This window comes from Ruegeria sp. CK1 (assembly GCF_056536545.1).
Genome location: NZ_JBQFPX010000011.1, coordinates 1 through 57260, shown reverse-complemented (window position 1 = coordinate 57260; position 57260 = coordinate 1). Strand labels below are relative to the sequence as shown.

The 57260-nt window shown below is 55.9% G+C and carries 52 protein-coding genes and 1 tRNA gene (1 of these 53 running past the window's edge); 26 read left to right on the top strand and 27 right to left on the bottom strand.

The window, feature by feature from the left end; translation table 11 throughout:
- The 3 genes from ACR0L3_RS18925 to speB form a co-directional block, all read left to right on the top strand.
- On the top strand, positions 1-513 hold the final stretch of the coding sequence (locus tag ACR0L3_RS18925; RefSeq protein ID WP_480747335.1) for a saccharopine dehydrogenase family protein. Its footprint begins 711 nt before the window's first position; only the last 513 of its 1224 coding nucleotides appear in the window; its start codon lies beyond the left edge, outside the window; its stop codon occupies positions 511-513.
- Between the two features lie 104 nt (positions 514-617).
- Positions 618-1787, top strand: coding sequence for a carboxynorspermidine decarboxylase (gene nspC / locus ACR0L3_RS18920; RefSeq protein ID WP_480747334.1), 1170 nt, complete (start codon positions 618-620; stop codon positions 1785-1787).
- Positions 1784-2626: an agmatinase gene (gene speB, locus ACR0L3_RS18915; protein ID WP_480747333.1), complete on the top strand. Its 843-nt coding sequence runs from the start codon at positions 1784-1786 to the stop codon at positions 2624-2626. Before nspC ends, speB begins: the two co-directional genes overlap by 4 nt.
- On the opposite strand, the gene ACR0L3_RS18910 is transcribed toward speB, so the two are convergent.
- Positions 2623-3213: an HD domain-containing protein gene (locus ACR0L3_RS18910; RefSeq protein ID WP_480747332.1), complete on the bottom strand. Its 591-nt coding sequence runs from the start codon at positions 3211-3213 to the stop codon at positions 2623-2625. The two genes, speB and ACR0L3_RS18910, sit on opposite strands and share 4 nt — an antisense overlap.
- A gap of 101 nt (positions 3214-3314) precedes the next feature.
- On the opposite strand from ACR0L3_RS18910, the gene ACR0L3_RS18905 reads away from it, so the two are divergent.
- Complete coding sequence (locus ACR0L3_RS18905) at positions 3315-4142, top strand: LysR family transcriptional regulator (protein WP_480747330.1); 828 nt, start codon at positions 3315-3317, stop codon at positions 4140-4142.
- On the opposite strand, the gene lptF is transcribed toward ACR0L3_RS18905, so the two are convergent.
- Entirely contained in the window at positions 4139-5278 is a 1140-nt protein-coding gene (gene lptF / locus ACR0L3_RS18900) for an LPS export ABC transporter permease LptF (RefSeq protein WP_480747329.1), read from the bottom strand. The genes ACR0L3_RS18905 and lptF overlap by 4 nt on opposite strands.
- A gap of 194 nt (positions 5279-5472) precedes the next feature.
- On the opposite strand from lptF, the gene ACR0L3_RS18895 reads away from it, so the two are divergent.
- Positions 5473-5685 (top strand): hypothetical protein, encoded by a 213-nt coding sequence (locus tag ACR0L3_RS18895; RefSeq protein ID WP_480747328.1) that lies wholly within the window; start codon positions 5473-5475, stop codon positions 5683-5685.
- 82 nt (positions 5686-5767) lie between these two features.
- Here the strand turns inward: ACR0L3_RS18895 and ACR0L3_RS18890 are convergent, their stop codons facing one another.
- Together ACR0L3_RS18890 and ACR0L3_RS18885 are read right to left on the bottom strand one after the other, a co-directional pair.
- Positions 5768-6211, bottom strand: coding sequence for a hypothetical protein (locus ACR0L3_RS18890; RefSeq protein ID WP_480747327.1), 444 nt, complete (start codon positions 6209-6211; stop codon positions 5768-5770).
- A gap of 140 nt (positions 6212-6351) precedes the next feature.
- Positions 6352-6427, bottom strand: a tRNA-Trp gene (locus ACR0L3_RS18885).
- 142 nt (positions 6428-6569) lie between these two features.
- Between ACR0L3_RS18885 and ACR0L3_RS18880 the strand changes: the two genes are divergently transcribed.
- Entirely contained in the window at positions 6570-7277 is a 708-nt protein-coding gene (locus ACR0L3_RS18880; RefSeq protein WP_480747326.1) for a lysophospholipid acyltransferase family protein, read from the top strand.
- Here ACR0L3_RS18880 and ACR0L3_RS18875 read toward each other — a convergent pair.
- The 5 genes from ACR0L3_RS18875 to ACR0L3_RS18855 form a co-directional block, all read right to left on the bottom strand.
- Entirely contained in the window at positions 7274-7519 is a 246-nt protein-coding gene (locus tag ACR0L3_RS18875) for a MoaD/ThiS family protein (RefSeq protein WP_170491692.1), read from the bottom strand. The two genes, ACR0L3_RS18880 and ACR0L3_RS18875, sit on opposite strands and share 4 nt — an antisense overlap.
- Positions 7512-9767, bottom strand: coding sequence for a xanthine dehydrogenase family protein molybdopterin-binding subunit (locus tag ACR0L3_RS18870; RefSeq protein ID WP_480747324.1), 2256 nt, complete (start codon positions 9765-9767; stop codon positions 7512-7514). Before ACR0L3_RS18870 ends, ACR0L3_RS18875 begins: the two co-directional genes overlap by 8 nt.
- Positions 9767-10246: a (2Fe-2S)-binding protein gene (locus ACR0L3_RS18865; RefSeq protein ID WP_480747323.1), complete on the bottom strand. Its 480-nt coding sequence runs from the start codon at positions 10244-10246 to the stop codon at positions 9767-9769. Before ACR0L3_RS18865 ends, ACR0L3_RS18870 begins: the two co-directional genes overlap by 1 nt.
- A complete protein-coding gene (locus ACR0L3_RS18860; protein ID WP_480747322.1) occupies positions 10243-11109 on the bottom strand; it encodes an FAD binding domain-containing protein in 867 nt (288 codons plus the stop codon). Before ACR0L3_RS18860 ends, ACR0L3_RS18865 begins: the two co-directional genes overlap by 4 nt.
- A gap of 128 nt (positions 11110-11237) precedes the next feature.
- Complete coding sequence (locus ACR0L3_RS18855) at positions 11238-14450, bottom strand: reductive dehalogenase (RefSeq protein WP_480747321.1); 3213 nt, start codon at positions 14448-14450, stop codon at positions 11238-11240.
- A gap of 75 nt (positions 14451-14525) precedes the next feature.
- Between ACR0L3_RS18855 and ACR0L3_RS18850 the strand changes: the two genes are divergently transcribed.
- Positions 14526-15428, top strand: a complete 903-nt coding sequence (locus ACR0L3_RS18850; RefSeq protein ID WP_480747320.1) for a LysR family transcriptional regulator — start codon at positions 14526-14528, stop codon at positions 15426-15428.
- 12 nt (positions 15429-15440) lie between these two features.
- Here ACR0L3_RS18850 and ACR0L3_RS18845 read toward each other — a convergent pair whose 3' ends face one another.
- The 3 genes from ACR0L3_RS18845 to ACR0L3_RS18835 are packed head-to-tail and all read right to left on the bottom strand — an operon-like array spanning position 15441 to position 19975.
- Complete coding sequence (locus tag ACR0L3_RS18845) at positions 15441-16712, bottom strand: NAD(P)/FAD-dependent oxidoreductase (RefSeq protein ID WP_480747318.1); 1272 nt, start codon at positions 16710-16712, stop codon at positions 15441-15443.
- Positions 16713-16751: 39 nt separating this feature from the next.
- Entirely contained in the window at positions 16752-17786 is a 1035-nt protein-coding gene (locus ACR0L3_RS18840; RefSeq protein WP_480747317.1) for an ACP S-malonyltransferase, read from the bottom strand.
- Positions 17783-19975, bottom strand: coding sequence for a dehydrogenase E1 component subunit alpha/beta (locus ACR0L3_RS18835; RefSeq protein ID WP_480747315.1), 2193 nt, complete (start codon positions 19973-19975; stop codon positions 17783-17785). The genes ACR0L3_RS18840 and ACR0L3_RS18835 overlap by 4 nt, the downstream gene beginning before the upstream one ends.
- A gap of 188 nt (positions 19976-20163) precedes the next feature.
- On the opposite strand from ACR0L3_RS18835, the gene ACR0L3_RS18830 reads away from it, so the two are divergent.
- Positions 20164-21045, top strand: coding sequence for a LysR substrate-binding domain-containing protein (locus ACR0L3_RS18830; protein WP_480747314.1), 882 nt, complete (start codon positions 20164-20166; stop codon positions 21043-21045).
- Positions 21046-21144: 99 nt separating this feature from the next.
- On the opposite strand, the gene ACR0L3_RS18825 is transcribed toward ACR0L3_RS18830, so the two are convergent.
- Positions 21145-22302, bottom strand: coding sequence for an acyl-CoA dehydrogenase family protein (locus tag ACR0L3_RS18825; RefSeq protein WP_480747313.1), 1158 nt, complete (start codon positions 22300-22302; stop codon positions 21145-21147).
- A 106-nt stretch (positions 22303-22408) separates the two neighbouring features.
- Complete coding sequence (locus tag ACR0L3_RS18820; protein ID WP_480747312.1) at positions 22409-22972, bottom strand: TetR/AcrR family transcriptional regulator; 564 nt, start codon at positions 22970-22972, stop codon at positions 22409-22411.
- A 432-nt stretch (positions 22973-23404) separates the two neighbouring features.
- On the opposite strand from ACR0L3_RS18820, the gene ACR0L3_RS18815 reads away from it, so the two are divergent.
- The 4 genes from ACR0L3_RS18815 to ACR0L3_RS18800 all read left to right on the top strand — a co-directional run bounded on the left by ACR0L3_RS18815 (position 23405) and on the right by ACR0L3_RS18800 (position 30411).
- Positions 23405-25882, top strand: coding sequence for a heavy metal translocating P-type ATPase (locus ACR0L3_RS18815; RefSeq protein ID WP_480747311.1), 2478 nt, complete (start codon positions 23405-23407; stop codon positions 25880-25882).
- Positions 25879-26268, top strand: coding sequence for a Cu(I)-responsive transcriptional regulator (gene cueR, locus ACR0L3_RS18810; protein WP_480747309.1), 390 nt, complete (start codon positions 25879-25881; stop codon positions 26266-26268). The genes ACR0L3_RS18815 and cueR overlap by 4 nt, the downstream gene beginning before the upstream one ends.
- A gap of 98 nt (positions 26269-26366) precedes the next feature.
- Positions 26367-27239, top strand: a complete 873-nt coding sequence (locus ACR0L3_RS18805) for an NAD(P)-dependent oxidoreductase (protein ID WP_480747308.1) — start codon at positions 26367-26369, stop codon at positions 27237-27239.
- Between the two features lie 115 nt (positions 27240-27354).
- Positions 27355-30411 carry an aminotransferase class III-fold pyridoxal phosphate-dependent enzyme gene (locus tag ACR0L3_RS18800; RefSeq protein ID WP_480747353.1) on the top strand — a complete coding sequence of 1019 codons (3057 nt, stop codon included), beginning with the start codon at positions 27355-27357 and terminating at the stop codon, positions 30409-30411.
- A gap of 52 nt (positions 30412-30463) precedes the next feature.
- Here the strand turns inward: ACR0L3_RS18800 and ACR0L3_RS18795 are convergent, their stop codons facing one another.
- The gene (locus tag ACR0L3_RS18795) at positions 30464-30940 is read right to left on the bottom strand and encodes a hypothetical protein (protein ID WP_480747306.1); all 477 of its coding nucleotides are present in this window, start codon (positions 30938-30940) and stop codon (positions 30464-30466) included.
- The gene (gene hemP, locus ACR0L3_RS18790; RefSeq protein ID WP_170332270.1) at positions 30937-31104 is read right to left on the bottom strand and encodes a hemin uptake protein HemP; all 168 of its coding nucleotides are present in this window, start codon (positions 31102-31104) and stop codon (positions 30937-30939) included. Before hemP ends, ACR0L3_RS18795 begins: the two co-directional genes overlap by 4 nt.
- Positions 31105-31329: 225 nt before the next feature.
- On the opposite strand from hemP, the gene gph reads away from it, so the two are divergent.
- Complete coding sequence (gene gph / locus ACR0L3_RS18785; RefSeq protein WP_480747305.1) at positions 31330-32004, top strand: phosphoglycolate phosphatase; 675 nt, start codon at positions 31330-31332, stop codon at positions 32002-32004.
- Positions 32005-32373: 369 nt separating this feature from the next.
- On the opposite strand, the gene ACR0L3_RS18780 is transcribed toward gph, so the two are convergent.
- From ACR0L3_RS18780 to urtA, 10 genes are all read right to left on the bottom strand, one after another.
- On the bottom strand, positions 32374-33129 hold the full coding sequence (locus ACR0L3_RS18780; protein WP_480747304.1) for an ABC transporter ATP-binding protein: 756 nt from the start codon (positions 33127-33129) through the stop codon (positions 32374-32376).
- 9 nt (positions 33130-33138) lie between these two features.
- Positions 33139-33894 carry an ABC transporter ATP-binding protein gene (locus tag ACR0L3_RS18775; RefSeq protein WP_480747303.1) on the bottom strand — a complete coding sequence of 252 codons (756 nt, stop codon included), beginning with the start codon at positions 33892-33894 and terminating at the stop codon, positions 33139-33141.
- Between the two features lie 10 nt (positions 33895-33904).
- Positions 33905-35110 carry a branched-chain amino acid ABC transporter permease gene (locus tag ACR0L3_RS18770; RefSeq protein ID WP_480747302.1) on the bottom strand — a complete coding sequence of 402 codons (1206 nt, stop codon included), beginning with the start codon at positions 35108-35110 and terminating at the stop codon, positions 33905-33907.
- A gap of 3 nt (positions 35111-35113) precedes the next feature.
- Entirely contained in the window at positions 35114-36145 is a 1032-nt protein-coding gene (locus ACR0L3_RS18765) for a branched-chain amino acid ABC transporter permease (RefSeq protein ID WP_480747301.1), read from the bottom strand.
- A gap of 112 nt (positions 36146-36257) precedes the next feature.
- Positions 36258-37604, bottom strand: a complete 1347-nt coding sequence (locus tag ACR0L3_RS18760; RefSeq protein WP_480747300.1) for a substrate-binding protein — start codon at positions 37602-37604, stop codon at positions 36258-36260.
- A gap of 322 nt (positions 37605-37926) precedes the next feature.
- Positions 37927-38622 carry an urea ABC transporter ATP-binding subunit UrtE gene (gene urtE / locus ACR0L3_RS18755; protein ID WP_480747299.1) on the bottom strand — a complete coding sequence of 232 codons (696 nt, stop codon included), beginning with the start codon at positions 38620-38622 and terminating at the stop codon, positions 37927-37929.
- Between the two features lie 3 nt (positions 38623-38625).
- Positions 38626-39366, bottom strand: coding sequence for an urea ABC transporter ATP-binding protein UrtD (gene urtD / locus ACR0L3_RS18750; protein ID WP_480747298.1), 741 nt, complete (start codon positions 39364-39366; stop codon positions 38626-38628).
- On the bottom strand, positions 39363-40592 hold the full coding sequence (urtC, locus tag ACR0L3_RS18745; protein WP_480747297.1) for an urea ABC transporter permease subunit UrtC: 1230 nt from the start codon (positions 40590-40592) through the stop codon (positions 39363-39365). Before urtC ends, urtD begins: the two co-directional genes overlap by 4 nt.
- A gap of 3 nt (positions 40593-40595) precedes the next feature.
- Entirely contained in the window at positions 40596-42548 is a 1953-nt protein-coding gene (gene urtB, locus ACR0L3_RS18740; protein WP_480747296.1) for an urea ABC transporter permease subunit UrtB, read from the bottom strand.
- 59 nt (positions 42549-42607) lie between these two features.
- Positions 42608-43888, bottom strand: coding sequence for an urea ABC transporter substrate-binding protein (gene urtA, locus ACR0L3_RS18735; protein WP_480747295.1), 1281 nt, complete (start codon positions 43886-43888; stop codon positions 42608-42610).
- A gap of 462 nt (positions 43889-44350) precedes the next feature.
- Here urtA and ACR0L3_RS18730 point away from each other — a divergent pair, with 462 nt between their 5' ends.
- The 9 genes from ACR0L3_RS18730 (at position 44351) to ureG (ending at position 49751) form a co-directional block, all read left to right on the top strand.
- Positions 44351-45103, top strand: a complete 753-nt coding sequence (locus ACR0L3_RS18730; RefSeq protein ID WP_480747294.1) for an urease accessory protein UreD — start codon at positions 44351-44353, stop codon at positions 45101-45103.
- A gap of 1 nt (position 45104) precedes the next feature.
- Positions 45105-45407, top strand: coding sequence for an urease subunit gamma (locus tag ACR0L3_RS18725; RefSeq protein ID WP_480747293.1), 303 nt, complete (start codon positions 45105-45107; stop codon positions 45405-45407).
- A gap of 15 nt (positions 45408-45422) precedes the next feature.
- Complete coding sequence (locus ACR0L3_RS18720) at positions 45423-45584, top strand: hypothetical protein (RefSeq protein WP_480747292.1); 162 nt, start codon at positions 45423-45425, stop codon at positions 45582-45584.
- Positions 45581-45886, top strand: coding sequence for an urease subunit beta (locus tag ACR0L3_RS18715; RefSeq protein ID WP_480747291.1), 306 nt, complete (start codon positions 45581-45583; stop codon positions 45884-45886). Before ACR0L3_RS18720 ends, ACR0L3_RS18715 begins: the two co-directional genes overlap by 4 nt.
- The gene (gene ureC, locus ACR0L3_RS18710) at positions 45886-47646 is read left to right on the top strand and encodes an urease subunit alpha (RefSeq protein ID WP_480747290.1); all 1761 of its coding nucleotides are present in this window, start codon (positions 45886-45888) and stop codon (positions 47644-47646) included. Before ACR0L3_RS18715 ends, ureC begins: the two co-directional genes overlap by 1 nt.
- Positions 47647-47776: 130 nt before the next feature.
- Positions 47777-48001: a DUF1127 domain-containing protein gene (locus tag ACR0L3_RS18705; protein ID WP_480747289.1), complete on the top strand. Its 225-nt coding sequence runs from the start codon at positions 47777-47779 to the stop codon at positions 47999-48001.
- Between the two features lie 28 nt (positions 48002-48029).
- Positions 48030-48482 (top strand): urease accessory protein UreE, encoded by a 453-nt coding sequence (locus tag ACR0L3_RS18700; protein ID WP_480747288.1) that lies wholly within the window; start codon positions 48030-48032, stop codon positions 48480-48482.
- Positions 48466-49119: an urease accessory protein UreF gene (locus tag ACR0L3_RS18695; RefSeq protein WP_480747286.1), complete on the top strand. Its 654-nt coding sequence runs from the start codon at positions 48466-48468 to the stop codon at positions 49117-49119. The genes ACR0L3_RS18700 and ACR0L3_RS18695 overlap by 17 nt, the downstream gene beginning before the upstream one ends.
- The gene (ureG, locus tag ACR0L3_RS18690) at positions 49116-49751 is read left to right on the top strand and encodes an urease accessory protein UreG (protein ID WP_480747285.1); all 636 of its coding nucleotides are present in this window, start codon (positions 49116-49118) and stop codon (positions 49749-49751) included. The genes ACR0L3_RS18695 and ureG overlap by 4 nt, the downstream gene beginning before the upstream one ends.
- Before the next feature lie 348 nt (positions 49752-50099).
- On the opposite strand, the gene ACR0L3_RS18685 is transcribed toward ureG, so the two are convergent.
- Positions 50100-51452 carry a tetratricopeptide repeat protein gene (locus ACR0L3_RS18685; protein ID WP_480747284.1) on the bottom strand — a complete coding sequence of 451 codons (1353 nt, stop codon included), beginning with the start codon at positions 51450-51452 and terminating at the stop codon, positions 50100-50102.
- A gap of 165 nt (positions 51453-51617) precedes the next feature.
- On the opposite strand from ACR0L3_RS18685, the gene gntH reads away from it, so the two are divergent.
- The 4 genes from gntH (at position 51618) to ACR0L3_RS18665 (ending at position 56815) form a co-directional block, all read left to right on the top strand.
- Positions 51618-52949, top strand: a complete 1332-nt coding sequence (gntH, locus tag ACR0L3_RS18680) for a guanitoxin biosynthesis MBL fold metallo-hydrolase GntH (RefSeq protein WP_480747283.1) — start codon at positions 51618-51620, stop codon at positions 52947-52949.
- Positions 52950-53012: 63 nt separating this feature from the next.
- Positions 53013-53822 carry a hypothetical protein gene (locus tag ACR0L3_RS18675; protein ID WP_480747282.1) on the top strand — a complete coding sequence of 270 codons (810 nt, stop codon included), beginning with the start codon at positions 53013-53015 and terminating at the stop codon, positions 53820-53822.
- Positions 53773-55551, top strand: a complete 1779-nt coding sequence (locus ACR0L3_RS18670; protein ID WP_480747281.1) for a hypothetical protein — start codon at positions 53773-53775, stop codon at positions 55549-55551. The genes ACR0L3_RS18675 and ACR0L3_RS18670 overlap by 50 nt, the downstream gene beginning before the upstream one ends.
- A 4-nt stretch (positions 55552-55555) precedes the next feature.
- A complete protein-coding gene (locus tag ACR0L3_RS18665; protein WP_480747280.1) occupies positions 55556-56815 on the top strand; it encodes a HupE/UreJ family protein in 1260 nt (419 codons plus the stop codon).
- Positions 56816-57260: the final 445 nt, after the last annotated feature.

Below are 57260 nucleotides of genomic sequence, written 5' to 3'. Positions count from 1 at the left end.
CTGGAGTCGCTCTCGACCCACTTCCCCGAGATCGAGCGCGCCCGTTTCTGGATGACGTTCGGCGACGCCTATATCACCCACGCCAAAGTGCTGGAAAACGTGGGTATGACCCGCATCGATCCGGTGATGCATGACGGTAAGGAAATCATTCCGATCCAGTTCTTGAAAACCCTGCTGCCCGATCCCGGCGATCTGGGCGCGGAAACCAAAGGCAAGGCCTGTATCGGCGACATCGCCACAGGTCAGGCCAAGGATGGTTCGGGCGAGAAGACCTACTACATCTACAACATCTGCGACCACGAAGAATGCTACGCGGAGGTCGGATCACAAGCGGTCAGCTACACCACCGGCGTTCCAGCTATGATCGGTGCCGCGCAGGTTTTAAAAGGCAACTGGACCGAGCCGGGCGTTTGGAACATGGAACAGCTCGACCCGGATGACTTCATGGACATGCTGAATGAACACGGCCTGCCATGGCAGGTCCACGAACTCGACGGCCCGGTCGAATTCTGAGGCCTCGGGGCGGTCAGCGCGTCCGCCCTGCTTCATCTGGCTATAAATATCCCGGGGGTCCGGGGGCAGCGCCCCCGGCCTCTCCACAATCGGAGACGCTGGACATGTCCGACATGATGACCACACAGGCCGGAGACGCCGGAGCCTTCCGCAATTTCGATCTCAGCCGCGTTCCTACACCTTGCTTCGTGGTTGACGAAAAGGCGGTCGAACGCAATCTGAGCATCCTCGCGGATGTCGGAACCCGATCCGGCGCACATGTGCTGAGCGCGCTCAAAGCCTTCTCCATGTTCTCGCTGGCCCCGCTGGTACGCCAGCATCTCGGCGGCACCTGCGCTTCTGGAATTTATGAGGCTCGCTTGGGTCGCGAAGAATACGGCGGCGAAGTCGCCACCTTCTGCGCAGGCTACAAAGACACTGACATCGACGAAATCCTGTCGCTATCCGATCACATCATCTTTAACTCACCCGCCCAAAAGGACCGGTTCCTCGTCAAGGCTCAAACCGCAGGTGTTCAGGTTGGACTTCGCATCAACCCGGAACATTCTGAAGGTGAGGTCCCGAAATACGACCCGTGCGCGCCGTGTTCGCGCCTCGGGATGCCTGTCAGTCAACTAACCGAAGCCACCCTGACCGGCGTTGATGGCCTGCACATGCACACACTTTGCGAGCAGGGCTTTGAGCCGTTGCAGCGCACATGGGCGGCAGTGGAACCCAAGCTCAAACCCTTTCTCGGCCAACTCAAATGGCTGAATTTCGGCGGCGGTCATCACATTACCCGCGACGACTATGATCGCGACGGTCTAGTAAGCTTCATCAAGGATATTCGGGAAACCTATGGCACCGAGGTCTATCTCGAACCCGGTGAGGCCGTCGCGCTGGATGCGGGCATTCTGGTCGGAGAAATCCTCGACCTGCCCACCAACGGCATGAACCTTGCGATTACCGATATCTCGGCCACCTGCCACATGCCTGATGTGATCGAAGCCCCCTACCGCCCTGCCCTGATGGACGAGGCTGAGGCAGGACATACCTATCGACTTGGCGGCCCGTCATGCCTAGCGGGCGACGTGATCGGCGATTACACGTGGGACCAGCCGTTGGAGATCGGCCAACGCTTTGCCTTCCTCGATCAGGCACATTACTCGATGGTCAAGACCAACACGTTCAACGGCGTTCCGCTTCCAACAATCGCGCTGTGGAACAGTGAGACGGACGAGCTGAACATCATCAAACAGTTCGGCTATGACGACTTTAAGGACAGACTCTCATGAGCATTTTTCTCGACAGTGAACTGACCGCAGCCGAGCGCACCGAAGACGCCCGGTTTCGGGTAATCCCGGTACCATTAGAGCGCACTGTGTCTTATGGCTCGGGTACGGCGAACGGCCCTGCCGCAATCATCGAGGCCAGCAATGAGCTTGAACGCATCACCGGCCATGCTGAGCCTTGCGTCGAGGGTATCTTCACCGAAGAACCAGTAGAATGTGACGCCCCCCTGCCCGATATCATGGACCGCCTTGCCCAGCGCACCGAGGCCGCCGTCCGCGCAGGCAAGATACCTGTAACACTGGGTGGTGAACATTCGCTCAGCTACGGTGCCGTGATGGGTGTGGCGCGCGCGCTGAACCAACCCATCGGCATTGTCCAGATCGATGCCCATGCCGATTTGCGCAACGCCTATCAGGGTGAGAAACACTCCCACGCCTCGGTCATGCATCTGTTGGCCGAGGAAGGCATCCGGCTGGCCCAGTTCGGTGTCCGCGCCTTTTCCACCGAAGAGGCAAAGAGCCGTCTGAGAAACCACGTCTTCCACGTAGACGCCGAGGAACTAGTCACCGGCAACATCCACGCGGTCGACCTTCCCGAGGACTTCCCTGAACTGGCTTATGTCAGCTTTGATGTCGACGGACTCGACCCGTCGCTGATGCCAGCGACCGGCACACCCGTTCCCGGTGGTCTGGGATACTATCAGGCGCTGCGGCTGGTCGAGCACGCCCTTAAAGGGCGCAAATGCGTAGGTTTTGACGTGGTTGAGCTGGCCCCGGACGGCAATGCCGCCTGGGACTTTACCGCCGCTCAGATCGTCTATCGCCTGATGGCGGCCTGTTAACCGTCAGAGGTTTCGTTCAGTTCCATGTGCCCCTCGCCCTTGTTCAGGACACGGCGCAGCATGGGCTCGAAGAACTCCAGCTGTTTGGTCGGGTAATCCGGGTCAAAGGCCTTTTGATCGTACTCATGGCAGAAATACCGGCAGTCCTCCCAATAGGGGCTGTCGCGATACTTGTCCCGAGCGTGTCGATCACCGCCGAGGTGGTGGTTGTAGTAGTAGCCCTGAAAAACGCAGTGGTGCTTGAGAATCCAGTAGGTCTTTTCGCTGACATACGGTTTCATCATCGCCGCTGACAACTCACCATGGTTATAGGGCGACAGTATATCACCGGTGTCATGGATCAACGCAGCGACCACCAACTCTTCGTCCGCACCGTCTTCATAAGCGCGCGTCGCGGCTTGCAAGCTGTGCTGGTAGCGATTCACGGGATATGGTGTCCACTCCTCATCCAGCGAGCGGATCGCATCCAGAATCCGATCAGGCAGGGCAGCATTATACGCCTCTTCATACTCCATGACGGCATCCCAGTCGGCTTTGGTGGCCTCTTCAAAACTGGTCCAGGTCGGCTTGTGAGTTTTGTCCAGCATGGCGCGGTCCTTTAACTGATCAGCTCAGGTTAGATTAGCGCAACGTCATTGGTTAAAAAAATGAATTGATTTTATCGAACTGATGAAAAAATACTTTCAATATGCAAATCAAGGCAATTGAGACATTTCTCTGCGTAGCTGAGACCGGAGGCTTCCATGCCGCTGCGCGCCAACTGAACGTCACTCAGACGGCTGTCAGTGCGCGTATACGGCTGATCGAGGAGGAAACCGGCAGGCAACTGTTTACGCGTGGCGCAGGGGGCACCTGCCTCACCGAATTTGGTCGGCAATTTAGACCCTATGCAGAGCAGATGTTGTCACTTTGGTCCTTTGCCTCAATGGATCTTCCCGCGCAGACGCAGAACCGGGTTGCACTGCGTCTCGGCGCGCAGCTCAGCATCTGGGATCCCCTACTCGTCGATCTGGCCGTGCGCTTTGAACAGAAGCTCGGACAGCTTCTGCTGACACTGAACTTCGACCACGATCTACACATGGTAGACGCCGTTTCCACCCATGTTCTGGACGCGGCACTAACCCACGAACAACCTAGGGACCCGCGTGTACAATCACATGAACTGAACGCCGAACGACTGATCCTTGTCAAAACGCCGGCGTCAACAGATCCGGTCTTCGTCAATCTGGAACTTGGAGAGCTGTATCAGGACCACGTCCGCTCAACCGCGCGGCAAGCGGCTGGTCAAACTGTGTTTCTGGGCAATTGCCTTATGGCCTTACGCTATGTCTTAAGCCGCGGTGGGACCGGATATTTTCCGGAATACATCATTCGGGATCATATATCCTCTGGCGATCTGATCGCGGTGGACGGGGCGATCGACCTGCATCTACCACTGTATCTTATAACCCGTAAGGGTACGACGGCATCCAGTGACATTCTCACCTGTCTGACGGATCTGAGGCCCGCAATTTAGGATTGAGGCAACACGCGAGACGCGCCGCGGTTTCGCCTACCTATCAAGGGTCGTCCAGCAATCAGAAGGAACAACCCCGAGATCGCGATACCAATTATCGCTGGCAGATACAGCAGAATCCAAAGCTTAGGATCGGCGATCACAACAGGTGAGACAAACCCACGTACACCCTCGAGCAAGATCAAAATCGTAAAAGCGCCCAAGATTTGTGGCCACAAGCCGAAACGTGAAAAACTACCCAACATCAAGGTTGAGAACCCGGCCAACGCCACCGCCACGCAGATCGCAATCCAGGAAAACCGCTGATGCAATTCGTCGGTTAGTTCGCCCTTGGAAAAACCGTCAGCTGCACTGACAGCATCTTGGTCCCGCAACAATTCGATCGTGGGAATAGCTTCGAGACTACGTTTGGCCTTTGTACTCGTGTTGGTCAATTCGGAGATATCGTACGAGGCGTCTTCGAATAGGGTTGAAGATAGCGTTCTGCCTTGCTGATCCAAGCGCAACGCGACCCCATCCAACATCACAAGGTGAACGCCTGTCTCGTTACTGACCAGATAAGCCGTTACCGAAGAGTAACTGACCGGGTTTAACTTATCCCTGCGGTCTGAAACGAAAACTTCGGACAGCGTCCCATCCAGTTCAATCTCGCCGATGTATACTGTAACGCCGTCCGCCGGGTGCAGGAACTCTCCCTCGTTCAGCAACTGCGCGGTCACGTCTCCGGCCACTTCGGCCTGACGTTGCTCTAGCTGTTCGACAGAAGCAGGGCGCAAAAAAACACTAATAACCGCCATCATCAGACCAGCAACCAAACCGAACAGGAAGACTGCTCGCGATAATCGCCAGGGGCTGGAACCAGTGGCCAGCATGACAGTCATCTCGCTTTCTCGGCTTAGACGATTGGTCGCGTAAACTGCGGCGGCAAACACTGCCATTGGCATCACCGTTCGGATCAGGGTCGGCAGTGTCAGCGCGGTAAACTCTAGGAAAACCATCGCCGATTGCCCGCCGCTGATGACGCGGTCAAACAAGCTAACGGATCGGGTGATCCAGAACACGCCGACCAGAACCAGGGTGAAAAAGCCGAACAGAATCAGCAATTGCCGCAGGAAATACCCATCAAAACGCGACATGTGTCCTCTTATGCGTGTCCGTGTTGTGCGGACATTATGCCATTCTGTCGCCTTAGGAAACCGGACTTTGAACGTATTGGGCTGTCGTTGACCAAGGCCCGACATAAAGGAACATTAACTTTGTGCACAGGCAAAGTTCAGTGCCGCTGCCGATCTAACCCTCAGAACTGACCAATCATGCAAAGGAGGGTGCTATGATGGCCTATGCAGACTACATCACCGGAAAAGGTCTCTTTTCCAACATTTTTGCGTCCGCCGAAGACCGAAAGGCGAAGCGTGAAAAGAAAGCCCTGTACAAAAGGCAACAACGCGAAATCGAAATGATGTCCGAGCGAGAGCTTGAAGAGCTCGGCTATGGCCGTGGGGATTTGCAAGAGCTTGTCTACCGGCATCACTTTTGCGGTTAACCCAATAAGCGTTCAGAACGAACAGAATTGAATGAGGTCGTGATCGGGCGCATCATGCGTTCGATCACAAGTCGTCAGCCGCCTAATCCGGCAGAATGTAAATCGTCAGGTAGCACAGCAGCTGAAACCCGCCCTGTACCATGTGATTTTGTTCCAGATCGAAATTCATGACCACCTGATCAGCCAAGAAGAACGCAAGCCACAGCCCCAGAGACACGATGTAGGCGAGGTCCGTACGCTTCATCCACAGGTCTTTTTGCGCATAGGGCGTGAGCAATGCGGTCAAGAACAATCCAGCGGAAAGCAGCGCCCAAAGGATGATTCCAACAAAGAGCGCGATATCGACCGACGTGGTCGCGCCAAACGGTTCGAGTGTCTTTTCCAAAAACGGATAGTTGTGGCCGTCAAACCAGTTGGTCGAGGTTACACCAAGCAATTCCAGCCCGCCGATGAAATCGGTCAGAAAGGCAAAGGCCCACCACAGAAACCAAAAACCAACCAAACTCTGCTTAAAGAAAATTCGCATTGATCGCCCCGGGCAAATCTCAACTACTTTCCATTTTAGGGCTCAATGATACGCATGTTGTGGAAAAACTGAAATGCCGATCGAAAAATGCAGCATGCTGGCGACGCAGCGCACATGTTCCCAAACGACAATATGGAGAATGGCAGGGGCAGCAGGGTTCGAACCCGCGACCTACGGTTTTGGAGACCGTCGCTCTACCAACTGAGCTATACCCCTAAGGTGCGCCCCAGATATGCCAGCCGCGCGGCGGACTCAAGAGGCTTTTTCAGATTCCACACGAGTAATGCATGTGACATACAAGTTGCGCACTGTGCTGAGTTCTATAAGACACGGTTTGGTCAATACGAGGGGCCCATTCGTGAGTATCCGCAAAAAAATCGCCGACAGCGAAGCCGTTCTGAACTGGGCCGCGCGACGGATCGCAAGTTATATCCGGATGGTTAACAGAAATACCAAATGGCAGCGCATCGGATATGAAGAATTGGACGCTCTGGTCGAACAGGGTGAACCGGTCATCGTGGTGTTGTGGCACCAGCGGCTGGCACAGTCGCCGTACTTCTTTCCGCTGGATAAAGGTCCGATATGTTCTATTACATCCTCGGCCCGGGCTGGCAGCATGGTGGGGCGCGTGCAAAAGCTGTTCGGCATGGATACGATTGCCATGGCCAGCAAACACAAGAGCAACGTTGCCGTGTCGCGCGAAGTGTTGGGCAAGATGAAGAAAGGGATTGCCATAGGCATCGCCGCTGACGGTCCGCGCGGACCGGAACGAGTGCTGTCCACGGTGCCTCTGGTTTGGGCCCGCACTTCGGGCAAGCGGGTTTTCGGGATTACTTTTTCAACGCGCCATGGACGTGAAGCAGGTACATGGGATCGCCTACTGATGCCTCGCCCCTGGCGGAACGAAGGCGTTTTCCTGTGCCGGGAATGGAAGGAAACAGTGCCGCGCAAAGCCTCGGAAGATCAGATCGAAGAACTGCGCCTCAGCCTCGAGCAGCACATGAACGACATCACCGCCGAAGCCGACCGCATGGTTGGGCGTGAGCCGTGGGCTCCAGCGGCTTAACCACCCCTCAAACGTTGCATCAGATAGACTTCGCTGCCTTCCGGGATTGGTTCGGTCAATCCGCTTGCAATGACGCGCCCATCGATAGCTACCGAGACACCGGCATCAATTGGCCCCTGCAGCTGCGGATGAACCCGCACCAGTTCCCGCAACAACTCACCGGTGGTTTTGGCCTCAACCTCCACCACCTGCTGGCCCCCGGTCAGAGATCGGAGACCAGACCATAGATGGACCTCAACCATTGTCCTTGAGGGCCGCCAGAATGCGCGGCGGCGACATTGGCAATTGACGCATCCTTACCCCTGCCGCGTGCGAGACCGCATTGGCGATTGCAGCCAGTGGCGGCACGATCCCGGTTTCACCCACGCCCCGAACACCAAACGGGTGGCCGGGGTTGGGCACTTCGACAATCACCGTGTCGATCATTGGCAAGTCGCTGGCGACCGGGATGCGGTAGTCGAGGAAGATCGAGTTCTGCAGGCGGCCATCGTCGCCATAGATATACTCCTCGTTCAACGCCCAGCCGATGCCTTGCGCAGCACCGCCCTGATACTGACCTTCTACATAGGTCGGGTGAATCGCCTTACCGGCATCCTGGATGACCGTATATCGGGTGATCGAAGTTTTACCGGTTTCCGGATCAACCTCGGCATCGACGATATGGGTACCGAAGGATACACCTGCACCTTCCGGCGTTGCCTCAAAGTGGCCCGAGATCGGGCCGCCGGTGGCACCCATATGTGCAGTTATGTCAGCCAGAGGGCGCGGATCGAAATCGCCGGCGTTGGGGCCCGAGGGCACGGCACAACCGTTTTCCCATTTGACGGCTTCTTCCGGTATCCCCCAGCTGGCTGCCGCGCGGGCACAGAGCTGTTCAACCGCGTGGCGCGCTGCCTTGATGGTTGCCAGTCCCGACGCATATGTCACCCGCGAACCGTGGCTGACGTCGTTGTACCCCAACGTGGCAGTGTCGGCGATTGTTACACGGATATTCTCGTAAGGAATGCCCAGAACCTCAGCCGCCATCAGCGCCATTGACGCGCGCGAGCCACCGATGTCCGGTGTGCCCACCATCAGCTGCGCGGACCCGTCTTCGGACAGAGCCAGCGACACCGACGTTTCGCCTCCGTGGTTGAACCAGAATCCGCAAGAAATCCCGCGACCTTGTCCCGGTTTCAACGGCGCCGAATAGTGAGGATGCGCCTTGGCTGCTTCCAACGTTTCGACAAGACCGATGCGTTCATAGGTCGGACCATAGCTGGCCTTGGTGCCCTCATGCGCCGCGTTTTTAAGCCGCACATCAACCGGATCAAGGCCCAGTTTCTTGCACAGTTCGTCGATCACCGATTCAACTGCAAAAGCCCCCATCGGTGCGCCCGGCGCGCGGTAGGCAGCCTGTTTCGGGCGGTTCGCCATGACGTCGTAGCCAATCTGCTTAACATTGGTCAGGTTATACGGAGCAAAGGCGCACATGGCGGTCATATCGCCCGGCGCTCCGGGAAACGCCCCGCCCTGAAGGCGGAACACACCTTGAGCTGCCGAAATGGTACCGTCCTTCTTCATCCCGATCTTAACGTCCATGGACGCTGACGAGGTCGGGCCGGTCGCCCGGAACACCTCGGACCGGGACATTACAACTTTGACTGGGCGGTTGGCCTTGCGGCTAAGCGCCAGCGCGACAGGTTCGATGAAAACAGTCGTCTTGCCGCCGAAACCGCCGCCGATTTCCGATGCGGTCACGCGTAATTGCGAGGTTTCTATCCCCAACAGCGCCGCACAAGTTTTCTGCGCAATCCAGTGACCTTGTGTAGTACACCAAAGCTCACCTTTACCGTCATTGCCCAACATGCCCAGACAGGCGTGCGGTTCGATATACCCCTGATGGGTCGCCTCGGTCACAAAGCTGTCTTCGATAACCAAATCGGCCTCGGCGAAACCGGCCTCAACATCTCCGTGACCACTTTCGTGATACCGCACAACGTTCGGGTGCATCCCTTTGGGCACAGAGTAGTCCGCTGCGCCCTCGCGAATGACGGGCGCGTCAGAGGCCATCGCCTTGTCCACGTCGGTGACGTGCGGCAGCACCTCGTATTCGACTTCGATCAGTTTCAAAGCGTCACGCGCTGCGAGAGCGGATGTGGCAGCCACCGCCGCCACCGCGTGGCCATCATAAAGCGCCTTTTCACCCGCCATGACGTTTTCCAACACGTTCCAGAATTCGCCCTCTAGACCGGGGTGGAACGGCACGTCTGCGAAATCCGCGCGAGTGACGACTGCTTTGACGTCTTTGTGCGCCTCGGCCTTAGAGGTGTCGATCTTCAAAATCCGCGCATGCGCGTGCGGAGAGCGTAGGATGGCGCCGTGCAGCATCCCAGGCGCTGACATATCCGCCCCGAACTTTGCGCGGCCAGTCACCTTATCCAAACCGTCAGGACGATTCGGGCGGGTGCCTACAAAAGTGAATTCCGATTTGCGATCATCCAATGCCATTACGAAGCCTCCCGCAATTCTTCGGCCGTTTCCATCACGGCACGAATAATCTTGTCATAACCGGTACAGCGGCAAAGATTGCCTGCCAGCCAATACCGTGTCTCTTCTTCGGTTGGGTTAGGGTTTTTCTCTAGTAGCGACTTGGCAGCCACCAGAATCCCCGGCGTGCAGATTCCGCACTGTAGGGCGGCGTGTTCGATGAACTTTTTCTGCAACGGATGCAGAACGTCGCCCTCTGCGATGCCCTCGACGGTTTCGATATTCTTACCTTCAGCTTCGACGCCTAGCATCAGGCAGGAGCACACCAGACGACCATCAACAGTAACCGAACAGGCACCGCAATCGCCAGTGCCGCAGCCCTCTTTTGCGCCGGTCAGGTTCAGCTTGTCGCGCAGGCAGTCCAGCAAGGTTTCGCGTGGGTCACACAGATATTCGACAGTGTCGCCGTTCACAGTGGTTGATACGTGCAACTTGCTCATACGTCTTCTCCCTTAGCACGGGCATATGCGATTTTCGCGGCGCGTTTGGCCAGCACGCCAGCGACCTCGGTGCGGAACGCAATGGTGCCGCGCTTATCGTCAATCGGATTGCACGCAGCGGACGCTGCAGCCGCCAGCGCGTCAAGCGCGGCCTCGTCCAACGTGCTGCCTATGATCGCCTTGGCGCAATCCTCGACCAGCAGAACAGTCGGTGCGACAGCGCCCAATGACACGCGCGCCTCGGTGACTGTGTCACCGTCCAGACGCAAGCTGACGCCGACACCAACGACCGCGATGTCCATTTCGGTTCGCGGAATAAAGCGAAGATAAGCGTCTCCGCCATTCTCGCCGCGCGCTGGGATATGTACGGCCGAGATCAACTCTCCCTTGGCCAGAGACGTTTTGCCCGGGCCGGTCGGGATATCCTCGACGGCCACTTCGCGGTCGCCTTCCGGACCGGTCACCGTGACGGTCACACCTGCTGCGACCATCGCCGGAACCGAATCCGCAGCCGGAGAGCCGTTGCAGAGGTTGCCGGTCAGCGTTGCGCGCCCTTGCACCTGGGTTGATCCGATCAGGTCCATCGCCTCAACCACGCCCGGCCAATCGCGACCTAGGTCAGAGTGTTCGCTCATTTCGGCGCCGGTGGTGGCAACGCCCAGCGTCCAACTGCCATCAGCGTTTTGATTGATGTCGCTGACGCCAGCGATCTTTTTGATGTCGATGAGCGTGTCGGGCGTCACCAGCTCTGAACGCAGCTGCACAAGCACATCGGTGCCGCCTGCCAGAAACCGTGTGGTGCCCGTCGCATTGGAGGCCAGAGCCGAAGCCTCGGCAAAGCTGGCGGGGCTGTGATAATCCATGAAATACCTCGCACCTGTTGATCAGGATTCACTGGGGTTCGCTGGGGACGTTAGTGCAGCAACATAGCCGCGTCCATGGCAGTAACGACCAATTTTTGCATTATCTGATGTCGTTTCCAGACCCCATATCACAGGTCGATCTCGATTACTCCATCGCGCTGCGCTGCGCGGCTTTGGCAAAGGATCATTGCTCCGCTGCGTTGCTTGTTTGAGAGAACAAAATCGCGGTGCTCGACATCGCCGGAAATCACAACGCATTTACAGACCCCGCAGATGCCGTCGGAGCACTTTACGTCCACGTGAACGCCTGCCTCATTCAGCACCTGTGCCGCATCTTTGTCTTCGGGGACAATCAATTCCTGACCCGACTTTGCGAGTTTCAGGGCGAACGGATGGTTCTGATACTGGGGCTGTTCGGGAACCGAAAAATACTCCAGATGCCGCGCGTACTCATGGAAACCTTGCTGTTCGGCCGCCTGAGTGACCCCTACCATGTAGCGATCCGGCCCGCAGGTGTAGACGTGCCAACCGTCCTGATAGCCCGAAAGGATCGCCTCGAAATCAGCGCGCGTATCTTCGTCTGAGAAATGGTAATGTACGCAATCCGCCCAAGGCATGGCAGCCAGATCCCCCAGATACCCCGCATCAGAACGAGTACTGGCTGAATAATGCAACTCGAACGGCTTGCCTAAAGCGTACAATCGATGGGCAAACGCAATCATCGGAGTAATTCCGATACCACCGCCCATCAGGAAAGTCTTGGTCGCAGTCTCGTCCAGCTCAAAATGGTTAATAGGCTTCGAGATGAACACCTTGCGCCCTTCGTTGAAGATACGATGTAACAAAGCCGAACCGCCCCTGCCCTCATCTTCGCGCAGTACACCGATTTGATAGACCGACCGGTTCGATGGGTCACCGGACATAGAATACTGCCGCAGAAATTCCGGTGCGACCAACACATCAAGGTGCGCACCTGCAGTCCAGTCAGGCAGCGGTGCACCGTCCAGAGCGGAGAACTCGTACTTGGTGACGTCCGCAGTCATCTTATCGACTTTGGTAAGTTCAACCCGCATCACCGGCGCATTCCCGGCTATAGTGTAACGGTGGATCACCGACACATCCCCAACGGCCTTACGCGCCTTGTATTCTGCGGCGGTGACCATCGCCTGATAAGCCGCAATCCCGGCTTCGCGGTCCATGGCAAATGGGTAGGGCCACGGATGTGGCGCCAGATAGGCGGGATAAACGGCCAGTGTCTGATCCTCATATTTAAGGTCCAGATCGGTTTGCAGGCCTCGTCGATTCAAAGGGTGTTTCGTCGGGCGATAGGCCCCGTCGGACTGTAGTTCCAGGTCCCACCACCATTTCTTGGTCTCATTCAGCCCGCCATTCCCGACTGCATCGTCCAGCCGTGCCAAAGCAGGTGCAGCCTGCGGAATGTTCATCGCAGCCCAGCGGAAGGGGCGTTCCTTGAAGATACCCTCAAGATTCCACGGACAGGTTTTCATGCAGCGTCCGCACATTGCGCCACCCGGTGTAGTCACACGGTAGGTGGCGCATTTCTGGCTGTCGGATTTCCAGATTTCATATCCGTTGAACATCAATTTCGGCCCGGCAGTGATCGCCCCGGACGGGCATTCGCGCGCGCATTTGTTGCAGCTTTCGCAGAATGTTTGCAGACCGAAATCAATCGGCTTGTCGTGGAACATTGGCATGTCGGTCGTCACCGCACCCGATTTTAGGCGTGGACCAAGGTAAGGGTTCAGAATGACTTCTCCGATCCGGCTGACCTCACCCAATCCCGACAACAACAGCAGCGGGGGCTGCAACACCTCACCATCCATCACCGTATGCGCCCGCGCCTTGTAGCCGAGGTTGCGGATTTGCTGCGCGATTACCCCGCCCAGCAGCGAGAACCGCAGGTAGGCGCGCATCGATTGAGCGACGCTGATCCAGTCGTCGCCGCTGGCGCCCTCCATCGTTTCGTAACCTTGGTCGATGATCATGCTGATGGCCTGATCATGCGGTGGTGTGATTTCTTCCCCTGCCGCGTCATGAGAATACCACGCCCAGTCTGGACACCGGCTGAGGCCCACTGCATCAACGCCAAGAAAATAACTCGCTGCCTTGATATGCGCCGCGTTGCGCGCGGCATCGGTCGGGCCCACAACATCAGCGCTCTCGCCATCTTGCAACAGAACAAACGCACCCAGCGCCCGACGTTGAGCGCTACTGGGGGCCGCCTTTCTTACGTAATACCCGCCCTTGGCCGCGTCTTGCAGCGGTTTGCCCATGTCACCGAACTGGGCACGCGCAAACATGTCGGCGCGTTTGGGAACGCGCGCGACGTTTTCTTCGTCGATATAAGTGGTTGGCGTATCGACGCGTTTTAGTTTCTCAAACGGGTGCGCCCCGTCTACATAACGCCGCTTGGCATAAGGATCGCGGTTCAATGCATTCTTAGCGAACCCCGTTCCTAACCACCAAGCGGGTCCTTGGGTACGGAACCACGGCTGCTGCGACATCGGACGCAGGGACTGATCATGTTCGATCTCCATCTCAGTCGTCACTGCCGCCAGGCCAAATCGTTTGCCCAACCATGGGGCCACGATATCCCTGCCCTCGACCGAGGCCAGACCCGCTGCCACCGCCAGTTTGCCCAGATCAACCTCAGAGGACATCGCTGTATGGGCCCGTGCATCAAAGCCCAGCAAGCGGATATAGTTGGCGATCACCACCGCGTTCTCAGTTGCCAACAGACAAGCGCGATGATCTTGCGCGTCCATGATCCAATCCGAACCGGGTTCGTCAGGGTTTGGATCGCGGTTGTGTTCATAGAGAAAAACGATGGCGTGGCGATGCGTATCCATCGGCTTGGGCTCGGCTTCCATGCTTTCCTTCAGATCGGCCATGATCAGGTCGATCCCAGAGGCCAATGTCTTCGTCTGCCGTGTTTTCAGCGCGTGTGCCAGTCGGTCGATGTCGGGGTTACGGCGAGGTTTGTTGAGCAACGCATCAACGGGCAAGGGACCGCAGCCTATCATCGACGCATCGTTGAAATACCCAAACGCCTTGAGGTGATTTGCGCGTTCCATTCGATCTTCAGGAATTTCCGACATTACGGGATTAACGATCCCATCGCGTATCGTATCCATCATCGCCTGAAACTCACCCATGGCGTTGACGATACTCTCAGGCTGCTGCGGTCGGTTAAAACTCAATTCAGGCATCGGCGCGACCATTGAAAGGTCTGGCATCTGAGGCTGCCGTGCCAATCGTTCCAACGGGTAACGCCCCATATGGACAGGTCTGTTTTTGTCCGAGAAAAATCGGATTCCCATCGCGTGCCTCCTGTATCCAAGTGTCACCTAACGCACCGTGGACAGCAAACCCATTCATGAATAGTCATAGATGGTATGAGAAATATTGATTTCACTGACCTGGACGGCAAGGTTCTGCGTACATTCCTGACGATCCTAGAAGAAAGCTCGGTCTCAAAAGCCGCCGATAGGCTGGGCGTGACTCAATCGGCGATCAGCCACACGCTGGCTAAATTGCGGCAGGTACTGGGTGATCCTCTGTTCGTACGTTCGGGTCAGGGCCTGACACCAACCGAACGCGCCTTATCATTGAAGGAACCCGTGCAGCGTGTTCTGGACGGGATGCGGGCGTTGACCGATGATCGCCCATTCGACCCACAGGCCGAAGAGATCAGCATCCAGATCGCGACCAATGATATGCCACGCGAGCTAATCTTTCCCCCGCTGATGCGCACACTTCGATCCGAGGGCGTACGGTTGCGGCTTGGGTTTATCCCGTCCGGCGTTCCCGATCCTGACCTGTTGCGCAGCGATCGGTGCCAGCTGATGTTCACCCCGCTGCCGCCGGACGGGCCGGATATCTTTCAGAAACGCGTGCTGACCAGTCCGCTTATGATTTATTACGATTCAGACCAGCGCGACCCGCCGGATAGTTGGCAAAACTATTGCAAAACTGAACATGTAGAGGTGCGTTTCGCCGACGGGCGTAGCTCTCGCGTGGTGATACGCGGTGTGGACCAAAGCCAGATCAAGCCGCCCCTCGTAACCCTGCCCCATTTCAACGCGATCCCGTCATTTGTGAAGGGCAGCACCTTGATCTCGACCGACACCGCGCTGATGAAGAAGGGGCCACTGGCCACGCTGGATTACGCACCGCTTCCGTTCAAGTGTGAACCTGTTTCGATCTATATGGTTTGGCATCAACGAATGGCCAACGATCCAGCCCATCGCTGGCTGCGCGCCCGGATTGAGGCCGTCGCTGCTACTTTACAGGAATGACCGAGAAGGCCGTTAGAAACGCGCCGTTAGAAAGTGCGTCAGCGCCGCACCTGTTTCGAAATAAGTGCGCCGCAGTTTGGTCCAACTTTCACGATAATCAGTAACCGATGGAACAGGTAGCAGAGACGGATCATCGTTCAACAGGCTTTCGGCCATTAAACTACCGAAGACAGTACCAGGCCCAATGCCCCTACCAGAATAACCATGCACTGAAAGTGCGTTTTGACCGATCTGCGTAATCTTGGGGATGTGGTCTGCGGTCATGGCAATCCGCCCATGCCAACCCTCAACCAAAGGCTGGTCGGCAAGCTGCGGGAATAGTTCGGTCAGTTTGCGCTTGATCCAGGCCGTGTGGACCGCGCGGCCTGCACGCTCTAGATCGCCCATTGCACCGATGACAAGCCGCCCCTCGGCATCCATGCGGAACGAAGTCATGATGAGACCCGTATCCCAGCAGCCCTCTTTGCCCGGCAGAACGCTCGCCCGCAGGTTCTCGGACAACGGCGCAGTAGCGAACTGAAAGTAGTAGACGGGCACGTAGTCTGGGGCAAAGGTGGGAAGACTTTTATGATAGGCGTTTGTTGCCTGGAGCAACGATTTAGCGCGAACCGTACCGTTACGTGTTTTCGCAGTCCAAACACCGTCGCCGTGTTCAAGGGTTTCGACCGGACACTGGCAAACAACCCGCGCCCCAGCCTCGGACGCGGCGCGTGCCAAACCGGTCACATAGCCCAAAGGCTGAATTGTCCCTGCGCGCGGATCGAACAAAGCACCATGGAATGCCTCGCTTCCAGTACGTTGCGACGCCTGCGCTGCATCCAGCAATTCAACTGGGGCTCCGGTGGCGGTCTGTTGCGTGTGGCGAGATTGTAAATCGCGCAGTCCTGACGCAGAATGCGCGCAGTGCAATGTCCCGTTACGCACCGGTTCGCAATCAATATTGTACCGTTCGATCAGGGCGAAAACATCCGCAGGAGCCTGGGCCAAAAGTGAGACCAACCGATCCCCTACTGCCTCACCCAGATTGGCGCGGATTTCGTCAGGCGGTAACCAAAGCCCGGCATTTACCAGCCCAACATTGCGGCCAGAGCCCCCGAACCCGATTTCACGCGCCTCAAGCAAACACACTGACGCCCCTGCTTTCGCAGCTGCAAGAGCGGCTGAGCAGCCGGTGTAGCCACCGCCGATCACCGCCAGATCAACAGTAACATCGCCGGTTAATGGGCGGTTTCCTACATGCTCGCGGCAGGTTTTCAACCAAAGGGACTGATTGTAGTCGCTCACAGAAGGCTCCTTGAAACTACGCGGATCATCATCACCCGGTCATCCAGTTGCAAGCGACCTTTGATCGTCGCGACCCATCGCAATCAAGAAGGGCTTCTCCTCTTGCTGCGCCTGAAACTCTGCTTTGTCCGAAAGCCCCTTCCAATTGGCCAAAACCAGAGACTGCGCCACCGCTCCACCCAATGTCGCACCCGGACCGGTCACGATGAACAGATCCGGGGCAAATTCACGCGCGGCGGTTTGTATGGCTGTGGTAAAGTCGTAGGCCTCGGTCACCTGATGACCCAGCGTGTAGTCCCACAAAGCCCGTGTATCCGTTGCATCCGGCCACCAGATTTTGCCACGCCCATCTATCAAAGGACGCTCGGGCTGGCCAAACAAGTCTGGACTTAGCCTCGTCCGTCCTTCTGCAGCGACCGGAGCCTGTAAGGACGTGTGGAACGCGGCATGATTTGCCAATCGCATTGGAAACCGCTCTTGAACAACGGGCTGAGACGCTTCGAAAGCTTTCAAGCCCGCCTCGTTCCCGGCAAGAACCAGCATCCCGCCTAGATCAATGGAAAGCGCCAAAACACAACCGTCTGTCGCGTCGATCCGTTCTACATCTGCCAGCAGTTCTGCCTTTCGGGCGACATCATTCTCCCAGTTTTCGCCAACAAACGGGTAAACGAGCTGACCACCGATCAGCTGCTCTTGCATCAAAGTTCCCATAGTGTTCACCACGCGAAACCCGTTTTGGGGGGACAAAGCGCCACCAGCGCCCAGGGCGATGTACCAACCCATCGAGTTCCCCGTCACGGCAACCACTTCTATATCCCCCGCCAGAACCTGGCTATCTGCCAACGAAGCTGCGTAAATCAGCGGTGAGGCGACATCGCCACGCGAGTACTTGCTCATCGTGTAGCGCTGTGCGCTGTCCAATGCGGTCACGGGGTCCTGCCCCAATTCAGCTCGGATTGTGTCGAAGCTGCGGAATAGGTCTATCCGTTGGCCGTGATGGCGGTGGAGATACCCCAGTTCGGGCTTGTTATAAGTACCCCGGCCGGGGCAGATCAGAACGGCGGTTCGGGTCACGTATTGCCTCCGCTCAACTTATGCGCGGCCGCTACGATGCGGTCCTTGGAGGGCAGCGGAGCGGCGTAGGCAGGGCCGGTGGCGATAAAGCTATCCTCTGCCACAACACGCGCGATTGGGGTAGAAGGGCACTCTTCGGCAAAGAATGTCATCAGTGCCTCGGATTGGCTGCCTGTACGGCGGCATTCATCCACGATCAGAACATGTGCGCAGGACTTGGTCGCTTCGCGCAGCGCATCGACTGGCAAAGGCGCTAGCCAGCGCATGTCTATAACGCGCGTTTTCACCCCAGCTGCGACCAATTCAGGTAGCGCTTGTTGCGACAAAAAATGCCCGTTGCCATAGGTCACGATAGCCAGATCAGTGCCGTCTCCATGCACACCAACTTCGCCAAGCGCTATACGTTGATCCGGCGAGGGATAGGTGGTCATCCAGCCACCATCCTGCGCGTCATGCAGATCACGCATCGGATACAGCGCGATAGGTTCCAGAAACACAACCACCCGCTGTTCTTCGCGCGCCAGCCGCACACATTCGCGCAGCATCTGTGCCGCATCCGCGCCAAAAGACGGACAAGCTATGATAACGCCCGGGATGTCGCGCAGCACTGCCAAGGAATTGTCGTTGTGGAAATGACCACCGAACCCTTTCTGGTATCCTAGCCCCGCAATCCGCAGCACCATCGGGTTCGTGAACTGCCCGTTCGAGAAAAACGGCAGCGTCGCGGCCTCACCCCTGATCTGATCTTCGGCATTGTGTAGATAAGCGAGAAACTGGATTTCCGGGATCGGTATGAACCCGTTGTGCCCCATGCCAATCGCCAATCCCAAAATGGATTGTTCATCCAGCAGGGTGTCGATCACCCGGTCCGGTCCAAAACGTTGTTGAAGCTTTTGAGTGACGCCATATACGCCACCCTTTCGCCCCACGTCCTCGCCCATGCAGATAATCTCACTGTGTTCCAGCATCAGATCAGTCAAAGTCCAATTGATCAGCCTGCTCATAGGCTGAGGCTCGTTCATTGCGCGAAGGTCACTGCCAAATGCGTTGGCGCGCGCTTCGGCGCTGGGGCCATTGGTGGGTTTGCAATTGCGTTTCGGCGGGATCAAACTTGCCATCACTTCAGACGCACTGTTCAGATGTGGTCGCGTTGCGGCCTCGGCAGCAATTCGATCTGTGCGAGCGCAAGTTTCCTTGTAGATTTTCAACGCCTGATCTGGTGCCAAGGCGCCCGATTGATCCAACAAGCGCACAGTATGTAACAGAGGATCGTTTGCCTCATCAGCCTCGACCTCGGCCTTTGGAAGATAAGTGGTTGGAACATCAGCGCCTGCGTGACCGTATAAACGCACAGTCTTCAAATGCAGAAAAGCGGGTTTGCGACGGGTGCGCACATATTCGACAGCTTCTTTTGAAACGGCATAAGTCTCGTAAATATCCAAACCGTTGGCTTGGAAATACTTGATGCCCGGACGATGCTCCATCGACGCCTGAATCCAACCTTTCGGCGTTTTGACCGAGATACCAATCCCATTGTCCTCGCACACAAACAACAGAGGCAGCGGCGTCAACTGCACACTGGTCCATCCAGCCGTGTTAATCGCCCCCTGCGCGGTAGAATGGTTGGCCGAGGCATCCCCGAAAGAGCAAACCGCGATGCCGTCCTCGGGCAACTCGCGATGTTCTGGGTCATGTCGCCGGGCCAAGCCCAGACTGTAAGCCGCGCCAACTGCCTTGGGCAGGTGGCTTGCGATCGTTGAAGTTTGTGGTGGGATCGTCAGCACTTTGGACCCCAGTACCTTGTGGCGACCGCCCGATGTCGGGTCTTCTTTCGAACATGCAAAGCTTAGCAGCATGTCCCATGCGATCTGCTGGCCTGGCACCTGTTCAGCCCTGGCAATTTGGAATGCCGCGTCGCGGTAATGCAAGAATGCGATATCTGTTGGGCGCAACGCATGAGCAACCGCAGCCATCCCTTCATGCCCAGACGACCCGATCGTATAGAAGCCCTGTCCAGCCTTCTGCATCGCGCGGCTGGTGCGGTCGAGCGCCCGGCTTAAAACCTGAGATCGAAATAATGAAACCGCGTCGCTGTTGGGCAAACCCGGCCACGGCGCTGAACCGTCTGGGAAATCGCGTTTTGCAACGCGGTTCAGGAAATTTTCGTGAACGATCTGAGCGCGATCCATAGCCTGTTCTCTGATCCTTTGTGATGATTGTCCGGCGACAACGCAAACGCGGAACGCCCCATTTTTGCAAGCTTTAGCGACCAGAGGCAAAACAAAGCTACATACCGCTGAAAAACCTAGTTTTGTATCGGGCTGGTGCCCGGCAAATGCCAGTGATATTCCATTCGAAAGGTATGAGGATTTGTCATATGATTGCCCCGCGTCGGTTTTTGCCTTCCATCCCCTCTTTACAAGCGCTAGAGGCCGTCGACCGCCTTGGTAGCGCCTCAGCCGCCGCCGAAGAGCTCTCGCTGACGCAAAGCGCGATTAGTCGGCAGCTGAAGTCGATGGAAGAACAACTTGGCGTCAATCTGATTCAACGCAACCAGATGCGGCTGCACTTGACGCCTGCAGCCAAGGAATACGTTCAAGTTGCCCGTAACGCTCTAAATCAATTGGCGCAGGCTTCGTTGAAGCTCAAAGCCAACCCGACTGGTGGATCGCTGAATTTGTCTATCCTACCCGCCTTCGGCATGCACTGGCTGGCCCCTCGACTGCGAGATTTCGCGCGCCAACACCCCGAAGTCACCGTCAACCTAAACACACGCCTACGCCCATTTGATTTCGAAGCCAATCAATTCGACGCCGCAATCCACTTTGGCCGACGCGATTGGGCTGGCGTAAACTATCTGCCCATAATGCGCGAAGATGTACTGCCCGTGTGTGCCCCCAGTTTGTTACCTGCAAATGCCGATGATATTGGATGGCTGACTCAGGCTCCGTTACTGCATCTGGAAACACGACCCGACGCCTGGGAAAGATGGTTCGCGGCCCAAGGCCACGAGGTCACCGGAATTCAGGGCATGCTTTTCGATCAATTTTCGACGATGGGTCAGGCGACCATTCACGGTCTTGGCGTCGCTTTACTGCCCAGCTACCTGATTGAAGCGGACCTTAAAGCTGGAAGGTTGGTTCCGGCTTGGGATGGCCCAGGCGTAAGCCTTGGGGAATTCTTCCTCGTTTGGCCACAATCCCGCGCGGAATCTGAGCCGCTAAAATCGTTCCGAGCTTGGTTGCAGAACCAAATTTAGTACGCGCATCTTGGATATGCCCTGAAACGTCCGCTTGGCCCAACTGGAGGAACTGGTTCGTGGAAACATTAATGTCGGGCAGGAGAGCCTCTGGTCTGATTACGTGTCCAAAGATCGCGCGATGAGTTCCTTCATGATTTCATTCGTACCGCCATAGATCATCTGCACCCGCGCATCTGCATAAAGTCGTGCTATCGGATACTCCATCATGAAACCATAGCCGCCAAACAACTGTAGGCATTCATGCATTATCTCATTCTGCACTTCTGAGCCCCAGTATTTCGCCATCGACGCCGCCGCTGCATCCAGCGTTCCCGCCTCAAGCCGCGCGATGCAGTCATTGACGAAACTGCGCAGAACTTCGGCCTTGGTTTTGCATTCCGCCAGCTTGAACCGCGTGTTCTGAAAATCCATCACCCGCTGACCAAAGGCTTTGCGTTCTTGCGTGTATTTCACCGTCTCAGCAATGGCGAAATCAATCGCGCCCAGCGCACCGATACCGATGGTCAGACGCTCCCACGGCAATTGAGCCATCATTTGGTAGAAGCCCTGCCCTTCTTCCGCCCCCAAAAGATTGGTCATTGGGACTTTAACATCTTCAAAGAACAGCTCGGCGGTGTCATTGGCCTTCATACCCAATTTCTTGAGGTTGCGTCCCTTGCGGAACCCCTCTGCGCCATCGGTTTCAACGGCAACCAGAGAAACACCTTTTGATCCAAGGGCCTTGTCTGTCTTGCAAGCTACAAGAATCAGATCCGCAGTTTGGCCGTTTGTAATGAAAATCTTAGACCCATTTAACCGGTAAGAGTTTCCATCCCTCTCTGCAGTTGTTCGAATGGACTGTACGTCAGACCCTGTTCCGGGTTCAGTCATTGCCAGCGCACCGACCATTTCACCCGAGGCCAGTTTGGGCAGCCACTTCTGCTTTTGGTCTTCGCTGCCATAGGCGTTGATGTAGTGGGTAACTATGGATTGAATTGCATAGCCCCAACCAGAATCTCCATGCGAACACTGTGCGTAAATCGTGACCGCATCGAAGCCTATCCCACCCCCTACGCCGCCATAAGCATCGGGGATCGCACCGGCCATCAGTCCCATCTCGCCAGCCTTACGCCACATGTCGCGATCCACAACGCCGTTTTCGTTCCAGCGGTCGATATTCGGGACCAGTTCATCCTCCATGAACCGGTTCGCCATATCAGAAAACATCTGGTGTTCTTCGGTCACCCAACTTGCAGTCGAGGTAAACAGCGACATACAACATCCTCCCCGTACTTCTTGCCGTTCAGGTTAGCGCGGGAGGTTTCCGTTTCCAATCAGACGCAGGCTTCACAACGTAACGTCTTTTTCGCCCCAAGCCCATTCAGCTCAGCGCGGCGTCCAGCAAAAGCTGCGCAGCCGCCTTGGCTTCGCGTGCGGGCTCACAGGATTTCAGGAACACTGCTGTCACAATTGCCCCTTCCTGCAACAACAATAGCTGGCACGCCAGACGTTCTGGCGCAGGTGCACCAGCCTCACGTGCCAGATTCGTAAAGTGATCTAACATGATCTGCTTATGCGCGGCCGATTGCTTGTGGATCGGGTGATCCTTCTCCTGAAACTCAGCACCGGCCTTAATGAACGTGCAACCGCGAAACTCTTTCTGTTGGACCCAATCGCCCAGCGCATCAAAGCTGGCGAGCAGTTGCCCGGCCGGGCTATCAGACATAGCGCTGATACGGCTAAAGAGGTCGTCGCGAAACCTCTCGTCCTGCAACTTTAGGGCGGCCAGGATCAAATCGTCCTTGGTTCGGAAATGCTTGTACATCGAGGTTTTCGAGACACCCGTTTCAACCACCAACTTATCCATTCCAGTGGCGTGAAACCCATCGCGGTAAAAAACCTGCAAGGCTTTGCGAACCAGTTCATCTCGTTTGTTTGGGCGCATTTACGGGCTCCTGAGTGTACTGATCAGTACATAGTGCTCAATCCTCCAAACGACAACCGCAATTGGAATTTGCTCAACTTTCAAAATAAGTCTTGCAATAGTTTACAGATCGGTACACATACGACAAAAGATGTACCGATCTGTTAACTTTGGAGCTGTCAGATGAGACGCCATTCCAGCCTTTTCTCCCCTCGGTACGTCCCCGTTCTGTTGGCCATAGCTATGATTGCTGCAACGTTGGCTTGATAGGCCACGCGATATGCTCCCGTCTGTGCGCGCCTCTCAGCCTGCAAAATGCGGGTCACTCATACTGGATCGAACCTCAAACGACCGACAGACAGCCGAATTAAAAAGAAATCCGCGCCGCCCCCTTGACCTTCCTGTGACTGGAACCCTCATTTGAGAGGCGAAGTAGCAAACAAGGTGAGTCGAATGACCGCGCCGCATACAACTCAGTTGAAAATTTCTGGCATGGGATGTGCCTCATGCGTCGGGCGGGTGGAAACGGCTCTGCGCGACGTGCCGGGGGTGTCCGACGCCTCAGTGAATTTTGCGACCGAGACGGCTCAGGTGACCTATGAAGGAAAGGTCAGCGCGGTGACGGACGCCCTGTCCCATGCTGGCTACCCAGCGGAACTCCTGCAAACAACACTGAATATTCGCGGCATGAACTGCGCCTCATGCGTTTCAAAAATCGAGCGCACGATGACCGCCGACTCGGCGGTCGTTGAGGCAGAGGTCAACTTTGCAAACGAAAGCGCAAGGATCACCTATGTTGCCGGTGCGACGGACCCGCAGGCTCTGGCACAACTCTGCACGGCCTCTGGATACCCGGCGCGTGTTGCGGACACGGCAGGTTTGCAGACCGACCGGACCAAAACGGACGAAGCCAAGGCTCTGACCTACGCGACCGCATTTGCCGCTGTGCTGGCCCTGCCGATTTTCGTATTAGAGATGGGCGGGCATATGATCCCGGCCTTCCACCACTGGATTCATGCAACTATCGGCACGCAGTCCAGCCATCTGATTCAATTCGCACTGACCTCGGTTCTGTTGCTGGGACCGGGTCGGGTGTTTTACGCTAAAGGCATCCCGTCTCTGCTGCGCTGGTCGCCGGACATGAACGCGCTGGTCGCCTTGGGAACAGGTGCAGCCTATTTGTTTTCGGTCATCGCTACATTCGCACCGCAGGTTTTACCGCAAGGCAGCGCCAATGTGTATTACGAGGCCGCCTCGGTCATCGTAGTGCTCATTCTACTGGGTCGAGTGATGGAAGCCCGCGCCAAAGGCCGTACCGGGGCGGCAATCCGCAAACTGATGGGCTTGCAGCCCAAAACCGCGCGAGTTGAGACGGATGGTAAGTTCATCGATCGTCCGATTGCCGAAATTTCAACTGGGGACATCCTGCAAATCCGCCCGGGTGAAAAGGTCCCGGTGGATGGCGATGTCCTTGAAGGCACCTCCTACGTTGATGAAAGCATGATCACTGGCGAACCTGTGCCGGTGGGCAAGGAGTCAGAGGATCAAGTTGTTGGTGGCACGGTGAACGGCACCGGTTCCTTACGCATACGCGCAACGCGTGTTGGCTCCGATACTGTATTGGCGCAGGTCATCCGAATGGTGGAACAGGCGCAGGGCGCTAAGCTGCCAATTCAAGGGTTGGTGGACCGGATCACTGCTTGGTTCGTTCCTGCGGTCATTGCAGTCGCACTACTGACGATCGTGGTGTGGCTTGTCTTTGGCCAAGAGCCTGCTTTGCCTATGGCATTGGTTACCGGTGTCTCGGTTTTGATCATCGCCTGTCCGTGTGCGATGGGGCTGGCAACACCGACCTCGATCATGGTCGGCACTGGGCGTGCTGCCGAGCTGGGCGTGTTGTTCCGCAAGGGTGATGCGCTTCAACAATTGCAACAGGCCAAGGTCATCGCATTCGACAAGACCGGGACTTTGACGATGGGGCAGCCCGAGCTTGACTCTACCACAACGGCAAACGGCTTTGACCGAGACGTTGTACTGCGGTTGGCTGCCGCGGTTGAGGCGCATTCAGAACACCCGATTGCCACCGCAATCGCCCGCGCGGGCCCGGCCGAACTGCCCGGTTTGTCAGATTTTGAGTCCCTCACCGGATTGGGCGTGCGCGCGAAGGTTGAAGGCCGTGACGTTTTGATCGGCTCACCTCGCCTAATGGCGCAGAACGGCATCGAATTGGGGGATCTGAAAGCGGAAGCCGAACGGCGCGCCAACGAAGGAGCAACGCCATTGTTCGTCGCCGTCGACGGACAGGCAGCAGCGATGCTTGCCGTATCTGACCCTGTAAAACCCGGAACGCAGCAGGCGTTGGATCGGCTGCACGAAATGGGGCTGACGCTGGCGATTGTGACCGGTGACAATACCCGCACTGCAAAGGCGCTGGCGGCAAGGCTGGGCATTGACCATGTCACCGCCGAGGTTCTGCCCGACGGCAAGCTGTCTGCAATCAATGGGCTGCGTGACAAGTTCGGAACGCTGGCCTTTGTAGGCGACGGAATCAATGACGCCCCCGCGCTGGCTGCAGCGGATATCGGTGTGGCCATAGGCACCGGAACCGACGTGGCGATCGAGACGGCGGATGTCGTGCTGATGTCTGGTGATCTGCGGGGCGTTGTAAATGCCGTCGAAATCAGCCGCCGCACTATGCGCAATATCCGACAGAATCTTGGCTGGGCCTTTGGCTATAATATCCTGCTTATCCCGGTCGCTGCAGGCGTTTTATACCCATTTAGCGGCCACCTCCTGTCTCCCGCGCTTGCTGCCGGTGCGATGGCTTTGTCCAGTGTCTTTGTTGTATCAAACGCCCTGCGCCTACGCCGGGTTCGCGCAAGCTTGCCAGAGAGGCTGCAAAAACACACAAACCAAACGGTGACGACATGAATATCGGAGACGTCGCAACCCGAACCGGCCTGCCTGCCAAGACAATCCGTTATTACGAAGATATCAAGCTGATCAAACCGCTGCGCGACGACAATGGCTATCGCCGATTTCGCGAAAGCGATGTGCACAAGCTGAACTTCTTGGGACGCGCCCGTGCCTTGGGTTTCACGATTGAGGACTGTCGCACATTGATGGCGCTATACGAGGATGAGACCCGTGCCAGTTCTGACGTAAAGAAGGTTGCCAGGGCGCATTTGGTACAGATCGAGGCCAAGATCGATGATCTGAAGTCGATGCGCGACACGCTGGGCCATCTGATCGACGCCTGTGCCGGAGATGACCGGCCCGATTGCCCGATCCTGCAAGATTTGGGGGGCAAAGACTGACGCGGGGTTGCCCTTTTGGCGCAGCTTTGCTTTGTCTCTGCTAAACATTCCAGCCAGCCGATAGGGATAGGCGCTGGACAGCGGAGAGGATCACCAAAATGGCAAAAGTCGCGTTTCTGGGTCTGGGTGTTATGGGCTATCCCATGGCCGGCCATCTGCAGGCTGCCGGTCACCACGTCACGGTCTACAACCGCACCACAGCCAAGGCCGAAGCTTGGGTTGCCCAGCATGGCGGCGCAATGGCAGAGACCCCGGCCGAAGCCGCAAAGGACTGCGAAGTCGTTTTTGCATGCGTCGGGAATGACGATGACCTTCGCATGGTCTGCATCGGCGACAATGGCGCGTTTCAAGGCATGTCAGAGGGCACGATTTTCGTCGACCACACAACTGTTTCGGCAAAAGTAACGCGTGAACTTTATCAGGTGGGTGGGTCTCAAGTCATTGCGTTTATAGACGCCCCGATTTCAGGCGGTCAGGCTGGGGCTGAGAACGGCGTACTGTCGATCATGTGCGGCGGTGATCAGGCCGCGTATGACGCTGCCGAGCCGATCATGCAGGTTTACTCTAAAATCTGCCGCCGGATCGGAGATAGCGGCGCCGGGCAAATGACCAAAATGTGCAATCAGATTGCTATTGCTGGTCTGGTGCAAGGCCTCAGCGAAGCGTTGCATTTCGCTGAAAAAGCTGGGCTGGATGGCAGGTCGGTTGTCGAGGTCATCAGCCAAGGGGCGGCTGGCAGTTGGCAAATGGCGAACCGCTATGAAACCATGCTGGACGATCATTTCGATCACGGTTTCGCAGTGGACTGGATGCGCAAGGACTTGGGGATTTGTCTGGCGACCGCCAATGAAACCGGGGCATCTCTGCCGGTGACGGCACTGGTTGATCAGTTTTACAAGGATGTGCAAAAGCAGGGTGGCGGCCGGTGGGACACATCCTCGTTGATCAAACGGTTGCGTGCGCTGGGCTGATTGAAGAAGGGGGCTTTATGCCCCCTCTTGGCCCAAGGTGCTAAGTCACCCGCGAGGAAATTTTTGCCAGATGAAGGGGCCCCGGTGACAGAAGAACGGGGGTCGAGTGAACAAAATGACGGAATTCTGGGCAACCGCCTTACGCACACATTGGGCGTTGGACGCCAAGCTGACGCGGCTGGATGGTGAGTATGACTTGAACTTCATGGTTCGGGCCACCAACGGTCAGGACTATGTCCTAAAAGTGATGCGCGCGGGATGTGAACCGGAACTCGTCGACCTTCAGATCAGGGCGCTGGCCCATATCGCAGCCGAAGCGCCAGGGTTACCGTTTCCTCAGGTGTACCCGGACCTGAATGGTGCATTGCTGCCCGAAATCGCCGACCCTGACGGCCAGAAGCGGCTGGCGTGGCTGCTTGAATGCCTGCCGGGGCAGTGTTACGCGAACACCGCGCCCAAATCCGAAGAATTGATCCTTAAACTGGGTCGTGTTCTGGGCGCGACTGACAAAGCATTAGAGCGGTTTGCCCATGACGGCTTGCATCGTGCCGAGTTCAAGTGGGACCTTGCTCACGCGGGATGGATAGCCGATCGCTTGAATGTGGTTTCCGATCCTGGCCGTCAGGCCTTGCTTTCCGAAATTTGCGAGGGGTTCGAGGCGATCTCGGACACTTTGGCAGCGTTGCCAAAGCAAGCCATACATAACGACATTAATGACTACAATATTCTGATTGAAGGCGACTTGGGTCAGCGTCAAAGCGTTTCGGGACTGATTGATCTGGGAGACATGTGCGCCGCCCCGCGGGTGTGCGAACTGGCAATTGCGGGGGCTTACATCGTTCTGGATCACCCTAAACCCGAACGCGCGCTGGCAGCATTGGTGCGCGGCTATCATGCCGCCAACAGGTTGCGCGCGGATGAGGTTGACCTGATTTGGCCATTACTGCGGATGCGGCTGGCGGTCTCTGTTGTGAACTCAACCCTGATGGCAACAGAGAATCCAGACGATCCCTATGTGACCATCAGTCATGCCCCGGCATGGCGGTTCCTTGAAAACACAAGCGTAAATGGCGAGTTGATGTCAGCGCGCCTGCGTACGGCCTGTCATTTGCCTGTCACAGACGGGGCCGAGCGCATCAATGCGTACCTTTCCGAACATCGCGGCCAGTTCGCTCCGATGTTTAATCAGGATCTCGGCGATGTTCCAATGGGGTCACTGTCCGTTGAAAATTCGACATGGCCACAAAACCCATTCCACATGCCCCTGGAAGTAGCCGCACGCGTAGGTGAAGAGTTTGGCGAAGGTCTGTGGCTGGGGTATTACAACGAACCGCGCCTGATCTATGCTGAGCCCGGCTTTCGCAAAGGCCCCTGGAAAGCCTCGGACAGACGCACAGTGCACTTGGCGGTGGACGCGTTCGCCCCCGCAGGCACCGTGCTGCACGCGCCGATCAGCGCGCGTGTTGAAGCCGTCGAAAACCGAGACGCGCATTTGGACTATGGCGGCGTGGTGATCCTGCACCATGAAACACCCGAGGGAGATCCTTTCTATACCCTCTATGGTCATCTGGACCCCGAGGTTTGTGACCGGCTGAAACCGGGCGATCCAGTGGCGCAAGGCGCTGCCTTTGCCCGGTTGGGTAACGCCAATCAGAACGGCGGTTGGGCCCCGCATGTGCATTTCCAACTTGCCCTGACTACCGACGGGATGAAGACCAACTGGCCCGGCGTCGGTGACCCGGATGAGATGGAGCTGTGGCATGCCGTCTGTCCCAATCCAGCAGCGTTGCTAAACCTACCAGACGAAAAAGTGTTCTACAGCCCGACTAACAAGCAGGCGATCCTGCAAGGACGGCGCGACCATTTCGGCGGCAACCTTAGCCTGACCTATGACGATCCGGTCATGCTGGTGCGCGGTTGGAAACATCACCTATTCGACGAATGGGGCCGCCCTTACTTGGACGCGTACAACAATGTTCCACATGTGGGGCACGCACATCCGCGCATTCAAGCAGTGGCGGCGGATCAGCTAAAGCGGATGAATTCAAACACCCGCTATTTGCATCCGGCCCAGACGGCCTTTGCTAACAAGATTCTGTCAAAACTGCCGGATCATTTCGAGGTTTGTTTCTTCGTCAATTCGGGCACCGAAGCCAATGAACTGGCCCTGAGGCTGGCCCGTGCACATACCGGGGCCAAAGGCATAGTGACACCGGATCACGGCTATCACGGCAACACCAATGCGGCCGTCGCAATCTCGGCATACAAGTTCAACAAACCGGGTGGCATCGGTCAGGCCGATTGGGTCGAGCTGGTTGAGGTCGCCGACGACTATCGCGGGTCGTTCAAACGGGATGATCCAAACCGCGCCCAGAAATATGCTGATCTGGTGGACCCAGCGATTGCTGCACTTCAGGACAAAGGTCAGGGTGTGGCGGGTTTTATCGCCGAGACGTTCCCCTCGGTCGGTGGGCAGATCATTCCACCCAAAGGTTATTTGCCTGCAGTTTATGAGAAAATCCGGGCTGCTGGCGGTGTCTGTATTGCAGACGAAGTACAGACCGGTTTGGGCCGTCTGGGAGAATACTACTTCGGCTTTGAACATCAGGGAGCGCTGCCAGATATCGTTGTTATGGGCAAACCCATTGGCAACGGGCACCCGCTGGGTGTGCTCGTCACAACTAAGGAAATCGCCGGCAGTTTTGACAACGGGATCGAGTTCTTTTCGACTTTCGGTGGCTCTACCCTGTCCTGCCGGATCGGCAAAGAGGTTCTGGACATCGTCGACGACGAAGGCCTGCAGGAGAACGCCCGAGACATGGGTGCTCGTCTGATGAGCGGCTTGCGCCAGATTGAATCCGATTTCGGATGCGTTGGGGACGTGCGCGGTATTGGCTTGTTTTTAGGGGTAGAATTGATCAACCCAGATGGTTCCGAAGGCACCGAGATCTGCAAATACGTCAAGAACCGAATGCGCGACCACCGCATTCTAATCGGCAGCGAGGGGCCAAAGGACAACATCCTGAAAATCCGCCCACCATTGACGATTGAAGCTGAAGACGTGGACATGATCCTTTGGACATTGCGCGATGTCCTGACCGAGGTAGGCGATTATGCCCCTGCCCCAGTCTGCGATCATGACCATCATCACGCAGGGTGCGGATGCTGCTAGCGTAAAAAAACCCGGCACGAAGAAGGAGCCGGAGTTTTTTTAGGCGCGCTACTTAATGCAGCACGGCCGCTGGGGATTGATGCCCGGTTGAAGGCAAAGGGATAGACGCTGTCATACGACGCAGCGCAAACCCCAGTTCTTCGGACAATGAGGCAAGCGCCGGGGCAAAATCCGGTCTAACGATCAACGACGCCATCATCATCGCATCCTCGCGTGCACCTTCCGAGGCTGCCGCAATCATTTGCGCGAAACAATTTTCGTCGGCACCCAGGCAGGAACAACCAAGCCCGTGGCGGATTAAAGGGCGACGCCCGTGATGCGCACAGAGCGAGCACAGACGGTCCAACGTCATCATTGCGGCGCGGCCATGCTCTAACCCTAACGCAAGCTCAAAGTCACTGGCAGCGTCCGCCCGGCCCTGCGCCCCGTCTCCCCACAGCCGTAAATACATCACGGCTCCGGCCTCGATGGGATCAAGGTCTGCCAGGCGGCCAACGGCTGCCCCACCACGAGAGGTACGCGCGTTCATTTGGTCAGGATCAGCTTACCGGCACGGGTAATACGCAGCGTGTACAACTGGTCGCCCAGCTCGATATGCGCCAGATTTCCGCCCTTGGTCAGATCTTCGGCCTTGTGGGCCGGAAGCATAGATACTGCGTAGGACTGGCTGGGATTCGGGTTCTGCATATTCATCAGGACAACTCCAGAGGTCTTGGGCGAAATGCCTTAATCTGATCGCGGTTTTCTTTGTTCTGGCTGACCCAAACAGGGGGTTGGCTGACGACTTCATGCATAATCTGATAAATTTAGTCAGGTATGTCAACACCCGTTCTTTCTAATTCTCAAAGCTGACGTGATTGTGCGAAGAATCCAGGCGGGTTAGGAGTTTCCCCAGAACTGCGACTAAAGGAGCAAACAATGAGTGCGACAATCATGTTCGATCTAGACGGAACGCTGGTTGACAGCCTCCCGGACATAGCCGCAGCCGTAAACAGGATGCTAAAGGAAACCAGTGTCGCACCGCTTCCCGAGGAACAAATCAAGCAGTTCGTGGGCTATGGTTTGCCCAAGTTAGTGGAACGCGTGATCCGTCACTGCGATTTGCCAATGGAACGCCATGCTGAACTGTTGCAAAAGACGCTGAATCACTACAATACCGCCTCCGACGACAAAACCGTTGTATATCCCGGCGTCCTGCAGGCGTTGGAAGAGTTGCGTGACAATGGCTGTGTTTTAGGTGTCTGCACAAACAAACCCGAAGCCCCTGCACGCCATGTGTTAGAGGCGTTAGGCTTAGCCACACACTTTGCCATTGTCATCGGTGGAGACAGCCTAAACACCCGCAAACCTGATCCGGCCCATCTTGAGGCCAGCTTTGCCGCTGTCACTGCTGCTGGCCCGCGCTTGTTTGTGGGCGACAGTGAGGTTGACGCTGAAACTGCCCAGCGTGCGCAGGTGCCTTTTTTGCTATTCACCGAGGGTTACCGAAAATCACCGGTCACCGAAATTCCGCACACGGTCAACTATAATGACCCAACGGAATTGCCAGCGCTTGTCGCTTCGATCCTGAATTCGGTGGAACAACGTGCATAACAGCCGGATTTAGACCAATTGCTTGGAGTAATTCCCGGCGGTTGCTGAGGGGCCGGCAGAGGGGGTAAGTAGCCAGCCCCTCACAGGGGAAAAGTGATATCGTCCGAGGTAACCCTTTCGATAAATCACAGTTAACGAATCGGTTTGGAATTCGATATTGGGGGTTTCCCGTAGCCCCGCAGATATCGTTGAAATCAAAGTGTATTTTTTACCACTTCTGACCGCCTATGGTCTTTTCCGCGCCCACGCGACCGAAACGCGGCCTCTACGCCCAACAGACCCGCGAATGCCAAAAGGCGGAGTGGAATACATCCACCCCGCCTTCCGCCCTCCCCCAGGGCAAGTGCTGGATAAGTAATCCTATGCGCCTTAGATCGCCAGATACTCTTCACGCAACTGCGTGTTTTCCAGCACTTCATTCGCTGATCCATCAAATACGATACTGCCGGTATCCAGGATGATTGCCCGATCTGCCAGTTCCAGTGCGCGAACGGCATTTTGCTCAACGATGATTGTGGTCATGCCCTGTTGCTTGACGTGGATAAGTGTCTTTTCGATTTCGTCCACGATCACTGGAGCCAACCCTTCATAGGGTTCGTCCAACAGTAGCACCTTTATGTCCCGCGCCAGCGCGCGGGCAATTGACAGCATCTGCTGCTCTCCTCCCGACAGAGTGATGCCTTCCTGCTTGCGACGTTCGCCCAGCCTTGGGAACAATTCATATAACCGCTCTAAAGACCAACCAATGGGCGGTGCGATCTGAGCAAGTTGCAGGTTTTCCTCAACAGTCAGGCCAGGGATGATCCGACGATCCTCGGGAACAAGCCCAAGTCCTGCGGCTGCTGCTTCGTAACTGCTCATGTTGTGCAGCGGCTGATGGTCCAACCAAATCTCGCCATGGCGCACTTCGGGTTCACCTACTCGCGCGATGGAGCGCAGGGTTGAAGTCTTACCTGCCCCGTTGCGCCCGAGTAGTGCAAGAATCTCACCTTCGTGCACGTTAAAGCTTACGCCTTGCACGATGTAGCTTTCGCCATAATACGAGTGCATGTCCCACACAGATAAGAAGGCGGGGGCGGTGCTGGCCTTGTTGGCGTCTTTCGAAAAGTCGGGTTTTTCGTTCATATCTTTTCCTTAAGCAGCCTCGCCCAAATAGGCCTCGCGGACCTTGGGGTTTCCACGGATGTTTTCCGGACTGTCTTCGACCAAAGGCGTGCCTTGCGCCAACACAGTAATACGTTCAGCCAAGCTAAAGACCACATGCATGTCATGTTCAATGATAGCTATTGTGATATCGCGTTGATCCTTAATCTGTTTCAGCAGATCAATGGTGTTGTTGGTGTCTGCCCGCGCCATGCCCGCCGTTGGTTCGTCCAGCAACAACAGACGTGGATTTTGGCTGAGGCACATACCAATTTCCAGCCGCCGTTTGTCGCCCCGAGACAACGAGGCGGCATTCATCTCTCGTTTGTCGGCCATGTTCATTTCTTCCAGCATGGCCTCAGCCTGTTCAACAACCGCTTTTTCATTGGCGATGGTCTCATAGGCATGCATTCGAAATGCCCCATCGCGCATGGCAAATATCGGGATCAGCATGTTTTCCATAACGGATAACTCGCCAAAAATTTCGGGCGTCTGAAACACGCGGCTGATGCCCATCTGGTTGATCTGGAATGGCTCCAAGCCCAGCACCGAATTATTGTCGAACAGCACCGATCCAGTATCCGGCATTAGCTTGCCGACCAGACAGTTCAGCAGGGTCGACTTGCCCGCACCGTTAGGACCGATGATAGCGTGGACCGAGTTTTCCTCGACATTGAGATTCACATCCGTCAGCGCCTTCAGGCCCCCGAAGCGTTTGCTGACGTCTTTGACGCGTAGAATTGCCATTGCCCGCCCCTTATTCCGCTGGTTCCGTTTTGCCCGACGGTGCGTCGTCGGTACCTGATTTCTTGCGTTTAAACCTGTTCAGCAACCGTTGACCGCCTTCGACCAGTCCGCCCGGCAAATAGATCACCACCAGCATAAACAGGATGCCCAAGGTCAGATGCCAGCCTTTGCCGATGAATGGGTGGATCAGGAACACCACCGCGTCCTCCAACCCGTCTGGCAGGAAGGCGAACCAACTGTGCAAAACGTTGTCGTTGATCTTCGAGAATATGTTCTCGAAATACTTGATGAAGCCTGCGCCCAGAACCGGTCCGATCAGTGTGCCAGTGCCTCCAAGAATGGTCATCAGAACGACCTCACCCGAGGCGGTCCACTGCATGCGTTCGGCGCCGGCCAGCGGGTCCATCGCAGCCATCAGGCCGCCGGCCAGACCGGCATACATGCCCGAGATCACAAAAGCCGCCAAAGTATAAGGCTTTGAATTCAGGCCAGTGTAGTTCATTCGCTGCTGGTTCGACTTCACCGCCCGTAGCATCATGCCAAAGGGTGAACGAAAGATGCGGATGGCCAGGTAAAACACCACCATCATGATCACCGCACACAAGTAGTAGCCTGCGTTGAAGTCAAAGCTCCAAGCGCCCACATCCATCGTATAGGTCGCCCGCATCGGAAGGCCGAACAGATGCGGCAGATCTGGCGCGTTCGCCCCCTGCAGGATTTGCGGATCATCCGCATAGACCTGCAGGCCGGTTTCCCCGTTGGTCAAGTTGAACTTGGGGTTCGACAGCACCGAATAGGCCAAAGCAAAACTCATCTGAGCGAAGGCCAGCGTCAGGATCGAAAAGTAAATCCCCGACCGCCGCAGGCTGACAAAGCCGATCAGCAGAGAAAACAGGCCAGCGACAACGACGCTCAGCGCAATGGCGGGGATGACATTGTAGCTCAGCAGTTTGAACATCCACACAGCGGAATAGGACCCCACGCCCAGAAAGGCCGCATGGCCAAACGACAGATATCCAGTCAGACCGAAAAGGATATTAAACCCGATCGCAAAGATGCCAAAGATCACAAACCGTTGCATCAGGTCCGGATAACCCGCGTTGAACTGCGCCATGGCGCTGCCTTCAGGGAACGGGTTCAGGATGAAGGGGGCCAGCAGGGTCAGGATCGCAACGATGATCAGCAGGCTGGTGTCTTTTTTGTTCAGTCCCAACATGACTTATTCCTCCATCACGCCTTTGCGCCCCATCAGCCCACGTGGCCGCGTCAGCAGCACAATGATGGCGACAAGATAGATGATGATTTGGTTGATCCCCGGGATCGTGGTGGTGGCCCATGTCGTCGAGGCAAAGCTTTCAAGAATACCCAGTAGGAACCCTGCCAGCACCGCGCCAGGAAGCGACCCCATACCGCCGACAACCACAACAACGAAGCTGAGGACCAGAAAATCCATCCCCATGTGATAATTTGGCGGGTTTAGCGGACCGTACATCACCCCGGCCAAGCCCGCGACAGCAGCCGCGATACCGAACATGATGGTAAAGCGACGGTCGATATTTATACCCAGCAAACCAACCGTTTCCCGGTCGGCCATACCGGCGCGCACGACCATGCCGAAGGTAGTGAATTGCAGGAACGAGAAGACCGCTCCGATAATAGCCACGGCGAACCCGAAATAGACCAACCGCCAGATCGGATAGATGATCGCATTGGGATCAAAGCCGATCATGGTGCCAAGATCCACAGAACCGCTCAGCGCGTCTGGCGGAGGGGTCTGGATCGGGTTGGCACCGAAGAAATACTTGACGATTTCCTGCAGCACGATAGCCAGGCCGAATGTCACAAGGATCTGATCTGCGTGCGGCCGCTTGTAGAAATGCTTGATCAATCCACGTTCCATCACATAACCGACCAGCAGCATGATCGGAATCGCGAAAAGGATAGCCAAGGGGACGGACCAGTCGATAATGGTTGCACCAACATCGGGCCCGAACCACGCCTCGATATAAGGCGTCTCCACTTTCAGCGGGTTGCCCAGAAAATCGGTTTGAGTTTCATCAACGGTCTCGAAACTCAGGTTCATGACTTTCTGCAAGGTCACGGCACAGAATGCACCGATCATGAACAAAGCCCCGTGGGCAAAGTTCACGACGCCGAGCGTTCCGAAGATAAGCGTCAAGCCCAGCGCGATCAGCGCATAAGCCGAGCCCTTGTCCAGACCGTTAAGAATTTGCAGTAGGATGGCGTCCATTGGCCCCACCTTAGAGTTGGTCAGTGTGGATTTAGTGGAAGTGACCGGGACCGATATCCCGGCCACAGGGGGTCTGGCCGCCGGTTCGGCGGACAGACATCAGTCAAAGACTTTATGCGCCCGGGTTGCACTTACCCAGATCGCCACCGGCGAACATCGGGTGTTCCGGATCGTACTCGACCTGCGCACGCGGCGTAATCTCGACGATTTCCAGCGTGTCATACTCGTTGGTCGGGTTCTCGTTGCCCCGCACAACCAGCACGTCCTTGAAGCACTGATGGTCGGCACCACGATACCAGGTCGGACCGTTGCCCAGCCCGTCGAACTCGAAATCTTCCAGAGCTTCGACAACGCCACATGGGTTGAAAGTACCCGCGCGCTCAACCGCGTCGGCATAAAGCAGAACTTGCGCATAGCAGGTCTGGGCCGAATTGGACGGCGGCTTGCCGTACTTCTCACCGAACGACTTCACAAAGGCTTTGGTGCCCTCATCCTGCAGCTGCCAGTTCCAGTTCATCGAACCCAGCACGCCTTTGATGTTTTCGCCCGCGCCAGCGGCCATCAGTTCGGAGTACAGTGGAACGACGATTTTGAAGTCCTTGCCGTTGGCCACCTTGTCGAGAAGACCGAACTGGATCGCGTTGGTCAGCGAGTTCACCATGTTGCCGCCATAGTGGTTCAGAACCAGCACGTCCGCGCCCGAGTTCAGAACCGGCGCGATGTAAGACGAGAAGTCTGTCGACGCGAGTGGTGTCTTAACTGTATTGACCGTTTCCCATCCCAAGGCTTCGGTCGAAGCGACGATCGACTCTTCCTGGGTCCATCCCCAGTTATAGTCAGCCGTCAGGTGATAGGCGCGGCGTTCCTTGCCCATCTCGGCCGCCAGCACCGGCGCCAGAGCAGCACCCGACATGTAGGCGTTGAAGAAATGGCGGAAGCCATTGGCCTTCTTATCTTTGCCTGTCGTGTCGTTGGCGTGTGTCAGACCGGCCATGAAAATCACGCCTGCCTCTTGGCACAAGCCCTGAACAGCAACGGCCACGCCCGATGACGACCCACCGTTGATCATGATAGCGCCGTCTTTTTCGATCATCGACTTGGCCGATGCGCGTGCGGCGTCGGACTTGGTCTGCGTATCGCCAGTGACGAATTCGACTTTCTTGCCTAGGATGCCATTCCCTTGCAGCGCTTTGGACGTAAAGGTGTTCAGGCACCCACCGTCACCTTCACCATTCAGATGTTCAACCGCCAGCTGCTGCGCGAGCAGCTCGTCATTGCCTTCTTCGGCATACGGCCCGGTCTGCGGTACGTTGAAGCCCAGAGTAACGGACCCCCCGGTTGGTTCGTTGGTAAAAGCAGCAGCCGACGAAGCAGTGAAGATCGTAGGCAGGGCTAGACCGGTACCCGCGACGGCGCCGGACTTCAGCACGCCGCGGCGTGTGACAGATTTATTAGTCATTCATTCCTCCCATTTCCCATTCTTTCGTCCTCTGGCTCCTCTTCCAGCGGGCGAAAACGCGGTTTTACGCATTATTGAGTATGGAGGCTGTCTTGAAAAATCGGCAATAACCTATTCAAAATACAAGAATGTTGTGTAAACAAATGCACAAAAAAAATTCAAAATTGTAAATGAAGTTACCTATAGATTCAGCAACATATTCAAACTTAATGATTTTTTAGAAATATTGGCGCTGCAGCAATCTCACCGAACAGGTGTGCTGCAAATCTGGTGTCCAGCAACAAGTATCAGTTTGGGTGTTCCGCCATTGGCGGGCGGGCCCCTAGACCGTAACGCCTTGCAAGACCTGATCTCGAGTGAGTTCGGATTTAAGGCCAGACAAAAGGATTTCACCACGTCGCAAAACGACGAAGCGGTCGGCCAAATCATAAGCGAAATCGAAATACTGCTCGACCAGCACAATGGCCATGTCACCCTTGGTCCGCAGATGTCGAATTACCTCTCCGATCTGCTGGATTATGTTGGGTTGAATGCCTTCGGTTGGCTCATCCAGAAGCAACAGGTTTGGTTTGGTGATCAATGCCCGCGCGATGGCCAATTGCTGTTGCTGACCGCCCGACAAATCGCCACCACGCCGGTTCTGCATTTTCTTGAGCACCGGGAACAGCTCGAAGATCTCATCCGGAACGAAATGCTCGCTGGCTGGCAAACAGGCGAAACCGGTTTCCAGATTTTCCCGCACGCTCAACAAAGGAAATATCTCACGTCCTTGCGGGACATAGGCTACTCCCTTCCACGCCATTTTATGTGCGGGCAAGACACCCAACTCTTCGCCGTTCAACACAACCTCACCGCCCGAACGCGGATGGGTGCCTGAAATGGCCTTGATCAGGCTGGTTTTCCCCACGCCATTGGTACCCATCACACAAGTGACTTCGCCCTGCTCGGCCTCCATCGAGATGTTATAGAGGACTTGTGAATGCCCATAGTGCAGAGTCAGATCTTTGAGTTGCAGCATCGCTCAGCGCCCTAAATAGACGTCGATTACGTCTGGGTTTGATGTCACGTGATCCAGGCTGCCCTCGGCTAGAACCGAACCTTCATGCAGCACTGTGACCTTGCAGTTCAGACGGCGGACAAATTCCATGTCATGTTCAACAACAACCACAGCACGGGTCTTGGCGGCCTGCACCAGCAGATCGGTCGTGTGCTCACGTTCCTGCGGTGTCATCCCAGCAGCAGGTTCATCGACCAGCAATAGTCGGGGTTCCTGTGCCAGAAGCATTCCGATTTCCAACCACTGTTTCTGGCCGTGGCTGAGTTCACCAGATTTACGGTTCAGTTCATCTTTCAAGCCGATTTCGGCGGCAAGTTCTTCGACCTTTTCCAAATTGGCTGTCGAAGGACGGTAAAACAGCACACTCAGCCAACCACGCTGGTTCTTCAGTGCCATCAACAGGTTTTCCTGCACTGTCTGATCTTCGAAAACTGTGGGTTTCTGGAACTTCCGCCCGATCCCTGCCTGCGCGATCTTTGCCTCACTCATCCGCAACAGTGACACGGATTTCTCGCCCCAGATAACCCTGCCCTCATCCGGGCGGGTCTTGCCGGTAACGATATCCATGAAGGTTGTCTTACCTGCCCCGTTTGGCCCAATCACAGCGCGCAGTTCTGCCGGACCAATCTGAAAAGACAGATTGTTGATGGCTCGGAACCCGTCAAAGGTGACCGACACACCGCTGACTTCTAACAGGGTGCTCATTCGATGGCCTCCTTTTCACGCAGGGCCCCGTCATCAGGCCCCAGATTAGCGCCATGGCGATCAGGGTGGCGACGGTTGGTCCATAGATCAAACAGCCCGCCGATCCCTTGCGGCGCGAACAACGTAACGAGCACGAAAGACAACCCCAGCAACACCTGCCACCAGTCGACCCATTTGATCGTGTAGAACCCAAGCGCGATATCCGGCGCCTGCCCGCCCGTGAACCACGTGCTGAGCAGGCTAACAAAAGCCGCACCGATAACAGCACCGTAAAGACGCCCTCGCCCACCAATAGCAACCCAGACTGCCAAATAGATTGACGCGATGGGCGCCATTTCCTCGGGATTGATGATCCCAGCTTGCGGGTAATACAGGGCGCCTGCAATAGCAGCGATGCAGGCGGTCAGAGTGAACACAGCCAACTTGTAAATCTCGACCGAATAACCGAGAAACCGCACCCGTGCTTCGTTATCGCGGATGCCACGGATGACCGATCCGAACTTTCCTGAAACGACCCAAGCGGCCAACATGTACCCCAGTCCCAGTGCCAATGCCGAAGCCCAGAGGAACCAGATAGAAACCACATCCTGCGAGGCAGTGACGCCGGGCAAGTTCTGCAGACCCGACAAGCCGTTATTCCCGCGCAAGCCGCTGTCGTTCTGGAACAGATACAACGCCAATGCCAGCGTCATCGCCTGTGTTAGAATCGATAGGTAGACGCCAGTTACGCGGCTGCGGAAAGCAAGCCAGCCGAAAATCAGCGCCAGCAAACCCGGCACCAAGACAACCAACGCAAGTTGCAGAACCAGACTGTTGGAAAAGGCCCAGATCAGGGGAAAGTCAGACGACCCAACAACGCCGAAAATCTGGGTTCCAATGGCGTCCACGACCTCGGCGGACGTTGGTGGGATTTCAGCCTGCGCCAATGAGTCGACAACGATAAGCCGTGTCCGTTCATACATCAGCCACATGCCGATCATGTAGCCTCCTAGCCCGAAGAACGCGAAGTGCCCCAGAGAGAGGATGCCGGTAAAGCCCCAGACCAAATCCATCGCCACGGCGATCAGGCACAGGCACAGGGTCTTGCCCAAAGTTTTAACGAAACTGGTTGAGATCACGCCTACCCCAAATCCTTCAGACAATACGGTAATGCCCAAAGTGAACAGCGATAGGATGGCCAAAAAGACCAGTACAGAGGGATTCTTGGCGACAAAGCTGCGTTCCATGAGTCAATCCCCCGCCGCGCGGCCACGCAGGGCGATGATACCCCTTGGCCGGAACTGGATGAAAATGATGATGAAGATGATCATGTAGGTTTGCGCCGCCAGTGTGTTCGACGGGTTCATCCACTCGATCCCCTTCTGCAGGAAGCCGATCATTCCAGCGCCCGCCAACGCGCCCCAGATGTTACCGACACCCCCGACCACGACGGTCATAAAGCTTTGAACGATGTAATCGCTGCCCAGATCAGAGGTGACCTTGGCAAAGAGGCCAATCGCCACGCCAGCGATCCCGGCGATCCCCGAGCCGAGGCCGAAGGTCAGCATGTTTACCCGCTCAGGATTGATTCCCATCGACCCTGCCATACGCGGGTTCTGCGTCACTGCGCGCATTTCAAGCCCCAGCCGCGTGCGCTTCATTATATAGAGAAACAGCCCCAGAAAGATCATAGCCAGCACAAAGATGGCGATGCGGATATAGCTGATTGAGACGACGTCGTTTAGCACCCACGCCCCATCCAGCCAGCCGGGCGCAGTCAGCGGGCGGGCCTGCGTGCCAAAGATGTTCTTGGCCAGTTGTTGCAGGGCAATCGAGATACCAAAGGTCGCCAACAGCGTCTCTAGCGGACGCGCATAGAGCCAGCGGATCACCAACCGTTCCATCGCAACGCCCATTGCGAAGGTGACGGCAAAGGCCATCGGAATGGCGACGATAATCGACAGGGTATGATCGGCGATGAACTGCTGTACAACGTAGCCGGTGTAAGCGCCCATCATGATAAACTCGCCATGGGCCATGTTGATCACACCCATCACACCGAATGTGATCGCCAGACCGATTGCCGCCAGGAAATAGATCGACGCCAGGGAAATCGCGTCCAATGTCAGGTCCAGCGTCTGATTCATGCCTACCTTCAATTCAATCTGACCCAGCGCCTGCTGCGCAGCGGCAGTTACTTCGGGCGAAGGCTCAGAATAGGTCTCAAAGAACACATGTGAGCCCAGTGCCGCATCAATGTCGGCCTGTGTGATCAAGGCAGGTACCGAACCGGCCTCCGCCAGCGCGGCATAGGCCTGCGACCGGGCGGTGTCAGTATTCAACTGCGCGACGGGAATTCCGCCGACCCGTCCGCCCTGGATGTTGGCTGCCAGCGCGGTCCGTATTTCATCTGCGGAAACAAGCGGTGGGGCGAGATCGCTTGCAACTAAAAGTTTATAGGCTTCGGCTTGCGGCAGTGCATCTGTACCGGGCTCCAGAACTGCGGCGATGTTGGTATCATTCGGCAGCTTGATTGCAGCTTGCCGCTTAGTGACAACCAAAGGGTTCAGAGCAGCGCGAACATCTACACCCAGATCACTGGACATCTGTTCGATCGCAGCCACGCGGGCCTGCGTGTCTTCGTCATAGCCAATGGTCAACAGCCGTTCCAAACGCTGTTTCTGTGCCTTAAGATCAGCATCCGGTTCGCCTTCAATCGAGGCACGCAAGGGGTCAAGCAAGGCACCTTCGGGATCGCGCTGAATGGATTGCAATGCAGCCGCCCTTTTGGTTCGGCTTGGATCGGTCAACTGAAATTGCACCAGCGCCGTAGCAATCATCGCACGAACACCGCTGTTGGGTTTTAATTGTTTAAGCTCGGATTTCTCGAACGTGCCGACAACTTCACCGCTGTCGAAATCAATCAGCGTGTACGACCGCCCTTCGGCCTTCTCGCCAATAAAAAACTGACCGTCAGACACACGCATCCACATGTCCTTGGCAGCCCAGGTCTCAAGCATTACCTGAGCCTGCGGCAATCCGCTGGCCACGACAGCATCAATCGCCGGTTTGATCGTCTTGCGCGAGCTTTTGGCGATTATCTCCTGATGCTCTTGCAGGATCGGTTGCAGACCGGCTTCTTGCGCGTTGGCGGTCAGGCAGGCGCACAGGATTGCGAAGCCCGCAAGGAATAGTCGAAACATATGGTGAAACCCGAGTGTCTTGGAGCAAGGCAGGCGCAGCGCCCGCCTTGCAGGAGCGATTAGTAGTTCGAAAGAGTCTGCACGCAGGTCTCGGTCTCGGTGTTGTACATACCGCAGCCCAGATCTTTCCAATCCGACTTCAGTACCGCCGATTCTGGCAGGAAGTCGGTCCAGGCATCCCCCGGCACAACATCGGTTTCGCTGATGATATCAAACTGACCATCCGCCTGAATCTCGCCAATCAGAACCGGTTTAGCCAGGTGATGGTTCGGCAGCATAACGGCAGTGCCTCCGGTCAGGTTCGGAAATTCCTGCCCGTACATGGCCGCGCGAACGGCGTCGACCTCGGTGCTGCCTGCTTCAGTCGCGGCGTTCACCCACATATTGAAACCGATGTAGTGGGCCTCCATCGGGTCATTGGTGACACGCTCATCTCCCATGGTGGCTTTCCATGTATCAACGAATTCAGCATTTACGTCTGTATCCGCCGACTGGAAATAGTTCCATGCTGCCAGGTGACCGACCAGGTTTGCGGTATCCAATCCCGATAGTTCCTCTTCACCAACCGAGAAGGCCACAACCGGAATGTCATCCGCTGAAACACCAGCTGCGGCAAGTTCCTTATAGAAACCGATGTTGGCGTCGCCGTTGATGGTCGAGATCACACCAACTTTCTTGCCATCCGCGCCCAGAGCGACGACATCTGCCACGATCTTGGACCAGTCAGAATGTCCAAACGGCGTGTAGTTCACAAAGATATCGTCTTCAGCGATACCCTTTTGTTTTAGATAGCTTTCAAGAATGTTGTTAGTGGTACGGGGATAGACATAGTCCGTACCCAGCAGCGCGAATTTCTCTACGCCCAGCTCGTCAAGGAAATAATCCGTCGCAGGGATGGCCTGCTGGTTCGGGGCAGCACCGGTGTAAAATACGTTCTTTGAGCTTTCTTCACCTTCATACTGCACTGGATAGAACAGCAGACCATTCAATTCCTCGATCACCGGTAACACCGATTTCCGGCTAACTGACGTCCAGTTGCCGAAAATCACGTCGACCTCATGTACGGTCAACAGTTCACGTGCTTTTTCAGCAAACAGCGGCCAGTCAGAAGCGGGGTCGACGACAACGGCCTCAAGCTGTTTGCCCAGCAGTCCACCCTTGGCGTTTTGCTGGTCGATCAGCATCAGCATGGTGTCTTTCAGAGTGGTTTCTGAAATAGCCATAGTGCCCGAAAGCGAATGCAGCACACCAACCTTAATGGTGTCTTCCGCCGACAGTGCGGCCGTTGCCATGGCTGCGAAAACAGCCGAGCCGGCGAGTGTAGATTTGAGAAATTTCATGTAAGCCTCCTGGCGGGATCACAGGTGAGGGCTTGCGCATAAGCGCGCTCTTCTTCTACCTGTTCCCCGCAACTGTTGTTGCGTTCCGTGTGGCGGTTGTGTTCGAGGTCCAATTCGCGCAGCCGTCACACACCCCCGAGATCATTTCCGCGGTGGGCACCCATACGGTTTCTGCATTGCGGCAATCTTGGCAAACCGGCTGACATACCAATATGTGAATTTGGCTACCTATGCCCATTTTTTGACCACCGGTTTCAGCTTGTGGTTAAAAATTAATCACCCATATCCGAAAACTGTCCAAATGCGGCAAAGCAGAATAGAGTTCCGACGCTCAACCGGTGAAACAAGTGGCACAAGTCTTAGTTTCATAGGTGTGCCATCACCCATCTCGCCCCGATAGTGCCCAACCAGTGCGCAACGCCGCCACGCGCCCGGGGTTCGATTCGCCTGAGCGTCAAGCAATTGGGTGACAGGTCTGTTCTGGACCGGTTGCGCCAGTCGGGCTCGTTCAAATGCCTGTTCCCGCGCAGCGACGACAAAGGTCTGGACGCCGTTCTGTTGAATACGGCAGGTGGGATTACGGGCGGCGATAAATTCCGCTTCACCGGGCACGCTGCTGCTGGCACCACCCTGACCCTAACGACACAAGCATGCGAGCGTGCTTACAAAGCGCAGCCCGGACCATATGGTCACGTCACCAATCACCTAAGTGCCGATGCAAACGCCCGATTGAACTGGTTGCCGCAAGAAACAATCCTGTTCAACGGCAGCGCGTTGGACCGCCGCCTTCAAATAGACCTTGCACCCGACGCAACCGCCTTGATGGTTGAACCAATAGTGTTCGGCCGTGCCGCGATGGGCGAGACGCTAACCGATATCCGCTTGCGCGACCGGATCGAGATACGTCGTGACAACCGGCCACTCTTTCTGGATTCCACCCGTTTTGCAGGTGATCTGACTTCCCACTTGGCCAAACAGCATATTGCAAATGGCGCCGGTGCGATGGCGTTGATCGTCTTTGCCGCAACAACGGCTGCGGGTCAGTTAGACGCGATCCGCCTCATGTTGCCAGACTCTGCTGGGGCAAGCCTGATCAATGATGACCTGCTGGTGATCCGGATACTTGCCGAAAACAGTTTTTCGCTGCGCCGTGCGCTTATGCCGATCCTGCGGCGTCTAAACAACGACACTCTTCCCCGATGCTGGACAATCTGACATGAACCTGACCCCTCGCGAAAAAGACAAACTGATGGTCGCTATGGCCGCCGAGGTTGCCCGCAAACGGCTGGCGCGCGGCGTCAAACTTAATCACCCCGAGGCAATCGCCCTGATCACCGACGCCGTTGTCGAAGGTGCGCGCGACGGGCGGTCAGTCGCTGACATGATGCAAGCCGGGGCTGAAGTGATCACACGTGCGCAATGCATGGAAGGCGTTCCCGAGATGATTCATGAAGTTCAAGTCGAAGCCACTTTCCCCGATGGCACCAAATTGGTCACCGTTCACAACCCTATTCGCTAAGAAAGGAACACAGATATGACTCGTATGCTTTTCCCTGCCCTGATCCTAGCCGGTCCTGCAGCCGCCCATACGGATACGCATATTCACGCCCACGGTACAGACTATGCCACGCTTGCAATTGGTCTGGCCGCTATTGCCTTGGCGGCGATTGTCGTGATCTCAAAGCTGCCGAAATGATCCCCGGAGAACTGTTCCCGGCTGAGGGTAAGATTACCCTCAATCCAGACGCGCCGGTGGTGACGTTGATGGTGGCCAACACTGGTGACCGCCCAATACAGGTAGGCTCGCATTATCATTTTGCCGAGACCAATCCGGCATTGGAATTCGATCGCACCGCCGCCCACGGGCTGCGTTTGGACATCGCTCCGGGTACTGCTGTGCGGTTCGAACCGGGACAGGCCCGTGAGGTGTCGCTTATTCCTATCAGTGGCGCGCGCAAAGTCTACGGGTTCAATCAAAAGGTCATGGGAGCGCTCTGATGCCAGCAACAATCAAACGTTCCGACTATGCCGCCATGTTCGGACCTACTACTGGTGACAAGCTACGGCTGGCCGATACCGATCTGATCATTGAGGTTGAACGTGACCTGACCGCCGAACGCGCGGGGGCAGCTGCAACCGGGGGAACCGGTGACAACGCGCTGCATTACGGGGAAGAGGTCAAGTTCGGCGGTGGCAAGGTGATCCGCGACGGGATGGGGCAGTCTCAGGTCACGCGCGCCGAGGGGGCCGTGGATACGGTCATCACCAACGCTTTGATTGTGGATCATTCGGGTATCTACAAAGCGGATGTAGGTCTGAAAGACGGGCGGATCGCCAAGATCGGCAAAGCCGGGAACCCCGATACACAGCCCGGTGTCGACATCATCATCGGCCCCGGAACTGAAGCCATAGCAGGCGAAGGGCGCATCCTCACCGCAGGTGGCTTCGACAGCCATATCCACTTCATCTGTCCGCAACAGATCGAAGACGCGCTGCATTCCGGGCTGACAACCATGCTGGGCGGTGGCACCGGCCCGGCGCACGGCACCTTGGCCACAACTTGCACGCCCGGTCCCTGGCATATCGGGCGGATGTTGCAGGCCGCCGACGCCTTTCCAATGAATCTGGCCTTTGCAGGCAAGGGCAACGCCTCGCTGCCCGCGGCGCTTGAGGAACAGGTCAAGGCTGGCGCCTGCGCCCTGAAACTACACGAGGACTGGGGCACCACACCCGCTGCGATAGACTGCTGCCTAACGGTGGCTGACGCGATGGACGTGCAGGTGATGATCCACACCGATACGCTGAACGAGTCCGGTTTCGTGGAAAACACCGTGGCCGCCATGAATGGCCGCACAATCCACGCCTTCCACACCGAAGGCGCAGGTGGCGGACACGCCCCAGACATCATCAAGATCTGCGGCGAGAACCACGTTCTGCCGTCTTCTACCAACCCAACGCGGCCTTTCACCGTAAACACGGTGGAAGAACATCTCGATATGCTGATGGTCTGCCACCACCTCGACAAATCTATCCCCGAGGACGTGGCTTTTGCCGAAAGCCGCATCCGGCGCGAAACCATCGCCGCCGAGGACATCCTTCACGACATGGGCGCGTTCTCGATCATCGCTTCTGACAGTCAGGCCATGGGCCGGGTTGGTGAGGTTCTGATCCGCACTTGGCAAACCGCTGACAAAATGAAGAAACAGCGCGGGCGATTGGCGGAGGAAATCGGGGACAACGACAATCTAAGGGTCAGGCGCTATATCGCAAAGTACACCATCAACCCAGCCATTGCCCACGGCCTAAGTCACCATATCGGCAGCATTGAAGAAGGTAAGCGTGCCGATCTGGTCCTATGGAACCCAGCCTTTTTCGGTGTAAAGCCCGAGATGGTCCTGCTGGGAGGCACTATTGCCTGCGCGCAGATGGGCGATCCAAACGCCTCAATCCCGACGCCGCAACCAGTTTACAGCCGACCGATGTTTGGCGCCTATGGTCGCTCGGTCGAACATTCAGCGATCACATTTGTCTCTGAGGCCGCGCATGCAGACGGGATTGGTGATACACTAGGCTTGGCGAAACAGACTGTCGCCGCGCAAAACACACGTGACATCGGCAAACGGGACTTGCTGCTGAACGACGCAACGCCCGAGATCGAGGTCGATCCGGAAACTTACGAAGTGCGCGCGGATGGCGAATTGCTGACCTGCCAGCCTGCTGAAGTCCTGCCACTGGCGCAGCGGTACTTTATGTTCTGATTAAAAATTATGCTGCATTGCAGCACCCGCATCCCAGCCATGATCAAATACCCACTACTCAGCGAGTTCAAAATGAAACATATACAAAAACAAGGGAGGACCAACGTCTCGCAGATTTACGAGGGTCCTAATGGCACATACAGCAAATCAAACGCATTCCGGGTTTTCCGTACTTGGTCTGTTTTCCGCAATTGGATCGTCGATCTATTCATTTCTGGTCCAAATGGCCGAAGCAAGATCGCACACTGCGGAAATCCAATTCCTGCAATCGCTAAGCGACGAAGAGCTCCACAAACGCGGTCTGTCCCGCGACCGGATCGTACAGCACGTTTTCAAAGGCTCTATCTGGCACTGACTGACCACTCGGCAGAGAGGGGGTTGGCATGACCATCCTTCTCTGCACCGCGCGACAATATTCTGACCACCTGCATGGTGAGCCTTCGGATGCTTTGTCGCTGACCTATGAAGACCGCTTTTTGCGTCGCAAGGTTTTGACCTGCGAAAGCGGTGAACAGATACTTGTCGATCTGGCACAGACAACCTCGCTCGACCATGGTGGGGCGCTGATTCTGGATGATGGGCGTGCTGTTGAAATACTGGCCGCACCCGAGGCACTGCTGGAGGTTAAGGCGCCGGATCTGACCCGGATCGCCTGGCATGTCGGCAACCGCCACACCCCGTGTCAGGTCGAACCCAACCGGCTGCTGATTCAGGTGGACCACGTCATCCGGGACATGCTGTTAAAAATCGGCGCAACTGTGCGGGAAGTCCGCGAGCCGTTCACCCCCGAAGGCGGCGCGTATGGCCACGGCAGGACTCATGGCCACTCCCACTGACTCGGATATCTTGACCCTGACACAATGGTTGTCACCCGCTTATCCGGTGGGCGGCTTCGCCTACTCTCACGGGTTGGAATGGGCCATTGAAAGCGGTGCTGTGTCCAACGCTGCGAATACAGGTGACTGGATCGCCGACGTGATTCAGCACGGCTCGGGGCGCAATGACTGTATTTTTCTGTCGACCGCCTATCGGGCAGAGACGAAACTCGCACTAAGTGCAATCGACCAGACGGCGCGAGCGTATTGTGCTTCGTTCGAGCGACTAATGGAGACGCGGCTGCTGGGCCAAGGCTTTTGTGGCGTCACTTCTGAAGTTTGGGCGCTAGACCTGGAAACGCTGACTTACCCGGTTGCCGTTGGTTATGCTGCTGCGCGCATGAGTTTGCCTGTTAGCCTGACGACGCAAATGTTCTTGCAAGCCTTCATGGCCAATCTGGTCGCTTGCGCGACTCGGTTGGTGCCGCTGGGCCAGACCGACGGCCAGCGATTGATCCAAAGGCTGACTCCATTGTGTCAGCGCGTAGCAACAGAAGCCATTGAGGCTGAGTTGGACAATCTGGGATCAACTGCCTTTTTGCCTGACATCGCGTCGATGAAACACGAAACCCAGTATTCAAGGATGTTCCGAACATGAACAGCATGAACGGCCCTCTGCGCGTCGGCATTGGTGGCCCGGTGGGCGCTGGCAAAACCACCCTGACTGCCGCCTTATCTGAAGCCTTGCGTGACAAGGTCTCGGTCGGAGTGATAACCAACGACATCTACACGCGCGAAGACGCCGAGGCGTTAATGCGGATGCAGATTCTGCCACAAGACCGGATCATCGGTGTGGAAACCGGAGGCTGCCCGCATACGGCGATCCGCGAAGATGCCTCGATCAATCTTGCCGCCGTGGCCGAAATGCAAGCCCGCCACCCGGATGTTGAGGTCGTGCTTATCGAAAGCGGCGGCGACAACCTGTCGGCCACATTTAGCCCGGAACTGGCGGATGTAACACTTTACGTAATCGACGTGGCTGCCGGCGAAGAGATTCCCCGCAAAGGCGGCCCGGCAATCACCAAATCAGACGTGCTGATTATCAACAAAACTGACTTGGCACCACATGTCGGCGCCTCGCTTGAGGTGATGGACCGCGACGCCACCCGAATGCGCAATGGTCGACCTTTCGTGTTCACCTCACTTCGACACAGAAAGGGTGTCGATGCTGTCGTGACTTTGTTGGGACAGATTGGTGGACTGAACATAAAAAGTACGGTCGAGGCGTAGTTCTTAGTCGTATCCGGGCGGGCACTTTTACGGCCCCTTGGGAACGTGATCGCGCTGCTCCACGGGACTGAGATTGCCAGATTCCTCGTTAAAGTTTAGAAACGGATCAGACAAAAACATGCGAACGTAAACAACAGCGGAAACCAATGAAGGATGTGACGCGGGACCGACAAACTGTAGACGAAGATGTCCAATGCAACACTGCCTCCATACGTCTGAATTGGACTGGAAAACTTGAACTACGCAGTGCAGGGCCGTTTTCTGTTCAATGATCGGCTCTGAGGGCGACCTAAATTCCGGCCAAAATGCTACCAACTGTGAAACTCGTTGCGATTTTAGCTGATCGTCCTAGCGCTGGGCATTTTCCTTTCTGGCAGGACTTGCCCAACCCTGTTTTCGCAGCTCACTCAACACGGCTTCGGCGTTTTCGACATCTCTGTGAATACTTTTTAGCATCGCACCAATTGGTGCCTTTGGCCATGCGCGCTCAAGTTCAGCCAACTTTGCTTTGGCCGCTTGATCTTGACCCATCGCTGACAGTGCAGCTGTTACATAAGCCAGAGACGGAGCGCTAAGTGGATCGCCGAGTTGCTTGGCCTCTTCAAAGCGCTCTACCGTTATTTGATATTCTCCAAGATGAAAGTGTGTTGCGCCTGAAATATTCCGATTGGCAAACCTTTGGTTGCTGGATTCAAGCAGAAAGAGCCTGTCAGCGGTTTCGATTGCCTCTTCAAATTCGCCCGAAAACAAGGCCACAGCACCAAGGAAATCGAGGACCGCACCATCGTTCGGGTCAAGTTTTGACGCCCGACGACCGAGTTGCAAAGCCGCGTCGTAGTCTCGGTTGGCAAAATACGCCCAGCTCTTGGCGGATTGGCTCCAGGCTTGGTCTGGGGCAAGGTTAACGGCTTGGTTGGCCAGCTTCATGGCAGCATGAGCATAATTTGTTTTGGCGTCTGACGGCGGAGATATAACGGACAAAGAGGCCAGCGCTTGCGCCGCACCCGCGTAGCCACCGAAATACTCTGGATCCATCTCAATCACACCTTCGAACACAGAGAGAACCAGTAGCTGACGCTGCCTGTCGAAGATCGGAAAGATCAATGTCCGCGCTTGGTGGGCCAAATTGAATGCTTGTAATGCGGCTGGGGATTTTTCGTAAATTGCCGCGCGCTGCAAGTACGCGTTCGAGTCAGCTGCAGGTAAATCGTTGAACTCGGTAGAAGCAGTTTGCTGTCGATTTGGGGCAAGACTGACTGCGACCACCGCACCAGCAACAGCCCCAATAGCGAACGCACCGATGGGCAAACCAAAACGCTTAGCCCGCGTTGTGATTGTTGCTGAATTGTTCGGGGCTACGGCCTCGAACCGCGGCCTGTATCCACCGCTGTCAATACACAGGCGTACCGGATCATCTTTTCCAATACCCTCATAATACAGTTCTAAGAACTGACGTAGTCGGCGGGCGTCCACGCGAACTACGTTTTCTGGATCGGTCCCTTCTGAAGTATCACGACCATATACATCTTGAGCTATGGTCTTGCCGAGAATTTTCTGACCTCGCCCGGCTAGCTCCTCTTCGACAATGTACGTTAGGAACGCCCGAAGTCTATCGGACCCATCCAAATGATCATCATCAAGCAACCTGCCGAGGGCAGCGCGCTTGTCACCATCCTCGATGATTTCGGAATGCCTTACCATATTCTTATTTTTGCAATTATCAGCACGTGAGTCACCCCATTACTCACCGTGAGTCACTTACGTTCACGCTCGCTAAGCCACAGGCTTGTAATCAAAACAGCGAGCCGGGGAGCGAGAAGCCGCATCTTTGGCTTGCAGAACTGTCAAACGACTGGAGGATTACCAATGGCCCAACGTCTGAATTACCGAAGTCTTAGCAAAAACTTCGCGATTGGTGTGATATTTGGCGCTTGGGCGGTATCTCCGCAATCGTTCACGGATGCGGTGACTGACGCCATTACCCCGTCGGCAGCATATGCACAGGAAGCAACCGAAGTTTCTCCGACGATGGTGCGTGATCGCCCGCGCGATGTGTACTACCCCAATACCGAAGATCTTGCCGAAGATGAGATGCGGGTTATCGCGTGTGGAACCGGGATGCCTACAACGCGGGCGGCTCAGGCTGCCGCGTGTTTCCTTGTGGAACTGGGCAACGGAGACAAGTTCTTGTTCGACATTGGTTCGGGCTCGGCCGAGCGAATTTCTTCCCTGCAGATCCCGTACAATTACTTGGACAAGGTGTTCATCGGCCATCTTCATACTGACCATTTCGGCGCGTTGCATGACCTGTTCATCGGTGGAGCTTTAATGGGTCGAAACGTGCCATTGCGGGTCTGGGGACCAAGCGGACCTGCCGAAGAGCTGGGTACAGCATACGCCTTGGATCACATGCAGAAAATGTTGACCTGGGACCTTGCAGGGCGTGCCGGCAACATTGATTTCCGCGGCTACTCAATGGAGGTGAACGAGTTCGACTACAAACTGGAAAATGAGGTCATTTACGACGAAAACGGGGTTCAGATCCGCACTTTCCCGGCTATTCACTCTATTGATGGCGCTGTCAGCTATGCGTTGGAATGGAACGGGCTGAAATTCGTATTCAGTTCAGACACTTACCCCAATAAATGGTTCAAAGAATATGCAAAGAACGCGGACTTGGCGATCCACGAGTGTTTCATTGCGGTTCCAGAGCTCGTTTCAAAAATGAGATTTACACCGGAATCAGCTTTGCTTGTGGGAACACAAGTCCACACGGCGCCGGAAGCATTTGGAAAAGTTATGAGCGATATCCAGCCGCGTATGGCTGTTGCTTATCATTTCTTCAATGATTTTGATACGTCGACAGGTGTCTATGAGCGCATACGCTCAACCTATGATGGCCCGCTAAGCTTGGCTAGTGATTTCATGGTTTGGAACGTAACCAAGGATGACATCACTGTCCGCATGGCCGCTACCGAAGAACGAACGTGGTCACCACCTCTGGCTGCACCGGCCGATCCGCCCGACCCGGCAGACAAAACAGCGTACGCTGAAAAGGTGGGTTTAGAGCCGGAAGTAATGGAGTTCTCAGAGTTCACAAAGGGTGGGTTTGACGACGTAGATGACGTGTTACGGCCCATCTATGAAGAAGCTTCGGAAGCGCTTGGTAAAAACTTCCCGTATCCGGGTGACGACTGAAAAAATTCGACCGGCGCGATTTCAACACGCGCCGGTTCTTCACGAGTGTGATCGGGTTTCCTTATGCGATACACCTATTTGATTTCTTGCCGTTTGGTCTGTGTTGGTTGGTTGATTGTCGCGATGTCCCAGGTGGCAAGCGCCCAGTCTCTTGCGCGTTCTGACGATGATGAAGGCGGTTGGCGACACTCAATCACGCCCTATCTGTTTCTGCCGCTCAGCACGTCTGGCACATCAACCATTGATGGTACCAGCGTCGATCTGGACCTGAGCCTGAGCGAGGTGCTGGACGTTCTGCAAGGCGCAGCTTCGGTACGCTACGAAGGCTGGAACGGGGATTTCGGGATCATCTCCGAGGTTTACTACGTTAGGCTTGGTGAAGACGGAACCCTGCCGGGCGGAAGAGCAGACGTTGATGTTGATGTCCGGCAGACCTTTGTCAACGTTCAGGGGGCCTACCGGTTTGCGAACGGGGTCAATGCTTCGGGACGCCGCTACGCAGCAGATGCTGCAATTGGTGTTCAGTGGAACCGGCTAAAACAAGAAATCGACATAGCGGGCCCTGGACCCGGTGTAACGATGGGCGGAACAGAAGATTGGTTCGAGCCGATGATCGCGCTGCGCTATGCGATGGAAATCAATGAAAAGTGGAGTTTCGCCAGTCGTGCTGAGTTGAGTGGTTTCGGTGTGAACGGTGATGACCTGCAATACCTGCTTCTGGCTGGTTTTGACTGGAAAGGCTGGGAGAATACGTCCCTGCGGTTTGGCTATCAATTCTACGGAATTGATTATTCTACTGACCGCTCGAGTGGGGAGTTTGCTTATGACGTTGATCAGAATGGCATTTATGCTGCCGTCGCGTTTCATTTCTGAAAACAACGACGCTGGGACCATATGGGTCTTTTTGAGCTCGACGCTCGCGGCCATTGTGTTGAGCGCAAATCAGTCGATTGCTGATCTCGTGTCACCCTACGGCGGCGAAACCGCTCCAAATTTTGTCGAGCTTTCGGTGGAATCTGATCATGTTCAGGTCATCCTAGAAATCGACCTGAGCGACTATCCCATATTTGTCATTCCAGATGACGGCTCGGGCAGGTCCTTGGCTGAACGTACGGGGCAAAACCTTCAAATTTGGGCGGACGGCGAAGAACTGGACAGCGCAACAAACACGATTGATGTGCGCCCCAGAATTTCCCGACAAACAGCAGCGAGCGCTCAGTACCGACCGCGTCCGCGTAGCGCGGATGTCGTCTACGTGGACATGGAGTTTCCGTTCAATGGCAAGCCTGAACGGATCACTTTTATCCCCCCGCTAAAACCAGACGGCATTCCCTTGGCTTCAATCGGCGTGATGGTCGAACATATGGGCGTCCCAGTAACGGATTATCGTTACCTTTCTCAGGCTGAGACGATGCTGCCAGACTGGGAGGATCCTTGGTTTAGCAATTTTGAGAACCCAAACCTCACCCGCCACCACAAATCACCGATGATGTCTTTTCTGAACATGGAACCCCGCGCCGTGCGGCACGAGATCATCTTGCGTCTGAAAGACTTCGAAACTTGGGCGGATCTGGACTTTGGAGGCGCAGAACGATTGACCGCAGATGATGTCGCCAGGATCAAGTCTAGCGTCTCGGACTTTTTTGCGATTAGAAACCCGCTCGCCATCGACGACAAGCCATTGAAACCGGAAACGGTACATGTCTCACGTATCGAAGTTGGGGCCGAAGGTTTGCGTGTTCTTCCGGATGAGGCAAAGGCAAATCGAAAAACGATGCTGCTGGGCGTTGTCCTTTCCTATCCGGTCGCGGCCCTGCCGAACCGCGTCGATTTGGCATGGGAGCTTTTCCCAGATGGTTTGGATGTTATTCCGATCACCCTCACCGATCCAGCGGGGGCGGTTCCGTCACAGATTTATGCGTCCGATCCTGTCGTAAGATGGAACAATCATCTGACAAATTGGTCGGACCCCAAAACTGTACCAGTGGTCGTCAAAATCGCGGGCGTAGCACAGGTGTCGCCGATTGCGCTTGGCTTGGCTCTCCTGTTTTTAATATGCGCCTATTTTTCATTGAAGCTTACCAAAGGACAGCGATTGGTCTTTGTCGGCTTAACTGGTGCATTCGGAGCCGCTGCAATTGCCACCTATTCGTTGAAAAGCCCGCTGCCTTTCGCGGCGGCGCCCGAGCCGGATGGGGCCGCGACGCATCAAATTGTGGAAGGGCTGTTGACCAACATCGGAACCACAATGCTTGAGACACAAGATGACAGTGTCGTAACGGCGATGAAGCCATTCGTCGAAGCAGGCAATCGCGACCACGTTCAAGCAGAGATGCGGCGTGGCTTGTCGGTTACGTTGCCCTCTGGCGCCTTGGCCCGCGTTGAAGGGACCTCGGACTTAAAGGTTGAGAGCTTTACGCCCAGCGAAAACAAAAACCAGCATCAGGCACTGGCCAATTGGACTGCGCGCGTCAGCGGCGGTCATTGGGGGCATCTACACAAACAGGCAGTTTCTTATCGCGGCATATTCGATGTTTCGCGGAATGGAGACCATTGGATGCTCGACGGTTTTACTATTATCAGTTCCAAAACAGGAGGGTGAACCAATGATCCCCCTGAGGCTGTTTTTTGCAACGTTTCTATTTTCGATAATCTCTTTGTGTGCAGATAACGCAAAGGCGCATTTCAATCTAAACCAGAACGTCCGTATTCATCATGTGGCCCACTCAGAAGATGGTCTTGATGTCTATGTGCGCCTTCCGATGCCATACTTGGTAGCAGAACTCGTCGGTCCCGAAGGCCCAGACGGTTTGCCCGAGCCCGCGCCTTACACATACAATAAGATCGAAGATGGCGTGCTAATGCACTATGTAGACCAAGCCGCTTTGCGCAGTGACCCATCCGGTTTGGCTCGTATCGCTGCCGACGGTTTGGTGCTGACAATCGAAAGCCAGCCGCAAAGCGCAAACGTCGTTGAAATGCGATTGCACCCTTTGGGGCTCGAGCCCGGCTTCGCCACGCTTGCTGAAGCGCGCGCAGCATTCGTTGCTGGGGACATATTCGCCACGACTGAAGAGACCTATGCAGGCTCTGTGATGGTGGACATACATCTTCGGTATGCCGCGGGGCGGTTCGACACCTACAGTCTGTCATACACTTCTGATCCCGGACTGGCAGGACAAGAAGACACTGCGAACCTGATCCTCGACTACAACGGGAAAGAGGTCCGGACGTATCGAGCCAGGGGTCTAATGCATAGCCCTGTGGACGTGTCGGGATCGGCAACTGCAGCAGCTTCGACCTTCTTTGTCGAAGGCGTTCGGCACATCTTGGAAGGTCCCGACCACGTACTGTTCGTACTCTGCATGATCATTGGTGCAATTAACCTTCATAGCCTTCTAGCTCGGGTTACGGGCTTCACATTGGGTCACACCGTGACGCTGATCCTGGGGTTTTTTGGTTTCGCTCCGAACGGAGCCTGGTTCATCCCAACAGTCGAATTGGCGATTGCGATTTCGATTATCTATGCGGCCGCGATGGCCGTTTGGCCTCCGGAAAAGGGGCACGGAGACTTGAAGGCTTTTGCGATCACTTCCGGAATTGGGCTCCTGCACGGATTCGGCTTTTCGTTCATGTTGCACCAAATCCTTCGCGTCGATGCACCGAATGTTTGGCACAGCTTACTTGCCTTCAACGTAGGAGTAGAGGCTGGACAGGTCATGATCGTTCTTTTGGTCTGGCCAATGGTGCTGTTTCTGCGCAAACAGCCGGGTCGTATCTGGGTCGCATCTCGTACCACCGTCGCCGCATGTGCAAGCTTGATCGCGATGGTTTGGGTAGTAGAGCGGGCAGAATTCTTTCTCTGATACCTGTCAGGAGAAGCGCGATAGTTTTGGGAGTGTAGTGGACAACTAGTCTAGGCTGACAATCGACGGCTTTGTTGCTTTTCTCGGGTTTGCGAAACTTGTTGGAGAATGTCAGCTTCGGGCGGGGTTTGTGCGCGTAGTCCTGTTACGGCTATGCCGCAAGGAGTTTTCACCCTGTTGCTTCCACAGCGCTTCCAGCGGTGATGATGGAACGTAAAAAGCCTCGTGTGATGCAACGCTTACGTTCTACACTTTGTTCGACCGTGCTGATCGTGTGAGCAGAATTGAACCTCTGACCTTCGGGTTATGAGCCTGACGATGTGAAGACGTTAAGCCATTGACCGAGGTGGCAATTGCCGTCTGAACGTTCTGTGTTTGGATTTTCTGACGCTGGTTGCGGGAGTAGGATTTGAACCTACGACCTTCAGGTTATGAGCCTGACGAG

Excerpts from the sequence above, each read along its gene's own strand:
- ACR0L3_RS18705 (WP_480747289.1), top strand. The coding sequence starts at position 47,777 with ATGGCACATACAGCAAATCAAACGCATTCCGGGTTTTCCGTACTTGGT.
- ACR0L3_RS18775 (WP_480747303.1), bottom strand. The coding sequence starts at position 33,894 with ATGGCAATTCTACGCGTCAAAGACGTCAGCAAACGCTTCGGGGGCCTG.
- ACR0L3_RS18670 (WP_480747281.1), top strand. The coding sequence starts at position 53,773 with ATGACGTTGATCAGAATGGCATTTATGCTGCCGTCGCGTTTCATTTCT.
- urtD (WP_480747298.1), bottom strand. The coding sequence starts at position 39,366 with ATGAGCACCCTGTTAGAAGTCAGCGGTGTGTCGGTCACCTTTGACGGG.
- ACR0L3_RS18805 (WP_480747308.1), top strand. The coding sequence starts at position 26,367 with ATGGCAAAAGTCGCGTTTCTGGGTCTGGGTGTTATGGGCTATCCCATG.
- lptF (WP_480747329.1), bottom strand. The coding sequence starts at position 5,278 with ATGTCGCGTTTTGATGGGTATTTCCTGCGGCAATTGCTGATTCTGTTC.
- ACR0L3_RS18685 (WP_480747284.1), bottom strand. The coding sequence starts at position 51,452 with ATGGTAAGGCATTCCGAAATCATCGAGGATGGTGACAAGCGCGCTGCC.
- urtB (WP_480747296.1), bottom strand. The coding sequence starts at position 42,548 with ATGTTTCGACTATTCCTTGCGGGCTTCGCAATCCTGTGCGCCTGCCTG.
- ACR0L3_RS18760 (WP_480747300.1), bottom strand. The coding sequence starts at position 37,604 with ATGACTAATAAATCTGTCACACGCCGCGGCGTGCTGAAGTCCGGCGCC.
- ACR0L3_RS18820 (WP_480747312.1), bottom strand. The coding sequence starts at position 22,972 with ATGCGCCCAAACAAACGAGATGAACTGGTTCGCAAAGCCTTGCAGGTT.
- ACR0L3_RS18765 (WP_480747301.1), bottom strand. The coding sequence starts at position 36,145 with ATGGACGCCATCCTACTGCAAATTCTTAACGGTCTGGACAAGGGCTCG.
- ACR0L3_RS18695 (WP_480747286.1), top strand. The coding sequence starts at position 48,466 with ATGGCCACTCCCACTGACTCGGATATCTTGACCCTGACACAATGGTTG.
- cueR (WP_480747309.1), top strand. The coding sequence starts at position 25,879 with ATGAATATCGGAGACGTCGCAACCCGAACCGGCCTGCCTGCCAAGACA.
- nspC (WP_480747334.1), top strand. The coding sequence starts at position 618 with ATGTCCGACATGATGACCACACAGGCCGGAGACGCCGGAGCCTTCCGC.
- ureC (WP_480747290.1), top strand. The coding sequence starts at position 45,886 with ATGCCAGCAACAATCAAACGTTCCGACTATGCCGCCATGTTCGGACCT.
- ureG (WP_480747285.1), top strand. The coding sequence starts at position 49,116 with ATGAACAGCATGAACGGCCCTCTGCGCGTCGGCATTGGTGGCCCGGTG.
- ACR0L3_RS18720 (WP_480747292.1), top strand. The coding sequence starts at position 45,423 with ATGACTCGTATGCTTTTCCCTGCCCTGATCCTAGCCGGTCCTGCAGCC.
- ACR0L3_RS18675 (WP_480747282.1), top strand. The coding sequence starts at position 53,013 with ATGCGATACACCTATTTGATTTCTTGCCGTTTGGTCTGTGTTGGTTGG.
- urtA (WP_480747295.1), bottom strand. The coding sequence starts at position 43,888 with ATGAAATTTCTCAAATCTACACTCGCCGGCTCGGCTGTTTTCGCAGCC.
- ACR0L3_RS18665 (WP_480747280.1), top strand. The coding sequence starts at position 55,556 with ATGATCCCCCTGAGGCTGTTTTTTGCAACGTTTCTATTTTCGATAATC.
- ACR0L3_RS18780 (WP_480747304.1), bottom strand. The coding sequence starts at position 33,129 with ATGAACGAAAAACCCGACTTTTCGAAAGACGCCAACAAGGCCAGCACC.
- ACR0L3_RS18835 (WP_480747315.1), bottom strand. The coding sequence starts at position 19,975 with ATGGATCGCGCTCAGATCGTTCACGAAAATTTCCTGAACCGCGTTGCA.
- gntH (WP_480747283.1), top strand. The coding sequence starts at position 51,618 with ATGGCCCAACGTCTGAATTACCGAAGTCTTAGCAAAAACTTCGCGATT.
- ACR0L3_RS18770 (WP_480747302.1), bottom strand. The coding sequence starts at position 35,110 with ATGTTGGGACTGAACAAAAAAGACACCAGCCTGCTGATCATCGTTGCG.
- speB (WP_480747333.1), top strand. The coding sequence starts at position 1,784 with ATGAGCATTTTTCTCGACAGTGAACTGACCGCAGCCGAGCGCACCGAA.
- ACR0L3_RS18725 (WP_480747293.1), top strand. The coding sequence starts at position 45,105 with ATGAACCTGACCCCTCGCGAAAAAGACAAACTGATGGTCGCTATGGCC.
- ACR0L3_RS18875 (WP_170491692.1), bottom strand. The coding sequence starts at position 7,519 with ATGGTTGAGGTCCATCTATGGTCTGGTCTCCGATCTCTGACCGGGGGC.
- ACR0L3_RS18700 (WP_480747288.1), top strand. The coding sequence starts at position 48,030 with ATGACCATCCTTCTCTGCACCGCGCGACAATATTCTGACCACCTGCAT.
- hemP (WP_170332270.1), bottom strand. The coding sequence starts at position 31,104 with ATGAATATGCAGAACCCGAATCCCAGCCAGTCCTACGCAGTATCTATG.
- ACR0L3_RS18800 (WP_480747353.1), top strand. The coding sequence starts at position 27,355 with ATGACGGAATTCTGGGCAACCGCCTTACGCACACATTGGGCGTTGGAC.
- ACR0L3_RS18795 (WP_480747306.1), bottom strand. The coding sequence starts at position 30,940 with ATGAACGCGCGTACCTCTCGTGGTGGGGCAGCCGTTGGCCGCCTGGCA.
- ACR0L3_RS18715 (WP_480747291.1), top strand. The coding sequence starts at position 45,581 with ATGATCCCCGGAGAACTGTTCCCGGCTGAGGGTAAGATTACCCTCAAT.
- ACR0L3_RS18870 (WP_480747324.1), bottom strand. The coding sequence starts at position 9,767 with ATGGCATTGGATGATCGCAAATCGGAATTCACTTTTGTAGGCACCCGC.
- ACR0L3_RS18895 (WP_480747328.1), top strand. The coding sequence starts at position 5,473 with ATGATGGCCTATGCAGACTACATCACCGGAAAAGGTCTCTTTTCCAAC.
- ACR0L3_RS18830 (WP_480747314.1), top strand. The coding sequence starts at position 20,164 with ATGATTGCCCCGCGTCGGTTTTTGCCTTCCATCCCCTCTTTACAAGCG.
- gph (WP_480747305.1), top strand. The coding sequence starts at position 31,330 with ATGAGTGCGACAATCATGTTCGATCTAGACGGAACGCTGGTTGACAGC.
- ACR0L3_RS18815 (WP_480747311.1), top strand. The coding sequence starts at position 23,405 with ATGACCGCGCCGCATACAACTCAGTTGAAAATTTCTGGCATGGGATGT.
- ACR0L3_RS18890 (WP_480747327.1), bottom strand. The coding sequence starts at position 6,211 with ATGCGAATTTTCTTTAAGCAGAGTTTGGTTGGTTTTTGGTTTCTGTGG.
- ACR0L3_RS18865 (WP_480747323.1), bottom strand. The coding sequence starts at position 10,246 with ATGAGCAAGTTGCACGTATCAACCACTGTGAACGGCGACACTGTCGAA.
- ACR0L3_RS18850 (WP_480747320.1), top strand. The coding sequence starts at position 14,526 with ATGAGAAATATTGATTTCACTGACCTGGACGGCAAGGTTCTGCGTACA.
- ACR0L3_RS18910 (WP_480747332.1), bottom strand. The coding sequence starts at position 3,213 with ATGCTGGACAAAACTCACAAGCCGACCTGGACCAGTTTTGAAGAGGCC.
- ACR0L3_RS18905 (WP_480747330.1), top strand. The coding sequence starts at position 3,315 with ATGCAAATCAAGGCAATTGAGACATTTCTCTGCGTAGCTGAGACCGGA.
- ACR0L3_RS18855 (WP_480747321.1), bottom strand. The coding sequence starts at position 14,450 with ATGGGAATCCGATTTTTCTCGGACAAAAACAGACCTGTCCATATGGGG.
- urtC (WP_480747297.1), bottom strand. The coding sequence starts at position 40,592 with ATGGAACGCAGCTTTGTCGCCAAGAATCCCTCTGTACTGGTCTTTTTG.
- ACR0L3_RS18825 (WP_480747313.1), bottom strand. The coding sequence starts at position 22,302 with ATGTCGCTGTTTACCTCGACTGCAAGTTGGGTGACCGAAGAACACCAG.
- ACR0L3_RS18860 (WP_480747322.1), bottom strand. The coding sequence starts at position 11,109 with ATGGATTATCACAGCCCCGCCAGCTTTGCCGAGGCTTCGGCTCTGGCC.
- urtE (WP_480747299.1), bottom strand. The coding sequence starts at position 38,622 with ATGCTGCAACTCAAAGATCTGACTCTGCACTATGGGCATTCACAAGTC.